47 protein-coding genes (2 of these 47 only partly in view) are annotated in these 57,671 nt (G+C 56.0%); 20 read left to right on the forward strand and 27 right to left on the reverse strand.

The window, feature by feature from the left end; genetic code table 11:
* From iolD to ATO67_RS23095, 4 genes are all read left to right on the forward strand, one after another.
* A protein-coding gene (gene iolD / locus ATO67_RS10530) for a 3D-(3,5/4)-trihydroxycyclohexane-1,2-dione acylhydrolase (decyclizing) (RefSeq protein WP_067648105.1) crosses the window boundary here: on the forward strand, nt 1-103 show its 3' end. It extends 1,721 nt beyond the left edge of the window; only the last 103 of its 1,824 coding nucleotides appear in the window; the start codon falls outside the window, past its left edge; it ends in the stop codon at nt 101-103.
* Nucleotide 104: 1 nt separating this feature from the next.
* On the forward strand, nt 105-1,004 hold the full coding sequence (gene iolE, locus ATO67_RS10535; protein WP_067648108.1) for a myo-inosose-2 dehydratase: 900 nt from the start codon (nt 105-107) through the stop codon (nt 1,002-1,004).
* Nucleotides 1,005-1,019: 15 nt separating this feature from the next.
* Nucleotides 1,020-1,829: a 5-deoxy-glucuronate isomerase gene (gene iolB / locus ATO67_RS10540; RefSeq protein WP_067648110.1), complete on the forward strand. Its 810-nt coding sequence runs from the start codon at nt 1,020-1,022 to the stop codon at nt 1,827-1,829.
* A gap of 674 nt (nt 1,830-2,503) precedes the next feature.
* On the forward strand, nt 2,504-2,680 hold the full coding sequence (locus ATO67_RS23095; protein ID WP_158667349.1) for a hypothetical protein: 177 nt from the start codon (nt 2,504-2,506) through the stop codon (nt 2,678-2,680).
* 248 nt (nt 2,681-2,928) lie between these two features.
* Here ATO67_RS23095 and ATO67_RS10545 read toward each other — a convergent pair whose 3' ends face one another.
* Nucleotides 2,929-3,588, reverse strand: coding sequence for a peroxiredoxin (locus ATO67_RS10545; RefSeq protein ID WP_067648327.1), 660 nt, complete (start codon nt 3,586-3,588; stop codon nt 2,929-2,931).
* Nucleotides 3,589-4,046: 458 nt separating this feature from the next.
* Between ATO67_RS10545 and ATO67_RS10550 the strand changes: the two genes are divergently transcribed.
* Complete coding sequence (locus tag ATO67_RS10550; protein WP_067648330.1) at nt 4,047-5,864, forward strand: ABC transporter ATP-binding protein; 1,818 nt, start codon at nt 4,047-4,049, stop codon at nt 5,862-5,864.
* Between the two features lie 45 nt (nt 5,865-5,909).
* On the opposite strand, the gene ATO67_RS10555 is transcribed toward ATO67_RS10550, so the two are convergent.
* From ATO67_RS10555 to ATO67_RS10570, 4 genes are all read right to left on the reverse strand, one after another.
* The gene (locus ATO67_RS10555; RefSeq protein WP_067648112.1) at nt 5,910-6,932 is read right to left on the reverse strand and encodes an LLM class flavin-dependent oxidoreductase; all 1,023 of its coding nucleotides are present in this window, start codon (nt 6,930-6,932) and stop codon (nt 5,910-5,912) included.
* 89 nt (nt 6,933-7,021) lie between these two features.
* Nucleotides 7,022-8,110: a quaternary amine ABC transporter ATP-binding protein gene (locus tag ATO67_RS10560; RefSeq protein WP_067648115.1), complete on the reverse strand. Its 1,089-nt coding sequence runs from the start codon at nt 8,108-8,110 to the stop codon at nt 7,022-7,024.
* Nucleotides 8,103-8,990 carry an ABC transporter permease gene (locus tag ATO67_RS10565; RefSeq protein WP_067648118.1) on the reverse strand — a complete coding sequence of 296 codons (888 nt, stop codon included), beginning with the start codon at nt 8,988-8,990 and terminating at the stop codon, nt 8,103-8,105. The genes ATO67_RS10560 and ATO67_RS10565 overlap by 8 nt, the downstream gene beginning before the upstream one ends.
* Before the next feature lie 97 nt (nt 8,991-9,087).
* Nucleotides 9,088-10,089, reverse strand: coding sequence for an ABC transporter substrate-binding protein (locus ATO67_RS10570; protein ID WP_067648121.1), 1,002 nt, complete (start codon nt 10,087-10,089; stop codon nt 9,088-9,090).
* A gap of 350 nt (nt 10,090-10,439) precedes the next feature.
* Between ATO67_RS10570 and fba the strand changes: the two genes are divergently transcribed.
* A complete protein-coding gene (gene fba / locus ATO67_RS10575; RefSeq protein ID WP_067648124.1) occupies nt 10,440-11,504 on the forward strand; it encodes a class II fructose-bisphosphate aldolase in 1,065 nt (354 codons plus the stop codon).
* Nucleotides 11,505-11,744: 240 nt separating this feature from the next.
* Here fba and ATO67_RS10580 read toward each other — a convergent pair whose 3' ends face one another.
* The 8 genes from ATO67_RS10580 to ATO67_RS10615 form a co-directional block, all read right to left on the reverse strand.
* Nucleotides 11,745-13,466 carry an ABC transporter substrate-binding protein gene (locus tag ATO67_RS10580; protein WP_067648127.1) on the reverse strand — a complete coding sequence of 574 codons (1,722 nt, stop codon included), beginning with the start codon at nt 13,464-13,466 and terminating at the stop codon, nt 11,745-11,747.
* 78 nt (nt 13,467-13,544) lie between these two features.
* Nucleotides 13,545-13,826, reverse strand: coding sequence for a DUF2160 domain-containing protein (locus ATO67_RS10585; RefSeq protein WP_067648131.1), 282 nt, complete (start codon nt 13,824-13,826; stop codon nt 13,545-13,547).
* Nucleotides 13,827-13,839: 13 nt separating this feature from the next.
* Nucleotides 13,840-14,658, reverse strand: a complete 819-nt coding sequence (locus ATO67_RS10590) for a carbohydrate ABC transporter permease (RefSeq protein ID WP_067648134.1) — start codon at nt 14,656-14,658, stop codon at nt 13,840-13,842.
* Nucleotides 14,659-14,672: 14 nt separating this feature from the next.
* Nucleotides 14,673-15,539, reverse strand: coding sequence for a carbohydrate ABC transporter permease (locus ATO67_RS10595; protein WP_067648137.1), 867 nt, complete (start codon nt 15,537-15,539; stop codon nt 14,673-14,675).
* Nucleotides 15,540-15,542: 3 nt separating this feature from the next.
* The gene (locus tag ATO67_RS10600; RefSeq protein WP_067648140.1) at nt 15,543-16,613 is read right to left on the reverse strand and encodes an ABC transporter ATP-binding protein; all 1,071 of its coding nucleotides are present in this window, start codon (nt 16,611-16,613) and stop codon (nt 15,543-15,545) included.
* 9 nt (nt 16,614-16,622) lie between these two features.
* A complete protein-coding gene (locus ATO67_RS10605) occupies nt 16,623-17,708 on the reverse strand; it encodes an ABC transporter ATP-binding protein (RefSeq protein WP_067648143.1) in 1,086 nt (361 codons plus the stop codon).
* 72 nt (nt 17,709-17,780) lie between these two features.
* Entirely contained in the window at nt 17,781-19,289 is a 1,509-nt protein-coding gene (glpD, locus tag ATO67_RS10610) for a glycerol-3-phosphate dehydrogenase (RefSeq protein WP_067648146.1), read from the reverse strand.
* 102 nt (nt 19,290-19,391) lie between these two features.
* Nucleotides 19,392-20,171, reverse strand: a complete 780-nt coding sequence (locus ATO67_RS10615; protein ID WP_067648149.1) for a DeoR/GlpR family DNA-binding transcription regulator — start codon at nt 20,169-20,171, stop codon at nt 19,392-19,394.
* A gap of 214 nt (nt 20,172-20,385) precedes the next feature.
* On the opposite strand from ATO67_RS10615, the gene ATO67_RS10620 reads away from it, so the two are divergent.
* The 7 genes from ATO67_RS10620 to ATO67_RS10650 all read left to right on the forward strand — a co-directional run bounded on the left by ATO67_RS10620 (nt 20,386) and on the right by ATO67_RS10650 (nt 30,161).
* Nucleotides 20,386-21,984 carry a peptide ABC transporter substrate-binding protein gene (locus tag ATO67_RS10620; RefSeq protein WP_067648152.1) on the forward strand — a complete coding sequence of 533 codons (1,599 nt, stop codon included), beginning with the start codon at nt 20,386-20,388 and terminating at the stop codon, nt 21,982-21,984.
* A gap of 146 nt (nt 21,985-22,130) precedes the next feature.
* Nucleotides 22,131-23,054 carry an oligopeptide ABC transporter permease OppB gene (gene oppB, locus ATO67_RS10625; RefSeq protein WP_067648156.1) on the forward strand — a complete coding sequence of 308 codons (924 nt, stop codon included), beginning with the start codon at nt 22,131-22,133 and terminating at the stop codon, nt 23,052-23,054.
* Nucleotides 23,047-24,177, forward strand: a complete 1,131-nt coding sequence (locus ATO67_RS10630) for an ABC transporter permease (protein ID WP_067648160.1) — start codon at nt 23,047-23,049, stop codon at nt 24,175-24,177. Before oppB ends, ATO67_RS10630 begins: the two co-directional genes overlap by 8 nt.
* A 1-nt stretch (nt 24,178) precedes the next feature.
* Nucleotides 24,179-25,789: an ABC transporter ATP-binding protein gene (locus ATO67_RS10635; RefSeq protein ID WP_067648163.1), complete on the forward strand. Its 1,611-nt coding sequence runs from the start codon at nt 24,179-24,181 to the stop codon at nt 25,787-25,789.
* 120 nt (nt 25,790-25,909) lie between these two features.
* The gene (locus ATO67_RS10640; protein ID WP_067648166.1) at nt 25,910-26,248 is read left to right on the forward strand and encodes a hypothetical protein; all 339 of its coding nucleotides are present in this window, start codon (nt 25,910-25,912) and stop codon (nt 26,246-26,248) included.
* A 167-nt stretch (nt 26,249-26,415) separates the two neighbouring features.
* On the forward strand, nt 26,416-28,749 hold the full coding sequence (locus ATO67_RS10645) for a bifunctional diguanylate cyclase/phosphodiesterase (RefSeq protein WP_067648169.1): 2,334 nt from the start codon (nt 26,416-26,418) through the stop codon (nt 28,747-28,749).
* 275 nt (nt 28,750-29,024) lie between these two features.
* Nucleotides 29,025-30,161 carry a polysaccharide biosynthesis/export family protein gene (locus ATO67_RS10650; protein WP_067648172.1) on the forward strand — a complete coding sequence of 379 codons (1,137 nt, stop codon included), beginning with the start codon at nt 29,025-29,027 and terminating at the stop codon, nt 30,159-30,161.
* Between the two features lie 41 nt (nt 30,162-30,202).
* On the opposite strand, the gene ATO67_RS10655 is transcribed toward ATO67_RS10650, so the two are convergent.
* The 14 genes from ATO67_RS10655 to tssA all read right to left on the reverse strand — a co-directional run bounded on the left by ATO67_RS10655 (nt 30,203) and on the right by tssA (nt 48,866).
* A complete protein-coding gene (locus ATO67_RS10655; protein WP_245303956.1) occupies nt 30,203-31,063 on the reverse strand; it encodes a protein kinase domain-containing protein in 861 nt (286 codons plus the stop codon).
* Nucleotides 31,050-32,477 (reverse strand): type VI secretion system-associated protein TagF, encoded by a 1,428-nt coding sequence (tagF, locus tag ATO67_RS10660; RefSeq protein ID WP_067648176.1) that lies wholly within the window; start codon nt 32,475-32,477, stop codon nt 31,050-31,052. The genes ATO67_RS10655 and tagF overlap by 14 nt, the downstream gene beginning before the upstream one ends.
* 80 nt (nt 32,478-32,557) lie before the next feature.
* Entirely contained in the window at nt 32,558-36,049 is a 3,492-nt protein-coding gene (gene tssM, locus ATO67_RS10665) for a type VI secretion system membrane subunit TssM (RefSeq protein ID WP_067648180.1), read from the reverse strand.
* Entirely contained in the window at nt 36,046-37,557 is a 1,512-nt protein-coding gene (gene tssL / locus ATO67_RS10670) for a type VI secretion system protein TssL, long form (protein WP_067648183.1), read from the reverse strand. Before tssL ends, tssM begins: the two co-directional genes overlap by 4 nt.
* Complete coding sequence (tssK, locus tag ATO67_RS10675; protein WP_067648186.1) at nt 37,554-38,894, reverse strand: type VI secretion system baseplate subunit TssK; 1,341 nt, start codon at nt 38,892-38,894, stop codon at nt 37,554-37,556. The genes tssL and tssK overlap by 4 nt, the downstream gene beginning before the upstream one ends.
* Complete coding sequence (locus tag ATO67_RS10680; protein ID WP_067648189.1) at nt 38,884-40,080, reverse strand: FHA domain-containing protein; 1,197 nt, start codon at nt 40,078-40,080, stop codon at nt 38,884-38,886. The genes tssK and ATO67_RS10680 overlap by 11 nt, the downstream gene beginning before the upstream one ends.
* 10 nt (nt 40,081-40,090) lie before the next feature.
* Complete coding sequence (tssG, locus tag ATO67_RS10685; RefSeq protein WP_067648193.1) at nt 40,091-41,089, reverse strand: type VI secretion system baseplate subunit TssG; 999 nt, start codon at nt 41,087-41,089, stop codon at nt 40,091-40,093.
* 9 nt (nt 41,090-41,098) lie between these two features.
* The gene (gene tssF / locus ATO67_RS10690) at nt 41,099-42,883 is read right to left on the reverse strand and encodes a type VI secretion system baseplate subunit TssF (protein WP_067648196.1); all 1,785 of its coding nucleotides are present in this window, start codon (nt 42,881-42,883) and stop codon (nt 41,099-41,101) included.
* Nucleotides 42,876-43,385: a type VI secretion system baseplate subunit TssE gene (gene tssE / locus ATO67_RS10695; protein WP_067648199.1), complete on the reverse strand. Its 510-nt coding sequence runs from the start codon at nt 43,383-43,385 to the stop codon at nt 42,876-42,878. Before tssE ends, tssF begins: the two co-directional genes overlap by 8 nt.
* A complete protein-coding gene (locus tag ATO67_RS10700; RefSeq protein ID WP_067648202.1) occupies nt 43,378-44,202 on the reverse strand; it encodes a type VI secretion system accessory protein TagJ in 825 nt (274 codons plus the stop codon). The genes tssE and ATO67_RS10700 overlap by 8 nt, the downstream gene beginning before the upstream one ends.
* Nucleotides 44,199-45,593: a type VI secretion system contractile sheath large subunit gene (gene tssC / locus ATO67_RS10705; protein ID WP_067648205.1), complete on the reverse strand. Its 1,395-nt coding sequence runs from the start codon at nt 45,591-45,593 to the stop codon at nt 44,199-44,201. Before tssC (ATO67_RS10705) ends, ATO67_RS10700 begins: the two co-directional genes overlap by 4 nt.
* 58 nt (nt 45,594-45,651) lie before the next feature.
* On the reverse strand, nt 45,652-47,133 hold the full coding sequence (gene tssC / locus ATO67_RS10710) for a type VI secretion system contractile sheath large subunit (protein ID WP_067648208.1): 1,482 nt from the start codon (nt 47,131-47,133) through the stop codon (nt 45,652-45,654).
* Between the two features lie 98 nt (nt 47,134-47,231).
* Nucleotides 47,232-47,741, reverse strand: coding sequence for a type VI secretion system contractile sheath small subunit (gene tssB / locus ATO67_RS10715; protein WP_067648211.1), 510 nt, complete (start codon nt 47,739-47,741; stop codon nt 47,232-47,234).
* Between the two features lie 66 nt (nt 47,742-47,807).
* Nucleotides 47,808-48,866 (reverse strand): type VI secretion system protein TssA, encoded by a 1,059-nt coding sequence (gene tssA / locus ATO67_RS10720; RefSeq protein ID WP_082760230.1) that lies wholly within the window; start codon nt 48,864-48,866, stop codon nt 47,808-47,810.
* 218 nt (nt 48,867-49,084) lie between these two features.
* On the opposite strand from tssA, the gene tssH reads away from it, so the two are divergent.
* From tssH to ATO67_RS10760, 7 genes are all read left to right on the forward strand, one after another.
* Nucleotides 49,085-51,736, forward strand: a complete 2,652-nt coding sequence (gene tssH / locus ATO67_RS10725; protein ID WP_067648217.1) for a type VI secretion system ATPase TssH — start codon at nt 49,085-49,087, stop codon at nt 51,734-51,736.
* Between the two features lie 61 nt (nt 51,737-51,797).
* Nucleotides 51,798-52,274 (forward strand): Hcp family type VI secretion system effector, encoded by a 477-nt coding sequence (locus tag ATO67_RS10730; protein WP_067648221.1) that lies wholly within the window; start codon nt 51,798-51,800, stop codon nt 52,272-52,274.
* A 138-nt stretch (nt 52,275-52,412) separates the two neighbouring features.
* Nucleotides 52,413-52,913, forward strand: coding sequence for a hypothetical protein (locus ATO67_RS10735; RefSeq protein WP_067648222.1), 501 nt, complete (start codon nt 52,413-52,415; stop codon nt 52,911-52,913).
* 160 nt (nt 52,914-53,073) lie between these two features.
* Nucleotides 53,074-55,161, forward strand: coding sequence for a type VI secretion system tip protein TssI/VgrG (tssI, locus tag ATO67_RS10740; RefSeq protein WP_082760231.1), 2,088 nt, complete (start codon nt 53,074-53,076; stop codon nt 55,159-55,161).
* A gap of 19 nt (nt 55,162-55,180) precedes the next feature.
* Nucleotides 55,181-55,948 (forward strand): hypothetical protein, encoded by a 768-nt coding sequence (locus ATO67_RS10745; RefSeq protein WP_067648224.1) that lies wholly within the window; start codon nt 55,181-55,183, stop codon nt 55,946-55,948.
* Nucleotides 55,949-56,532: 584 nt separating this feature from the next.
* Nucleotides 56,533-56,922 carry a PAAR domain-containing protein gene (locus ATO67_RS10755; protein ID WP_067648229.1) on the forward strand — a complete coding sequence of 130 codons (390 nt, stop codon included), beginning with the start codon at nt 56,533-56,535 and terminating at the stop codon, nt 56,920-56,922.
* A 6-nt stretch (nt 56,923-56,928) separates the two neighbouring features.
* Nucleotides 56,929-57,671 carry the 5' portion of a hypothetical protein gene (locus ATO67_RS10760; protein ID WP_067648233.1) on the forward strand. Its footprint extends 484 nt past the window's final position, so the window shows 743 of its 1,227 coding nt (coding positions 1-743); it begins with the start codon at nt 56,929-56,931; the stop codon falls past the right edge of the window.

Genomic DNA, 57,671 nt, shown 5'->3' on the forward strand with positions numbered 1-57,671 from the left:
CGGTGGTTACTGGTGGGATGTCGCCGTGCCGGAAGTGTCGCAGCGCACAGAAGTCAACAATGCACGCGCCGCTTACGAAGCCGCGTTGAAGGAAAGACAGTAAGATGATCCTTTACGGCACCAACCCCATTGCCTGGAGCAATGATGACGACCGCACGCTGGGCGCCCATATCAGCCTCGACCAGTGCTTGGATGAAACCTCGAAAATCGGTTTCGACGGCATCGAAAAGGGCCACAAGTTCCCGCAGGAACCGGATGCCCTGAAAGCGGTGCTTGCCCCCCGCAATCTTCGTTACGTGTCCGGCTGGCACTCGCTCAACCTGCTGACCAACTCCATCGAAGACGAGAAGGCCGCCATGCAGCCCTCCCTCGATCTTCTGAAAGCCATGGGTTCAAAGGTCATTATCGTTTGCGAAACATCAAACGCCATTCACGGCGATGACGCAAAACCGGTCAACGACCGCCCTAAGCTTGCCGATGCCGACTGGACATCATTCGGTGCAGGCGTGGAAGCGCTCGCGAAATTCGCTGCCGATCAAGGCGTGGCACTCGTCTACCATCACCACATGGGCACCATCATCGAAAGCGAAGACGAAATCGACCGCCTGATGGAAAACACCGGGCCGCACACCAAGCTGCTACTAGACACCGGCCATACGCTGTTTGGCGGTGGGGATCCCGCACGTCTTGCCCGCAAGCACATGGCCCGCGTCGGACATATTCATGCGAAGAACGTTCGACCCGATATTGCCAGCCAGGTGCGCAACGAAAATCTTTCCTTTCTCGAAGGCGTGCGTCGCGGTGTGTTCACCGTTCCCGGCGATATGGACGGCGGCGTCGATTTTCCATCCGTGCTGAAAGTCGCGGCCGGACATGGCTACAGCGGCTGGCTGGTCATCGAGGCCGAGCAAGACCCTGATGTGCGCAATCCCTTCGAATATCAAAGCCTCGGCCTGAAGTCCCTGCGGGATTTCGCCAGGCAAGCCGGGCTTGATAAAGCCTGATTAAAGGAGACGACGATGGCCAATCTGCTGCGCAAGCCCACCGGGAAAACCGGCAAGGTCCACGATATCACGCCCGAAAGTGCGGACTGGGGCTATGTCGGTTTCGGTCTATATCGGCTGAAACCGGGTGAAACCGCGAGCGAGGAAACCGGGGACACGGAAGTCATTCTGGTGCTGGTGGAGGGCAAGGCGGAAGTTTCATCCGAAGCCAAGAACTTCGGCGAACTCGGCGACCGCATGAATGTGTTCGAGCGCAAGCCACCGCATTGCGTCTATATTCCCGCCGGTTCCTCATGGTCGGTCAAAGCCACGAGCGATTGCACCATCGGCGTCTGCACGGCACCGGCCAAGCCGGGCAGGGATGCGCAGGTCATCGGCCCGTCAGGCATTTCGCTCAGCGAGCGCGGCAAGGGTGCCAACACCCGCTACATTTTCCCCATTGCCATGGAAGATCGGGATGTGGCCGATAGCCTTTTGGTCACGGAGGTCTTTACCCCATCTGGCCACTGGTCGTCCTATCCGCCGCACCGGCATGACGAGGACAATTTCCCCGACATGACCTATCTGGAAGAAACCTACTACCACCGCCTCAACCCGGCCCAAGGCTTCGGCTTCCAGCGCGTTTTCACCGAGGATGGCTCGCTGGATGAAACCATGGCGGTTTCTGATGGCGACGTGGTTCTGGTGCCCAAGGGCCATCACCCCTGCGGTGCGCCATACGGCTACGAGATGTATTATCTGAACGTCATGGCTGGCCCGATGCGCAAATGGCGCTTCCAGAACCACCCGGATCACGACTGGATATTCAAGCGGGATAATGGGTAAGTGTTGGGCAAGCGGCTCCCCCCCCTCTGCCTTGCCAGGCATCTCCCCCTCAAGGGGGGAGATCGACTCGTGGCGACCTTTTGGCATTCTTAGCGGTCGAGAATAAAGTGGCGGCAGCGCGTCTTGCAGATCTCCCCACCTGAGGGGGAGATGTCCGGCAGGACAGAGGGGGGTGAGCGGCATATTCTGACCTCTCCACAAAAATACTCCCCAATCAAATCAATACCTTAACGAAAACCCGCAAAAACATCAAAAAATCCTCCCGCAGTTTTCTCCACACCTCGCGAATCACCCGCACAATCACCCCGTTCCGCCCTCGGATACACCGCAAGGCGTTGCGGCGAGGCGGGACCGGCGCTGGTGGTGAAGGGATACGCAAACCTTCATCGCCGGGGTCCGGCAGCGAATCCCCCCGGGGCAACGGGTGGGGAGCAGCATCGGTTTCGGACCGGCTGGTCTTGCTCTCCCGATGTTCGGACCGGATCGGCGTGCCTGCCTCGAATACCTTAACCGGTTTCGAGACTTAAGGTGCTGCCGCTCCGTTTCGCCAGCCCCGGGTGTACCGACAGCTCATCGTCCTCTGGTCGAACGCGACCATAAGGGATTGAAGCGAAAGTCAGGCGGTACACAGGAACACGTTGCATCCGTCCGCGTCGGAGACGACGCGGACGGATGTGGCCGAACTGGCAGGCAATGGTGCGGAAACGCAATGTTGCCGCCCGGATGGGAAGGGTCGGACCTTGAACACGTCCGACCGGTTTTCCGGCAAGGCTCGCCCTTCGCCATCCGGGACCATGCCAGCCGTGGCAAAGGGATCGCTGGTGGGTAACAACCGCCGAACGGGGCGCTGAAAGGTGCCATTCTTACACTACCCAACGAGGCAGCTTGCAGCGCCCCGTCCGAATACCATGGCCGAAACCGGCGATGGGCACTGAGAAGAGATCAAGCCACGGGCAGATGCTGCCGCGTGAACGGCGAAGCCCGTCTATGAGGCAAGGTAGGGATTTTTGAAAGGATGGATAAAATACGCAAAGTTGCTAACCGGCAGACGAGCGCTTGAGGACGCCCATCCACCAAACAAATGTGTCAGCCGCGACCCTTAACCCTGTGGCTGTTTTGTCTTGCGCAAATACGGTAAGACAGTATCGAACGAACCAAACCGCGTGATCGCATCCTCATTGGAAACCGCAGCCGTGATGATCACATCATCCTCCTGCTTCCAGTTGGCAGGCGTGGCCACCTGGTGCTTGGCCGTCAGCTGGATCGAGTCGATGGTGCGCAGGATTTCATCGAAGTTGCGGCCCGTCGTCATCGGGTAGGTCAGGATCAGCTTGATCTTTTTGTCGGGGCCGATGACATAGACCGAGCGCACGGTGGCGTTGTCTGCTGGCGTACGTCCTTCGGAGCTTTCACCGGCATCATCGGGCAGCATGTCATAGAGCTTTGCGACCTTGAGGTCCCTGTCGCCGATCAGCGGGTAGGCAACCTCGAAGCCGGTGGCCGTCTGAATGTCCTGCTTCCATTTGGGGTGACTTTCCACCGGGTCTACCGAAATGCCGATGACCTTCACATTGCGCTTTTTAAACTCGCCGTCGAGGCCCGCCATTGCGCCAAGTTCCGTGGTGCAGACCGGCGTAAAATTCTTGGGGTGTGAAAACAGAACGGCCCAGCTATCCCCAATCCACTCGTGGAAGCTGATCGACCCTTGAGTGGTATCTGCGGTGAAGTCGGGGGCGGTCTGATTGATACGCAACGTCATGGCATGCTCCAGCATAAGTTATGGGCCGATCTTCGCCTTTTGCCCGCTTGAAGTCGCCAAATAATCATCCAGAATATGGGTGATGAATAGGAGAAATATTCCCCCTTCGTGTTCGCTCGGCAATCATTTTGCGTATGCCACCCTGTGGCAACTCTGCCGCACCTAGAGGTTTAGTGAAGCATGGTGCATGAAACGGGCTTGGCGTTTTGATGCAAGCTGCATAATGTGTCTGCATCAACGTGAACGAGGGAGGTATTACATGGCATATTTTTCCAACTCCCCGGTGGCCTCAGCCATCAAGAGCTGATGCTCTCTTTCTCTTTTCAACAAGAGATCGACACGTAACGACCGGCACGCCGGTTATTTCTCGATTTTTCCAAAATCGTTTCGCGCACCGATAACGCGCGAATTTCATTTTCATATCTTTCGTGGGACCGGCCGACGCCGGGATGCTTATCATGTCTTTTGGTTTGAAATTGCGCCGCAGTCAGGCGTTTCGCAGCGTTTTCCGTTTCTGTTGGACCCATTGGCGGCGGCAGCCTGGCCGGGTGGCTTTCATGTTGTGCGCGGTGCTGTTTTCAACACTTGCCGATGTGTTGACACCGATGTTTGCGGGTCGGCTGGTGGATGCCGTCGTATCGGGAAGCGCGAGTGATCTCACCGCATGGAACAGCGCGCTAACGGCTTTTGGCTGGCTGATGGGTCTTGCCGTGCTCGCCGTCGTTTTGCGGCACGCGACATTCATGACCATCATCAGCTTCACGCTAAGATCGATGACGGACATCGCCGCTGACTCGTTTCATCGCATCCAGCGCTTCTCATCGGATTGGCATGCCAACAGCTTTGCTGGCTCCACCGTGCGCAAGGTTACGCGCGGCATGTGGGCGCTGGATTTGCTGAACGACACGGTGTTCGTGGCGCTGTTTCCATCCATCGTGATGCTGATCGGCTCTACCATTCTGATGACATGGTACTGGCCGTTGATGGGCCTGCTCGTCGGGCTGGGTTCGCTGCTCTTCGTGATTGTCACGGTCTGCATGGCGTTGGGCTATGTTGCGCCGATGGCAAGTCTTGCCAATGCCTGGGACACACGCCTCGGCGGTTCGCTGGCCGATGCCGTGACCTGCAACGCCGTGGTGAAAGCCTTCGGTGCGGAGGAGCGCGAAGATGCGCGGCTGACGCGCGTCATGGGCAAATGGAAAGACCGGACACGGCGGACATGGGTGCGTGGCACCATCAACGGCACTTTACAGGCTGGCTTGCTCACTATCATGCGGGCAGGCGTCATTGGTCTCGCGCTTTTGCTCTGGGCAAATGGCAATGCCGATGCCGGTGATATTACCTTCGTTCTGACGGCTTTCTTCATTCTGCAAGGCTACCTGCGCGAAATCGGCATGCATATCCGCAACCTGCAGCGGTCGGTAAACGACATGGAAGAGCTCGTCTCCATCCATTCGCAGCCGCTCGGCATCGACGATGTGCCAAACGCGAAAACGCTTGTCATCAACGAGGGGAAGATCGAGTTCGAGCGGGTGAGTTTCCATTATGGCAAACATCTCGCACCGCTCTACAAGGATTTTTCCGTCACCATCAAGCCGGGCGAAAGGGTAGGGCTTGTCGGTCATTCCGGTTCGGGAAAGACGACCTTCATCAAGCTCATCCAGCGGCTGCATGATGTCAGCGATGGTTCGATCCGCATCGACGGGCAGGACATTTCGCAAGCGTCGCAGGCGTCTCTGCGTCAGCAGATCGCCATCGTGCAGCAGGAGCCGATCCTGTTTCACCGTTCGCTGGCCGAAAACATCGCCTATGCAAGGCCCAATGCCACGCAGAAGGAAATCGAGACCGCCGCGCAACTGGCCAGCGCAGATGGTTTCATCACCGCGCTGCCAAAGGGTTATGGCACGCTGGTGGGGGAACGCGGCGTCAAGCTGTCTGGTGGGGAACGTCAGCGTATCGCCATTGCGCGAGCGTTTCTGGCGGATGCACCGATCCTCATTCTCGATGAGGCGACGTCCAGTCTGGATTCGGAATCGGAAATGCTGATCCAGCATGCGATGGAACGATTGATGCAGGGACGCACGACACTTGTCGTCGCGCACCGCCTGTCCACGGTCCGCTCTCTCGACCGGTTGCTGGTGTTCAGCCACGGCACGATTGCGGAAGAGGGAACGCATGTCAGCCTCATCCAGAAAAAGGGTGGCATCTATCGCGGTCTGTTTGAACGCCAGGCCCTGGAACTGACCAAGGGACTGGTTCTGGATGTCGCCGAATAACGGCTCTGGTCCACGGCATTTGCGAATGCCGTGGACCTCGTTCAATCAACGCCAGCCGAGTTCTGGCGCGACATGTTTCAAAATCGAATCGAGCACATGGACGTTGTAATCGACACCCAGCTGGTTCGGGATCGTCAATAGCAGCGTATCGGCCTCGGCAACGGCTTCATCCTTCGCCAGTTCCTTGATCAGCATCTCGGGCTCTGCGGCATATGAACGTCCGAAAACAGCGCGGGTGTTGGCATCGAGATAACCGATGCTGTCGCTATCCTTGCCGCTGCCACCGAAATAGGCGCGGTCGCGATCATCCACCAGCGCAAAAATACTGCGGCTGACGGACACACGCGGCGTCCGGGTGTGGCCAGCTTCCTTCCATGCGGCATGGTAGGCCCGGATCTGCGCTGCCTGCTGGACATGAAACGGTTCGCCGGTCTCGTCGTCCTTCAACGTCGAGCTCTGCAAGTTCATTCCGAGCTTTGCTGCCCAGACGGCGGTGGCATTGGAGCCAGCACCCCACCAGATGCGGTCGCGCAAACCTTCCGAATGCGGTTCGAGACGCAACAGGCCGGGCGGGTTGGCAAACATCGGGCGAGGATTGGGCTCGGCAAAGCCTTCGCCTTTCAGCACTTCCAGAAACACTTCCGTGCTGCTTCGGCCCATGTCGGCATCGCTTGCGCCGTCTTTCGGCTGATAGCCAAAATACCGCCAGCCTTCGATCACCTGTTCAGGTGAACCACGGCTGAGGCCAAGTTGCAGGCGACCATCGGAAATCAGATCGGCAGAACCCGCGTCTTCCGCCATGTAGAGCGGATTTTCATAACGCATATCGATGACGCCGGTGCCGATCTCGATCTTGCTCGTTCTAGCACCGACCGCTGCGAGCAACGGAAACGGCGAGGCCAGTTGGCGGGCGAAGTGGTGTACACGGAAGTATGCGCCATCGACGCCAATCTCTTCTGCGGCAACGGCAAGCTCGATGGATTGCTTAAGTACATCCTTGGCCGTGCGTGCCTGCGAATGTGGCCCCGGACCCCAATGGCCGAAAGACAGAAAGCCAATCTTCTTCATGATGTTTCACCTGAATCTGCATATGTTTCGTTGCCAAACATATAGTGTGCATTTCAGGGAATGTACGGTCGCGATTGTGAACAGTCTGTTCAGGCCTTGGCCCGAGCAACGTCTCCGGCATCGCCACCATTGATTTCCGTTGCCGACACATCGACGATTGCGCTGGCAAGTTGGCGGAAGCTGACAGTCCCCACGGCCTTGCTTGAAAGGTCGCAGACGGTTGCTTTGTCATCGCCGCTGCGCGCCAGCATTCGCATCGTGTCCTCGATGCTGGTGCCGACAAAAACCTGCGGGTCGACCGCCTGTATTCCCGGCGCAACCGGCGACATCACCGCCTCGACGTTGATGACCCGACCCCGGTTCACCTCCTTGACGAAGTTGGCGATGTACTCGTCGGCTGGACGCAGCACGATGTCCTGACTGGTGCCCTGCTGGATGACTTCGCCATCCCGCAGAATAGCGATCTGGTCTCCCAGACGAAGCGCCTCATCCAGATCATGGGTGATGAACACGATGGTTTTCTTGATTTCCTTCTGGATATCGAGAAGCACGGATTGCATATCGGTTCGGATCAGCGGGTCAAGCGCGGAATAGGCTTCATCCATCAGGAGAACCGGCGCATCGTTGGACAGGGCTCGCGCCAGCCCCACGCGTTGTTGCATGCCGCCGGAAAGCTGGTTGGGAAAGCGCGTTTCATACCCTTTCAATCCCACCCGCTCCAGCCAGCGCATGGCGATATCGACGCTTTTTGCGCGTGCCATGCCTTGGACTTCAAGCCCGTATAGAGTGTTGTCCAGAATGTTACGATGCGGCAGAAGGGCGAATTTCTGAAACACCATGGCTGTCTGATGGCGGCGAAAGGCGCGCAGCTCCGTCGCATTCATCTTTACGACATCAACGCCATCGACCAGCACTTCGCCAGCCGTGGGGTCGATCAGCCGGTTGATGTGGCGGATCAGCGTTGACTTGCCGGAGCCTGACAGACCCATGATGACCTGAATGCAGCCCGAGGGAATATCGATGTTGATATCCCGAAGGCCGAGAACATGACCGTACTTCTCGTTGAGTTCGGTTTTTGTCAGCCCATTGCGAACGGCGTCGATATGAGCCTGCGGTTTGACACCGAAAACCTTGTAGAGATTGCTGATCTTTATGCCGCCAAATGCAGTGTCAGCCATGGGCAATCTCCTGATGTTTCTGGAGCCTTTTGCCATAGGCCTGACTTATGCGATCAAAGATGATGGCGATGCCAACGATGGCCAAGCCATTGAAGATGCCGAGCGTGAAATACTGGTTGGCGATGGCTTTGAGAACCGGCTGGCCCAGTCCCTGTACGCCGATCATCGAGGCAATTACGACCATGGCGAGCGCCATCATGATTGTCTGGTTGATGCCGGCCATGATAGTGGGGAGCGCCAGCGGCAGTTGCACCTTGAAGAGCTTTTGCCAGCCGGAAGATCCGAACGCATCGGCGGCCTCCAGCACATCCCGGTCCACCAGTCGGATACCGAGATTGGTGAGGCGTATCATCGGCGGAATGGCATAGATGACCACAGCGATCAGCCCCGGTACCCTGCCGATGCCCAGCAGCATGACGACGGGGATGAGGTAGACGAAGCTCGGCATGGTCTGCATGACATCCAGTATGGGATTGACCACCCGCTGGACGCGATTGGAGTGCGACATGGCGATACCGAGGGGGAGCCCGATGACGATGGACAGGACGGTGCAGACGAAGATCATCGAGATCGTTCGCATCGTATCTGTCCACATATCGAAATAGCCGATAGCCAGAAGTGTGAAGAGACAGCCAAGCACGATCTTGAGGCTGCGACTGCCAGCCCAAGCTATGCCCAAAATAATCAAAATAATAATCGGCCACGGCGTTTGCGTCATGAAGCGCTCGGCCCATATCAAAAACTGTTGAAGCGGTGAAAAGAAGCCCTCGATGCTTCCACCCCAAGCGCGTGTAAACTCACGAAACCCGTCATCAATCATCTTTTTCAGATTGCGAAGCGTGTCGTCGTTCATATGCGGAAATCTGTAGAACCAATCCATACGCGTCCCCTGTGATCGCGGCGACATGCGATCGAAATATCAATCGCATATCTTTTGGCACGGCTGCCGACCGCCGGTCAGACAGCAGGGCAAGTCTTCAGAGCGAAGCCTTGATTTTTTCCGCAGCGTCTGACGACACCCACTTGGTCCAGATGTCGGGGTTTTCCTTGAGGAAGTGCTTGGCGCTATCCTCGCCTGTTGCCTGGTTGTCCGTCATCCATGCCATCAGCTTATTGACGGTATCGTTGCTCCATGAACGCTTTTTAAGATAGTCCATGATTTCTGGCCCCGCCTTATCCGAAAACGGCTTGGCAACCAGCGTCACCACCTTGTCCACCGGCCATGCGTTGGGTTTCGGGTCTGGGCAATCGGCAACGGTGTTGCAACGCTTCCACTCGGCCGCATCTGCGGCAACGCCCGGCTCCAGCTTCACCATCTCGTATTTTCCGAGAAGGGCGGTGGGCGACCAGTAATACCCAACCCATGGCTGCTTGCGCTCGTAAGCCTTGGCAATGGAGCCATCGAGACCGGCGGAGGAGCCGCTATCAACGAGGATAAAGCCTGCCTTTTCAGCCCCGTAGGCCTTGAAAAGCTGTCCGGTGACCACAGTGCCACCCCAGCCTTGCGGGCCGTTGACGATGGCGCCCTTGTCTGGATTTTCCGCATTCGGGAAAAGCTTGGGGTTCTTCATGAGGTCGCCGATGGTTTTGATCTCTGGGTGAGCATCGGCCACGTATTTGGGAATCCACCAGCCCTGAATGCCGCCGTCCGGCAAAGCCGTTGCGGCTACGACGAGCTTGCCTTCATCGACGCCGCGCTTGACCACTTCCGGCAGCGTATCGGCCCACGCCTCTGGTGCGATATCCGGTTGGCCTTTCTCGACCATGGAGGTGATGGTCGGAACGGTATCGCCAATGGTGATCTCGGCGCTGCAACCGTAGCCCTCGTTGAGAATGATCTTGTCGATGGCGGAGAGCACTTCGGCGCTCTGCCAGTTCATGCTGGCGATGGTGGGGCTACCACACTCTGCTGCGCTGGCCGCAGCCACGCCACCGAGCAAGCCGAACACCAGACAGGTGGATGCAAGCAATGTCTTCATATCTGTTCCCTTTATTGGCGACACTTATAAATAGGCGCACCTGCCGCAGGGGTGTGCCGCTGTTCTTGTCTTCTGCAAGGTTGAAAAGATGATGGCGCGAAGCCCTGCCGGGAACCCACGCGAAAAGCGACGGCCATTCGCCAAACCACGACAGGGCACGGTATTTTAATCTTTGGGTAACTTTCAGACCGGCAGGCCTACACAATCCAGATCGCGCATTCTCTACTGATGATCGTCAAAAAAAGCTGGATAGTTAGGGTTCTCAAGGCAATAGTAGGGCTGTTCATGAAAGGACAGGGCGGTAGTGATACTTGCCGCTCTAAAAACAGCTCGTTTTAGGGGGAAATACCTTGGCTCGAATAACGCTCCGTCAGTTGCTCGATCACGCGGCAGAAAACGGCTATGGCGTACCTGCTTTCAATATCAATAATATGGAACAGGCGCTCGCCATCATGGAGGCGGCGGATGCGACGAATTCGCCCGTCATCATGCAAGCATCGCGCGGGGCACGCGCCTACGCCAACGACATCATGCTCAAGTATATGATGGATGCGGTTGTCGAAATCTATCCGCACATTCCCGTCTGCGTGCATCTGGACCACGGCAACGAAGCAGCCAGCTGCATGACCGCTATTCAGGCCGGTTTTACTTCCGTCATGATGGATGGCTCTCTGAAGGCCGATGGCAAAACGCCGGGTGACTGGGACTACAACGTCGGCGTTACCAGACAAGTTACCGACATGGCCCACTACGGCGGTATCTCCGTCGAAGGTGAACTTGGTGTCCTCGGCTCGCTGGAAAGCGGCATGGGCGAGGCGGAAGACGGTCACGGCGCCGAGGGCGTGCTGTCACATGATCAGCTGCTGACCGACCCGGACGAAGCGGTAAAGTTCGTGCGCGAAACCAAGGTGGATGCACTGGCCGTTGCCATGGGCACCAGCCACGGCGCCTACAAGTTTACCCGCAGGCCTGATGGTTCGGTGCTGGCCATGAATGTCATCGAGGAAATCCACAACAAACTGCCAAACACGCATCTTGTCATGCACGGATCATCGACCGTGCCGCAGGACTTGCAGGATATCATCAACGCCTATGGCGGCGCGATCAAGCCGACCTGGGGTGTGCCGATCGAAGAAATTCAGCGCGGAATCAAAAATGGCGTCCGCAAGATCAACATCGACACCGACTGCCGCATGGCGATCACTGGCCAAATCCGAAAGGTGCTGGCGGAAGACCCGGCTGAGTTCGATCTGCGCAAGTATTTGAAGCCTGCACGGGAGGCCATGACGAAGCTGTGCAAGGAACGGTTCGAGCTGTTCTGGACGGCAGGGCAGGCATCAAAGATCACGCCGATTCCGCTGCGGGAGATGGCGAAGCGTTACGCGTCTGGTTCGCTGGACCCGATTGTTTCGTGAGGTTCTTTAGAGAAGGGGCAACCCCCTTTTCTCCGTCATCCTCGGGCTTGTCCCGAGGATCTGCTACGTCTCGTCTTGTACGACGGTGACTGATCTTTATACCGCTGAAAAAAAGCCGGGGGCAATGAATTCGCCCCCGGCTTTCCGTTTCAGGAATAGGCCAACGTCACAGCCTGCTTGAACCTTGGCAGATCCTCGGGTCAAGCCCGAGGATGACGTCGGTGGATGTGGTCAGCAGACTTACTTCTGCCAGCTCTTGACCAACTCATCATAGTTGACGGTCATTGGCTTTTCTTTTTCCTCGGCGATCTTCAGCTGTGGTGCAAGGTTGCCCTTGGAAACTGCGTCCTTGTTCCAGTATTCAAGATCGTGTTCTTCAGCCAGCTTTGGTCCGATTTCGCCCTGAACGCCTGCGCGTTCCAGACGCTGCATGACCTTTTCCTGTTCGGCGCAGAGCGAGTCCATAGCTTCCTGCGCCGTTTTTGCGCCGGAGGATGCATCACCCACGGCCTGCCACCACAGCTGAGCCAGCTTTGGATAGTCAGGAACGTTGGTGCCGGTTGGAGACCACTGAACGCGGGCAGGCGAGCGATAGAACTCGATCAGGCCGCCGAGATCCTTGGCGCGCTTGGTGAAGCTTTCGTGGTTGATCGAGGAATCGCGGATGAGGGTGAGGCCAACATGGCTTTTCTTCACGTCGACGGTCTTCGAGGTCACGAACTGGGCGTAAAGCCATGCGGCCTTGGCGCGGTCGTCAGGCGTGGATTTCATCAGCGTCCAGGAACCCACGTCCTGATAGCCAAGCTTCATACCGTCCTTCCAGTAAACGCCATGCGGGGAGGGGGCCATGCGCCATTTCGGCGTGCCATCCTCGTTGACGACGGGCAGGCCCTTCTTGACCGCATCAGCCGTAAACGCCGTGTACCAGAAAATCTGCTGCGCCACTTCGCCCTGCGCCGGAACTGGACCGGATTCGGAGAAGTTCATGCCCTGCGCTGCTGGAGGCGCGTAAGCCTTCAACCAGTCGAGATATTTCTGGATCGCATAGACCGAGGCAGGGCCGTTGGTGTCACCGCCACGGGCCACGCAGGAACCGACCGGCTGTGACTTTTCGTTGACCTTGATGCCCCATTCATCGACCGGCAAGCCGTTTGGCAGGCCTTTGTCGCCGTTGCCAGCCATGGAAAGCCAGGCATCGGTGAAGCGCCAGCCAAGCGATGGGTCTTTCTTGCCATAATCCATATGGCCGTAGACTTTCTTGCCGTCGATTTCACGACCGGTGAAAAATTCGGCAATGTCTTCGTAGGCAGACCAGTTGACGGGAACGCCGAGGTCATAGCCATATTTCGCCTTGAAATCTGCCTTGTTCTTCTCGTCGTTGAACCAATCGTACCGGAACCAATAGAGGTTTGCGAACTGCTGGTCGGGAAGCTGGTAGAGCTTGCCATCAGGTGCCGTCGTGAATTTCGTGCCGATGAAATCCTTCAGGTCTAGACCGGGATTGGTGACGTCCTTGCCCTCGTTGGCCATCCAGTCCGTCAGATTGCGGGCCTGCTGATAGCGCCAGTGGGTGCCGATGAGGTCGCTATCGTTGACGAAGGCATCATAGATGTTTTCGCCGGACTGCATCTGTGTTTGCAGCTTCTCCACCACATCGCCTTCACCGATCAAGTCGTGCGTCAGTTTGATGCCGGTGATTTCGGTAAAGGCTTTTGCCAGCACCTTGGACTCGTATTCATGCGTCGTCAGGGTTTCCGAAACGACCTTGATGTCCATGCCGGCAAAAGGCTTGGCGGCATCGATAAACCATTGCATTTCCTTTTCCTGCTCGGCGCGGGAAAGACTGGAGAGATCGCCAATTTCCTTGTCCAGAAAGGTCTTGGCTTCGTTCATTCCGGCGTTTGCCACGCCGGTCAGTGCCAGCAGCGCGGCTGCCGTCGTCGTTAAAAGATGCATTCGCATAATCATCCTCCCAGTGTTTACGATTGCTTGCAGATGTATCTCCGGGCGGTCCTCCCTCCCGGTATTTCCGTCAGTGGCCTATACGAAGCGGAACACGCCAATCGCATAGACGACCGAAAGAGCCAGTGCCCACCAGAGGCCGGGGCCGACGAGACCGAGCCAACCGAGGTGGATGAATGCCGAGCCGAGCAGCGACACAAAGAGGCGGTCGCCGCGTGTCGTCTCGAAGCGTAAGATTCCGACGCGCGGATTGCCGCCGGGCGAAACATACTCCCATACCGCCATGCAGATCAGCAGCAGTAATATGGTGATAAAGAACAGCGCCGTTGGCAACGTCCATGCCATCCAGGAAAAATTCATTGTGCTTCTCCTTTCAGACGCGGCCGAGGGCAAAGCCCTTGGCGATGTAGTTTCGGACGAAATAGATCACCAGCGCACCGGGTATGATCGTCAGCACACCGGCGGCGGCCAGCACGCCCCAATCCATGCCGGATGCGGAAACGGTACGGGTCATGGTCGCGGCAATCGGCTTGGCGGCGGTTGTCGTCAGGGTTCTGGCCAACAGCAGTTCAACCCATGAGAACATGAAGCAGAAGAAGGCCGCGACACCAATGCCGCTTGCAATCAGGGGCATGAAGATTTTGACGAAAAAGCGCGGGAAGGAATAGCCGTCAATATAGGCGGTCTCATCGATTTCCTTGGGAACGCCGGACATGAAGCCTTCGAGAATCCACACAGCCAGGGGAACGTTGAACAGGCAGTGGGCGATAGCAACCGCAATATGCGTGTCGATCAACCCGAAGGCGGAATAGAGCTGGAAGAAGGGCAGGGCAAACACGGCAGGTGGCGCCATGCGGTTCGTGAGCAGCCAGAAAAACAGATGCTTATCACCGAGGAAGCGATACCGCGAGAACGCATAGGCGGCGGGCAACGCGGCGGCGACCGAGATCACCGTGTTCATCACCACATAGATGATGGAGTTGATGTAGCCGTTATACCAAGCTGGATCGGTGAAAATGACCGTGTAGTTTCGCAGCGTCGGGTTTTGCGGCCAGAGCGAGAAGGCACCGAGAATCTCGCCGTTTTCCTTGAAGCTCATATTGACGAGCCAATAGATCGGCAGCAGCAGGAAGAGGATATAAATCGTCGGAATGAGGAAGGAGAAGCGGGTGATGGATTTTGAAGTGCTCATGGTGGTCTCCTTTCTCAAGCCTGTTCGTCGCTGTTGGTCATGACGGTGTAGAAAATCCACGACAGAGCGAGGATGATCAGGAAGTAGATGATCGACATGGCCGCCGCTGGCCCCAGATCGAATTGGCCGACTGCCATCTTCACCAGATCGATGGACAGGAAGGTGGTTGAGTTGCCGGGGCCACCGCCTGTCACCACGAAGGGTTCGGTGTAGATCATGAAGCTGTCCATGAAGCGCAAAAGAACGGCAATCAGAAGCACGCGCTTCATCTTCGGCAACTGGATATAGCGGAAGACAGACCAGCGCGATGCGCCATCGATGCGGGCTGCCTGATAATAGGCGTCGGGGATCGAGACGAGACCGGCATAGCACAGGAGCACGACAAGGCTCGTCCAGTGCCAGACATCCATGATAATGACGGTCGCCCAGGCATCCACAGGGTCCTGCGTGTAGTTGTAATCGACGCCGAGCATCGACAGGTAATGGCCGAGAAAACCGATATCGACGCGCCCGAAGACCTGCCAGATGGTGCCGACAACGTTCCACGGAATAAGAAGCGGCAGGGCCATGAGTACCAGGCAAACAGGTACGCCAAGACCGGTCTTGGGCATGTTGAGCGCAATCAGAATACCGAGCGGAATCTGGATTGCCAGAATGACGAAAGAGAAAATCAGGTTGCGCATCAGCGCATCCCAGAAACGCGGCGAATGCAGCATCTGCACGAACCAGTCGGTTCCCGCCCAGAAGAACTGGTTGTTTCCGAACGTATCCTGAACCGAGTAATTGACCACCGTCATCAGTGGGATGATCGCTGAAAATGCCACAAGCACGAGGACGGGAATGAGCAGCAGCCATGCCTTGTTGTTGAACGTCTTTTCCATGGCTCAGCCTCCCGCGCCAACGCGCCAGCTATCGGCGTAGATGCCGATGGCTTTCGGATCGAAAGTGACGCGGGGTTCTGAAGGAATGTCGCCATCCTCAGGCACCACCACGGTCAGAGGATTCCCGGCAAAGCTGGCGCGGACGATCTTCTGGCGACCGATATCCTCGACCTTGCTGATGGTGACAGGCATGCCCTCGCGACCCAGAGAGATGAATTCCGGACGAATGCCGAGTTCCGTCTTCACGCCGCTTTCAACATTTGGTGCTGCGTCGAGCAACACATGCTGATCGCCTATTTTCGCTTGCGCACCATCGAGCGACACAGGCATGAAGTTCATGCCCGGAGAGCCGATGAAATAACCGACGAAGGTATGGCTTGGCCGTTCGAACAGTTCGGCGGGCGTGCCAATCTGCACGATCTGGCCGTCATACATCACGACCACCTTGTCGGCGAAGGTCATGGCTTCGGTTTGGTCGTGCGTGACGTAGACCATAGTAAAGCCGAACTGCTTGTGCAGGCGCTTCAACTGCGAGCGCAGCACCCATTTCATATGCGGGTCGATCACAGTCAGCGGCTCATCGAACAGGATAGCGTTGACATCGTCGCGCACGAGGCCACGGCCTAGCGAAATCTTCTGCTTCTGATCGGCGGTCAGGCGATGTGCGCGGCGTTTTCCCCATGCGCTGAGGTCGATCATTTCGAGGATTTCGTTGACACGCCTGTCGACATCGGCCTCGGGCACGCCGCGATTGCGCAGTGGAAAGGCCAGATTGTCGTAAACGGTCATGGTGTCGTAGATGACAGGGAACTGGAAAACCTGCGCAATATTGCGCTGTTCCGTGGCTAAGTTGGTCACGTCCTTGCCATCGAACAGGATGCGTCCATCCGATGGGTTGATGAGGCCGGAAATGATGTTGAGCAGGGTGGTTTTGCCGCAGCCAGATGGGCCGAGCAGCGCGTAGGCACCCCCATCGCTCCACTCGTAGTTCACTTCCTTCAGGGCGTAATCATTGGCCGCCCTGGCTTTGGCGTTGTAGGCGTGGCGGATATGATCGAGGCTGATGCGTGCCATGGTCTCTCCTCACGCGGCTGCTTGTTGCGGGGTTGCAAGCGAACGGCCATCCGCATCGAACGCCATCAGATGACGGGTATCCAGGTAAATATCGACTTGGCGGTCCGGCTCGATATCGAGGATGCCACGTGTCAGCATCACCCAGCGATTGCCCGCGTAATCCAGATGAATAAAGCTTTCCGAACCAGCAATTTCCGAGATCAGCGTTTTTGCACTCAGCTTGATTGCAGCTCCGCCATTTGCGGGTGCCGGATAGAGATGGTGAGGATGAAAGGCCAAGGTCACCGGGCCATCTGCAATGGTCGAAAGATGCGCCGGTACCGGGAAAGCAGGCTCATCATTGAGTAGAAACGATCCACCGGCGCGCGTCAGCGCTATGATGTTCAGCGGTGGATCAGCGAAAGTCTTTGCCGAGACGAGATCGACCGGGTTTCTGTAGAGATCAATGGTGCTGCCATATTGGGCGATGTGCCCCTGATGCATGGTCGCGGTGTTGCCACCCAGGAGCAGGGCTTCGGATGGTTCGGTCGTTGCGTAAACAAAGATGGCACCGGATAGCGCGAAAATCTTCGGCAACTCCTCGCGCAACTCTTCGCGCAACTTGTAATCGAGGTTGGCAAGAGGCTCATCCAGCAGGACCAGGCTGGCATTCTTGACGATGGCGCGGGCAAGCGCCGTGCGCTGCTGTTGCCCGCCGGAGAGGTTGAGCGGTGTGCGGTCGAGGTAGGGCGTGAGCCGCAGCATGTCGGCAGCGCGCCGCACTTCGCGGTCGATGGTTGCCTTGTCTTTCTTGGCGATCCGCATCGGGGAGGCGATGTTTTCGTAAACGGTCAGCGCCGGATAATTGATGAACTGCTGGTACACCATGGCAACGCTGCGATCCTGCACGCGCTTGCCGGTGACATCCTTGCCATCGAACAGCAGTTGGCCCTCGGTCGGTTTGTCGAGACCGGCCATCAGCCGCATCAGTGATGTTTTTCCAGACAGCGTCGGCCCCAGCAGCACGTTCAACGTGCCTCGCTTGAGGGTCAGATTGGTCGGGTAGATGTGGTAATCACCACCCACCATCTTGGCGATGTTGCGTAATTCCAGCATGCTGTCCCGAGGCCTCCCAACCTGCAAGATATCCGCTTCAATATCAGTCTGCTCCGCCCTTTCGGGCGTTCATCATGCGGCGATAGACGCCATGTAACTGTCGAGTGCGGCCGCTTCTTCCTTAGAAAAATGCAGGCCCTGCTTTGTTCTGCGCCACAACACGTCGTCGCTGGTTCTGGCCCATTCCTGTCGGATCAGCCATTCGACTTCGCGCTCGTAAAGATCGCCTCCGAAATGCTGGCCGAGCGCCTCCATATCAGTCGCATCGCCAAGGATCGCATTTGCTTTGGTTCCGTAGAGACGCACCAGTCTGCGCGCCTGCCGATCAGATAGAAAGCTATATTTCGCATTGAGCTTTTTAACTTCCGCCTCATAGCCGGTGGCCACGAAATCACCGCCCGGAAGCGAACTCTTGGCTGTCCAAGGCTTGCCCTTGTCACCAATGGCTTCCGCCACTTTTTCAAGCGCGTGTTCCGCCAGACGACGATAGGTCGTCAGCTTACCGCCGAACACGTTCAGCAACGGCGCTTCACCAGAAGCATTCTCAAGCTTCAGAACGTAGTCGCGCGTGGCTTCCTGCGCGCTGGAAGCGCCATCGTCAAACAGCGGGCGAACCGCCGAATAGGTCCAGACTATATCGTCCTTCGTGACCGGCTCGGCAAAATACTCGCTCGCCGCATTGCAAAGGTAATCCGTCTCTTCGCCGCTTATTTTCACATCTGCCGGATCGCCCGTGTAATCACGGTCGGTGGTGCCGATCAGGGTGAAATCCGTCTCGTAGGGAATTGCGAAGATGATGCGATTGTCCGGGTTCTGAAAGAAATAGGCGCGCGGATCGTTGAACTTCTTTTTCACGATGATGTGGCTGCCCTGAACCAGCCGCACATTATGAACCTGATTTTTGCCCGCCGCGTTGGACAGAACATTGTCCACCCAGGGGCCAGACGCGTTGACGAGCATACGCGCCTGAACCGTCTTGACAGTGCCGGTCGCGTTTTCCTTGATGTCGATGTTCCAGAGCCGGCCTTCGCGGCGAACGGACACCACTTTCGCGCGGCTCATAATGTCAGCGCCACGGTCGGCAGCATCTCGCGCATTCAACACCACCAGACGCGCATCATCCACCCAGCCATCCGAATATTCGAAAGCCTTGGTAAAGAGCGGCTTCAATGGCTTGCCTGCCGGATCGCGGCGCATGTCGAGGGATTTTGTGGCTGGCAGCAGCTTGCGACCGCCCAGATGATCATAGAGGAAAAGCCCGAGCCGGATGAGCCATGCCGGGCGGATACCACCTTTGTGGAACGGCAGAACAAAACGCATCGGCCAGATGATGTGCGGTGCCATCGCCCACAGCACTTCGCGTTCCATCAGGGCTTCGCGCACCAGACGGAACTCATAATGTTCGAGATAGCGAAGTCCACCGTGAATGAGTTTGGTTGCGCCTGAAGAGGTGCCGGAGGCGAAATCGTTCATTTCGGCCAAGGTCACGGAATAGCCGCGACCAGCAGCATCACGTGCGATCCCGCACCCGTTTATGCCACCACCGATCACGAAAATATCGCGAACTGCCTGCTCAGTCACGTCACTCTCCCTGGCGCGCCATTCCGTCGCTTATCCTTGGAATTCGAACTTGGTAGGAGTTAAAATGAAAATAAAGTGAATGTCAAACGAATGTTAATCGTTTCAGTTTTGAGCTTGCGAGCGTTCTGTTTCGATCAGCCGTACGTCATTTTCCTTGCAAATGACTTTCACGGAGTCGAGCGGACAGTGGTCCGTTATGAAAGTGTGGACCTGCGAGAGATGACCGATTCGCACCGGTGCCGTCCGGTCGAATTTGCTGGAGTCTGACACCAGAATGACATGCCTCGCATTGGCGATGATGGCCTGCGCCACCTTCACTTCGCGAAAATCATAATCCAGCAACGCGCCGTCCTTGTCGATGGCAGAGACGCCGATCACCGCATAGTCCACCTTGAACTGGCGGATGAAATCTACGGCGGCTTCTCCGACAATTCCGCCATCGGTGCCGCGTACCACGCCGCCGGCAATGACGACCTCGATACCGGGGAATATCCGTAACCTGTTGGCAACGTTGATGTTGTTGGTAATGACCATCAATTCCTGATGGTCCACGAGAGCTTCGCCGACAGCTTCGGTGGTTGTGCCGATATTGATGAACAACGATGATTTACTGGGAATGAGCTCAGCTGCGGCCTGACCTATCGCCTGTTTTTCCGTGGCGGCAATCAAACGTCGCGCTTCGTATTTCACGTTCTCCGTGCTGCTTGGAAAGATGGCGCCGCCATGGATTCGAGTCAGCGCACGCGCCTCGCAAAGATCGTTCAAATCCTTGCGTATCGTCTGCGCCGTCACCGAGAATCGTGAGGCCAGATCGTCGACGCTGACCTTACCCTCGGATTTTGCAAGTTCGATGATATCAAGCTGGCGCGATGAGAAAAACATGAAAGCTTCTACCCGACAATATCTGTGGACTTTCGTTTTATTTCATTTTTATGAAAAACGAAAGCGCCGGGACAGACGGGTTTGGAGCAAGGTTTTCCACAATCAACATGTTTACGGGTTCTCTAATTTGTCCGCCTGATAAATATTGGGGTTGCGCCCCAGCGCATTTTGTCCTTGTTTGCGCGTTCTCACACTTTATGGGGAAATTAAAAAAATGAATTCTATAAAAACAACAACGCGCGCCGCAATCCTGCTAGGCTCGCTTCTGATTGGCGCTAGTTCCGCTCTCGCAGAAACCGTTCTGCATCGCGGTAATTCCGGGGAACCACAAACTCTCGATCAGGCTCAGACCTCGATCAACATCGAAGCCTTCATCGTGAAGGACCTTTATGAAGGTCTTACCATTTACGATGCAGCCGGCAAGATCGTTCCCGGTGCGGCAGAAAGCTGGACTTTGTCTGACGATGGCACGGTCTACACATTCAAACTTCGGGAAAACGCCAAATGGTCTGATGGTACGCCTGTGACGGCTGAGGACTTCGTGTTCTCCTATCAGCGCGTAGAAGATCCGAAGACTGCCGCGAAATACGCCAACATTCTTTATCCCATCAAGAATGCAGAAAAGATCAACAAGGGCGAAGCCAAGCTTGAAGAGCTCGGCGTGAAGGCCGTTGACGCCAAGACGCTGGAAGTCACGCTTGAGCGCGCGACGCCTTTCTTCCTCGAATTGCTCGCGCACCAGACCGCTCTACCAGTCTCCAAGGCTAGCGTAGAGAAGAACGGCGCGGATTTCGTGAAGCCCGGTGTGATGGTGTCCAACGGTGCTTACAAGCTGGAGGCTCACGTTCCAAACGACAGTCTGACCGTCGTCAAGAACCCAAATTTCTGGGACGCCGCTAACACCAAGATCGACAAGGTCATTTTCTATCCGATCGACGATCAGGCGGCTTCTGTTCGCCGTTTCGAAGCCAAGGAAATGGACCTCGCCTATAACTTCTCGGCAGATCAGCTAGATCGCCTGCGCAAGTCCTACGGTGAGCAGGTCCACGTTTCTCCGACACTCGCGACCTATTATTACACCTTCGATACACGCGAAGCGCCCTATAACGACGCTCGCGTTCGTCGCGCCCTTTCCATGGCCGTGGACCGCGACTTCCTTGCCAAGGAAATTTACAGCGGATCGCAGATTCCATCCTACTCCATGGTTCCGCCCGGCATGGGCAGCTACGGCGAGCCTGCAAAAGCAGACTTCGCAACACTTTCGCAGCTGGATCGTGAAGACGAAGCTATGAAACTCATGAAAGAAGCGGGTTATGGTGAGGGAGGCAAGCCGCTATCCATCGAGATCCGCTATAATACCAATCCCAACCATGAGCGCGTTGCCACAGCCGTTGCCGATATGTGGAAGACCACATTCGGTGCCAATGTTTCGCTGGTGAACCTCGATGTCGCCTCGCACTACGGTTACCTGCAGGAAGGCGGCAAGTTCAACGTCGCCCGTGCTGGCTGGGTTGCTGACTACGCGGATGCCGAAAACTTCCTCGCGCTGTCCGTCTCGACAAACAAGACCTTCAACTATTCGAAGTTCAACAACCCTGAATTCGATGCACTGATGAAGAAGTCTTACGACGAGAAAGACCCTGCTGCCCGCAACAAGATCCTGCACGAGGCAGAGACGATCCTGATGAAGGAGCAGCCAGTTGCGCCGTTTCTGACGCAGGCCGACTTGTGGCTGGTTTCCAACCGCGTCAAGGGCTGGCAGGACAATGCGGCCAATGAACACCTCAGCCGCTTCCTGAGCGTTTCCGAATAAGCAGTGCTGCCACGGTGGTTTTGAAACATGTCGCGCAATGGCTTCAGGGCTTTTGCGCGACATGCTGAAAGAACGGGCGAAAGCGTTAAGGCGATGATAAGGTCGCGAGACGCGTAGCCGCCGTGCCATGCCCGGAGCCTAAACCTATGATCTCTTTTATCCTGCGCCGTTTGGCGAGCGCCGTGCCGACGCTGTTCATCGTCGTCACGATTTCTTTTTTTCTGATGAGATTTGCACCCGGCGGTCCGTTCAATCTTGAGCGTCCTCTGCCACCGCAGACGATGGAAAACCTGATGAGAACCTATCATCTGGATGAACCATTGTGGCGCCAGTACCTGATCTACATGAAAAATGCCGTGACTGGCGATTTCGGCCCCAGCTATATCTACAAGGACAACACCGTTGCCCAATTGATCGGCAAGGGTCTGCCTTATTCGCTGGAGCTTGGTTTTTACGCCCTTCTGCTTGCGCTGATCGGCGGTGTGCTGGCCGGTACATTCGCGGCATTGCGGCAGAATAGTTTCTTCGATTTCTCCCTGATGTCGTTTTCGACAGTCGGCGTCACCGTTCCCAACTTCGTCGTCGCACCCGTGCTGACGCTTGTATTCGCTGTGCTGCTCGGTCTTCTGCCTGCCGGAAGCTGGGGTGACGGATCGCTGCGTTATCTCCTCCTGCCGATGATTGCGCTGGCCTTGCCGCAGCTTGCGGTCATTGCCCGCCTCACACGTGGGTCAATGATCGAGGCTTTGCGGATGGACCATATTCGCACCGCCAAGGCCTATGGTCTGCCGGGCCGCACCGTGGTGATTGTCCACGCCATGCGCGCTGCGATGCTGCCGGTGGTTTCCTATCTCGCACCTTGCGCCGCCGCTCTTCTGACTGGCTCGGCCGTCATAGAAACGATCTTCACCATTCCCGGTGTCGGGCGTTATTTCGTGCTAGGTGCTATCAATCGTGACTATACGCTTGTCATGGGAACCGTTGTTCTCATCGCGCTTTTCGTCATTGTTTTCAATCTTGTGGTCGATATTCTTTACGGCCTTCTTGATCCGAGGGTCAGACATGACTGATATCCCCGGCAGCATCGCCGCATCTCCCTCGGTGAAAAGCCGAAGCTTGTTCCAACTCGCAACTATGCGTTTCCGACGAAATACCGCTGCCATGGCCGGAGCGGTCATGTTGGTGCTGATTACGTTGTTTTCGTTTCTTGGACCGCATTTTCTCAGCCACACCTATGATCAGGTGTTTTCATCATACGTCTCAGTGCCGCCAAGCCTTGAAGCCCGTCCCGATGTCACCAACCTTCAAGGCGTGATGGAGGGCATTGCCGGCCGCGCGCGTGTGGAATTGAGGGAGTTTGCCGTAGAGGGCCAGACCTTCACAGCAACCGTTACCTCGGCAACCGAAGTCGACCCGCGTACCACACGTTATTTCGATCGTGCCAACGAGTTTGAAAACACCAAAGTCGTCGCCACCGAAGACGATGGCCGCACTCTGAAAATCACCGGCGATGTGAACCGCGAATATTTCTTCTTCGGCACAGATAGCAATGGTCGCGATCTTCTCGTTCGCATCATGCTGGGCGGTCAGATATCGATTGCCGTCGGCGTTCTCGCAAGTCTCGTGTCGCTCGGCATCGGCGTCGTCTACGGCGCGACTGCCGGTTATATCGGCGGGCGTATCGATAATGCGATGATGCGTTTCGTTGAAATTCTCTATTCGCTGCCCTTCGTGTTTCTGGTCGTCGTGCTCGTGGTATTCTTCGGGCGAAGTTTCATTCTCATCTTCCTTGTCATCGGCGCGGTGGAATGGCTGGACATGGCGCGCATCGTGCGTGGCCAGACACTGGCCTTGAAACGCCGTGAGTTCGTGGGTGCCGCACAGGCGCTGGGCTTGACCGACTGGCAGATCATCCGCCGCCACATCATTCCCAACACCATCGGCCCCGTCGTTGTGTTTGTGACCGTGGTGGTGCCGAAGGTTATTCTTCTGGAAAGCTTCCTCTCCTTCCTCGGTCTGGGTGTGCAAGCGCCATTGACCAGTTGGGGCGCGCTGATTTCCGAAGGTGCCAGCAATATGCAGTCGGCCCCATGGCTGCTGATATTCCCGGCGATCTTCTTCGTGATGACGCTGTTTTCTTTGAACTTCGTGGGCGACGGGTTGCGTGATGCGCTCGATCCCAAGGATCGTTGATATGAATACGACATCTGACACCATACTGAATGTGCGCGGGCTCAAGGTGAATTTCACGACGCCTGACGGCATGGTCAGCGCCGTCAAAGGCATCGATCTCGATGTGAAGCCGGGTGAAACCCTGGCTGTCGTCGGCGAGTCTGGTTCCGGCAAAAGCCAGACCATGATGGGCATCATGGGCCTACTTGCCGGTAACGGCCAAGTCGAAGGTTCGGCAAAATACCGGGGCCGTGAGTTGATCGGCCTCCCGGTCAACGAACTGAACGATATCCGCGGTGCAAAGATCACCATGATCTTTCAGGAGCCGATGACCTCGCTCGATCCGCTCTACACGATCGGCAAGCAGATTGCGGAGCCGATCTTGTATCACCGTGGGGGCAGTCGCAGTGAAGCACGGGGCCGTGTTCTGGAACTGTTGCAACTGGTCGGGATTCCTGACCCGATGCGGCGGATCGATAGCTATCCGCACGAACTATCGGGTGGTCAGCGTCAGCGTGTGATGATCGCCATGGCGCTTGCAAATGAGCCGGATTTGCTGATCGCGGACGAGCCGACGACGGCGCTCGACGTTACCATTCAGGCGCAAATCCTTGATCTGCTGAAATCCTTGCAGAAGCGTTTTGGTATGGCCGTTGTTCTCATCACGCATGATCTCGGCGTTGTCAGGCATTTTGCCGATCGCGTCGCTGTCATGCGCCGTGGCGAAATCGTAGAGACGGGGACGACCGAGGATATCTTCGAACGTCCGGAGGCGGACTACACGAAGATGCTGTTGGACGCCGAACCGAGTGGCCACAAACCACAGGTGGGCCCGGAAGCGCCGGTTGTTCTATCCGGCCATAATGTGACCGTTGATTACGAGATACCCGGCGGCCTTTTCACCAAGGCTAGCGCCTTCCGGGCAGTGGATGGCGTCAATGTCAGTTTGCGCCAGGGCCAGACTATCGGTATCGTCGGAGAGTCCGGTTCGGGAAAATCTACGCTAGGACGGGCACTGCTACGGCTCACACCGTCCATCGGGCGCTTGTTCTTTGGCAAGAAGGATATTTCCAGCCTGGACAGGAAAGCCATGCGGCCCATGCGCAGACAGCTCCAGCTGGTGTTTCAGGATCCCTATGGTTCGCTGTCCCCACGCCAGACGGTGGGCGAAATCATTACCGAGGGGCTATATGTGCACGCACCGGAGCTCAGCCGGGCCGAGCGGGACAAACGCGCAATCGAGGCGCTGACGGAAGTCGGGCTCGATCCCGCCGCCCGCAATCGCTATCCGCACGAGTTTTCCGGCGGGCAGCGCCAGCGCATCGCCATCGCCCGCGCCATCATCCTGAAGCCTGACGTTGTGATCCTTGATGAGCCAACGTCGGCACTTGACCGCTCCGTGCAGGGCCAGGTGATCGATCTGTTGCGTGATCTGCAGAAGGCTCACGGTCTTTCCTACATCTTCATCAGCCACGACCTCTCGGTGATCAAGGCGATCTCGGATTATGTGATCGTGATGAAGGATGGAAAAATCGTGGAAGAGGGCGAAACCGATGCCATCTTCAACAGCCCTACGGCCGACTACACCAAGACGCTCATAAAGTCCGCCTTTACCGCCGACGTCGCCGCATAAGGGACCGCCCGGCCGCAATGCCGGACGTTTCCAGTGTGCCGTCAAGGAACAAGCAACTCACATCTGCGTTATTGCCTCGTGAGAATTGATGTGCGCCATCGAAGGCGCCCAGGAGGAAATATGTACAAGGTAATCCAGATTGCCGGATTGGCCATTACGATGGCAGTTTCAGGCTTCGTTATGACTGCTCCAGCCCAGGCGCAGGACATGGAGCTGAGAATTGGCCGTGACGGCGTGCGTCCAGTCATTCGCGAGCGTGACCGAGAAGTGGACCGTCGCGGACCACCACGCGGTCGTGGGTGTGGGGAGCGCGAAGCTCGCGCTGCGGCACGTGCATCCGGTCTTCGCGATCCGGAAATCGTTCGTGTCACGCCACGCCGCGTTGTCGTGCAAGGCTTTACGCGCCGCGGCCAGGACACTATCACATTCGCAAATGAACGCGGTTGCCCTGAAATCTGAGATCACAGCTCAGACATGTGTCGTTTAAAAACGACTGCCTACCGAAACCCGCCTCGCGCGGGTTTCTTTGCGTAAGGGCCATCTACTACAATTTGGATTAGTAATTTCTAAATTTAACTGTACTAATACATATAGTCGGTTGCTTCATTGTTGGAGGTGTTGGCCCAGTGTTCGCTGTACTAGAATGTGTTGCTTTGCAACATGATCGACGGATCGTCGTGCTTGCTGGCGTAATCGCGCTTCTTGGAATGCTATCCTTCTATCATCTGTTGCTTCGTGCGGAAGAAAGCCCAGTGAGACGCAGACCCTATTGGGTTCTCGTCGCTGCTTTGGCGTCCGGTCTCAGCGTTTGGGCGACTCACTTCATCGCCATGCTGGCCTATCAAGGCAGTGTGCCGATCGGATTTGATTTCCCATTCACGACGGTTTCTGCCGTCGTTGCCGTGTTCGGCTTTTGGCTGAGCATGCAATATTTGTGGCGTGGCATAAGGGGTGCGATGTTATCAGGAGGCATCATAACATTGACGGTTGCTGCGATGCATTTCCTGGGTATGACCGGGATGCAAGTGGCCGCTCAGATTGAATACCGCCTGCCGCCCATCATCGTCGGCACTGTTATCGCTGGCGCTCTCTTCACACTGTCATTTATTCTATTCCAGAGCCTCCTTAGCTGGAAGCGCGTTGTGGCGTCCGCGACAGCGTCGATCCTGGGCGTGCTGATCCTTCATTTCACGGCAATGTCATCCACGATCCTCATTCCTGATCCCAGCATACCAGGTCCGCAAGTTGAGGGTCTGGACAGGGTGGTGATGATGGGTGCGATCAGCGGGGTGACGTTCCTTATCCTAGCTGCCACCGGCGTTGCCGCACTGATAGACCGTCATCTGGTAGATCTGAAAGGCCTCGTGGGCGCTACGCTGGATGGTCTGGCAGTGGTGCGCGATGGTCGGATCGTTGAGGTCAACAGCCGGTTTGCGAAATTGTTTGACACAAGCGAAGCCTCACTTATCGGAGAAAATGCCGAAGAACTGATGCATGCCGATGACGGCATTCCAGCTCATCTACAGCGCAATGGGGCTGTGGAGGCAGTTCCGAACCGCGGCGATCGATCACGCACGTTCGAGCTCGCTGTCACCACCATCGAATATCGTGGGCGTCCCTGCGAGGTTATGGCAGTGCGCGATCTGACGGAAAAACGGCGGGCGCAACGCGAGATCGAATACCTGGCGCGTTACGATGTTCTCACTGGTCTCGCCAACCGTACGCTCTTTCAAGAACGGTTGAAAAATCACATTGCCGTTGCGCAGGAAGATGACGAGTTCGCGCTGCTGGCGCTGGACCTCGACCGTTTCAAAGCCGTGAATGATCTCTTCGGCCATGCCGAAGGTGACCGCGTCCTCAAGGATGTCGCACGAATATTGATACAGTCTGCCAGGCCAGGTGACCTTGTGGCCAGATTGGGTGGAGACGAATTCCTCATTCTGACCGCTTTCAGCACCACAAGCGAAGACGCGCGTGATCTCGGTGAGCATATCTTGTCGACATTCCGGCGGGAGATGAATTGTGTCAGCGACCCGACAGCCGTGGGCGTCACCATCGGCATTGCAGCTTTCCCCGCTAATGGCGACGACAGTGAGACCCTGATGCATGCTGCTGACATGGCGCTTTACCGCGCGAAGGTGAATGGCCGCGGCATCGTCGCTTTTTACGACCCGGCAATGGATCAGGAAAGCAAAGAACGTCGGCGTCTGGAATCCGATCTGCGCCAAGCCATCAGCCGCAACGAGCTGGAGCTCCTCTATCAGCCGGTGCATTCTGTGGAAAACGGTGAAGTGGCGAGTTACGAAGCGCTGGTGCGGTGGCAACACCCAACGCGCGGCACGGTACCGCCGGACGTCTTTATTCCGATCGCGGAGGAAAGCGGCATCATCATTTCGCTCGGTGAATGGATATTGCACGAAGCGTGCTCCGCCGCCACGCGCTGGGAACCGCATATCAAAGTGGCGGTCAATGTCTCACCGGTACAGTTCTCCCTCGCAAATCTCGCATACACGATCTGCTCGACGCTTGAAAAAACCGGACTGTCTCCTTTGCGTCTCGAGCTTGAGATGACGGAAGCCGCACTTCTGAAGGACCGCGCCATAACGCTGTCCACCATGCGGCAACTGAAGGGGCTTGGCGTTACAATCGTCATGGACGACTTCGGAACTGGATACTCCTCGCTCAGCAATCTTCGCAGTTTCCCTTTCGACAAGATCAAGATCGACCGCAGCTTTATCGCGGCCATGAAGCAGGATGAAAATGCCCACTCTATCGTGCGCGCCATCATCGGGCTTGGTCGCAGCCTAGATTTGCCAGTAACGGCCGAAGGTATCGAGACGGATAGCCAATACAGAATGGTGGTCGATGAGGGCTGCGCCCAAGCGCAGGGCTATTTATTCGGAAAACCCGGAAAAGCGCCTTCCCGGCAAAAGAAGCCGCATAAGGCTGTCGTCGATTGACCTCGGATCGCTTCAAGCATGAAGAGGTGAGTATCTGAGACGTAGGCTCGATCCATCTTCTGGACGGTGGTTTGTAAGGCTATCGCACAACGTTTGGCGTCTTCCTTTTGTAAGGCTAAAAAATTTGTGGCATAACGTAACGTCACTGGTTGCCAAATGGCCACAGGGGCTCTGTTACCGATGGCATCTTTTTCAATTTTCAGCTTCAAAGTTATTGCGAGTTAACGCCTTGATGCTATTCCTGCGTGTAGGTGATTCTATTGCGGGGAAATGGAATGAAGAAGGTTGTCTCGGTACTTCTTTTGGCTTTGTTGAGCGGTTGTGCGAAGCCCTCTGATGGTCCGACTGCCGGAAATATCCGGTCAGCAACTCTTCCCAACACCAATGAAAAAATTCGTGTTATTGAGCTGGCAAACGCGCCTGCGACGCCAATGTCACCGTCTTTGGTGGAAAGCTCGACCGGTCCTGGTCTGACTGCTTTGCGCAATACTGGTTACAACTCTCAACGTCTGCGCCGTGGCGATGTTATCGACATCACTGTACTTGATACCGGCGAAGATGGACTTTTTTCCTCTACCCAGAGCAAGACACTTAATCTCGGGCGCTTCACAGTCGACCAAAATGGCAGCGTCAATCTACCCTTCATCGGCAAGAAGCGTGTGATCGACTCGACACCAGAGGGCTTGCAGTCGCAGGTCGTGACCGGCCTCAAAGGCTCTGCGGTCAATCCACAGGCGGTTGTCACGGTTGTGGATAAGCCGACAAGCGCTGTCATGCTCAGCGGCGCGGTCAAGACGCCCGGCAAACTTGCCCTGACTGCTCGGCAGGAGCGGGTCATGGATGCCATCAACCAGTCTGGCGGTCCAACCGTTGCGCCGGGTGCGGCTCAAGTGACAGTCGTTCGCGGCACACAGCGCGCCAGTGCCTCTCTGGACCGCATCATGCGGGAAGATCGCCAGAATATCCGCCTGTCGCCAGACGACCAGATCATGATCGATGGTGATGCATCGAGCTTCACCGCGCTTGGTGCATTCAAGAGCGCTGGTGAATTCCAGTTCGAAACCGGCAAGATGACGCTCGCGCAGGCCGTTGGCCGTGCCGGAGGCCTGCTGGATGATCGTGCCGATGCCCGCAATGTGTACGTTTTCCGCAACGAGATCGTTAACGTGCCAACGAAGGCGCCGTCCGGTTCCAAGGACCCGGTGGCTCTCACACCGACCATGAAACCGGTGATCTACCACGTCAATATGCGTGACGCGTCCAGCATCGCCTTGATGCAGCTATTCCAGATGCAGAAGGGTGACGTTCTCTATGCCAGCAACGCACCGCTGGTGGATTCTGCCAAGCTGTTGACGGTCTTCCAGAAGAGCGTGCCGACGGCGGCAGCGCCTCAGCCGGGCGGTTCCAACTGATATCTACGGGGATGAGGGCGTTTGCAAAATGCCGCTCTTGCCTAAAGATAAAGAGCGGCGTCGTTCGCAGATTGAGGGCGCTTTGATGCGTCCAGTGCCGTGCAAATCTGCGCAAATCTCACGACCTTGTCATCGACGTCAGCATCTGTGACGCTCAGCAGCCGCTGGGCTAGCTTGCCGACCGAATATATATCATGCAGCGGATGCGCCGCAGACGAGCCAGCCATTTGTTCCGGTGCTGAAAATTCCGGTGAACCCGCATAGTCGATACCGTGCATGCGGTGGTGTTCGCCGGTTGTCAGCGTGATCCCGAAATCCGCAAGCCGTGCCTTTTCCAAATCTCCATCTGGAAGTAGAATGTTTGCAGGCGTGATGTCGCCATGGACATAATCTTCTGCGTGGAGCGCGGCAACAGCTCTCAGCACTCGGTGCAGCGTCGTGTTGATCTCATTCTGGGTCAGTTTTCGGTCTGCCAGCAGAGATGCGAGAGACATAGGCGTCCATGGTTGCAGCAGGCCGGGCCGCCCATCTGGCAAACGCAGAAGTGCCGAAACTTCCTGCACGCAGGGGTGCCGTATAGACAGGCCTATCTCGGCTTCTCTGCGCAGATTTTGCACAAGGAAAGCGTTATCACGTCGGATTTCTGGTAATGTTTTAATGGCAAACGATGTACGCCGATCGCGGTGCGTTACCCGCAAAATCTGTGTCGTTTCCGTTTCATAGGCCACGGCCTCGAGTGTGAAACTGTTTTCAATGAAAGCGGGATTTTGCCGAGCCAACTTGGACGCCTTGCGATCAAGCGCATCACGAATACGATCTATGACGTCCTCAGATCTTTCAGACTGTCGTATCGTAGCCCACAAATCGGCAAAACGTCTTGCAACATCTTCATCGTTGCTCAAGCCGATTTCCGATCACGATAGCGCTGATATTGTCCCTGACATTTTCGATAAGCGCTTCCTGCATCAACGCATTGGCGCAATCGCTGATCGGAGTCTCCTGCAATATCTCGGCGACGATGCGCTCCTTCAATGCCTGCATCAGGGGGAAACTGCATAGCAACAAGCGGTCATGCATACCCCACTCTTCGCCAAAGGTATCGGGACGAAATTGCTGGGAAAGGCCCAGACATTGTGAAAGCTGCTTTTTCATACCGACGATGACATGATCGCGTGACAACATATGCATGGTGCCATCACGCAGAACGTAGGCGCGCGCATCGCCTGACCACAGGACTGTCAGCGTATTCTCAACCAAAGACGCCACAACTACGCTTGCCATTGGTTTTTGCGCTCCTGTCCCAAACTGGCGTGAAAGCAGCAGACTGTTGACCGTTCCGAGTTTGCCCTTGATATCCTGAGTGACAAATTCAGCCTGATCGTTGCTGGCGATGTCGGTGAGCGCATTGGTCGTCAGCCGTGCAGCCTCAACCGCTGCATTGCCGTCTCCAACACCATCGGCAATGGCGAAGAGGGCAGGGCTCTTGGATACAAATAGTGCATCCGCATTGACGCTAAGGCGCGTTCCCGGATGCGTGGCGTAACTATAGATAAGCGAAGCTGTGGACGCCTCATGCCGCGGCGGTTTCGGGGCAATCGTGGTTTTGGGTGGAGACGCAGGTTTAGTCTCAGGAGAAACCTGTTGAGCGGGCGGCGGGCTCGCAGGCGTCTCGCTTTCCTCCGTAGACGTCTGGTCACGAAACAGCCGCACAAAATCCGTTGCCGCGGGCTTGCCTTCGAATTTCATTCCGCGAGCACGGCGAGTGTCGGCATCGATATACCACCAAAGACTGATCGGCCCGCCGGAACGGGCGGAGAACTGGACGTCCTCATCCTCGCCTTTCGGCTTGGGCAAACGTAGCCGCTTGACCGATGTCGTAAAGCGCTGCATGTCGAAATCTGATCTCATGGACGTTTCAGCCACCGCTTCCGCGGCCATGAACCAGGTATCATCAAGATAGAGCGTTCTTGGGTGCTGGTTGAAGTCTGTCAGTTGTGCCAATACGACTAATGGATATTTACGGCCAACCCTGTCACGGCTGGGCAGGAGCACACCCGCATAGGCATTGCGCCCCCAAATTCCGCGCTCGGTAATGAAGCGCAATGGAGGGGATGCTGAAAAAACGGAATTCCAACGCGATGCAAAAACATCGGCGCAGGCATGCATGCCTGCCTGCACCCAACCATCGAGCGCGCCGATGAGATCGCGGTCCATTCCCTCGGAGATGAAATCTCCGTGGCTCTGGATCTTCCCGAAAAAGCCGATCCGATCGCTTTCGACTGCGGCTTTGACGGGGGGGCTGACTTGCTTTGCCATCAGTCAGACAAGGCGGCTCTGCGGTGCCGGTGCATTTTCGTTGTCATTATCCCCTCCATTAAACACCATTGGTCTGTCACTCAGAATTGAGCAGGGCAGGTGAAATTCGCAAGTGCATCCAGCCTGAACGGATTGAGCACCGATCCAAATTGAATATCGAACTCAGCCACCTGGCCATTATTTTCAAACCTAGCCCTTAACAAATCGCCTGCCTGGTTATCGATTTTAGCGTCGTCGAACAGACGGAATGGCGACCAGTCGCCATTTTCTGTTTTCGCCTGCTGCCAGCCGCCGGGCTGGAAAGCGATGCGCGAAAGATTGGCGGAATTGCTCTCCGAAGGCCAGGTGATGGATTTTGCTTGAACCGGGCCATGATAATACACCACCCGTTCTCCCTCGATTTCCAGCATGACCGCACTTGACGCATCCGTCAGCGACACCGGCTTCACGTTGATTGAAACCGCTGGCACTTCACTCCCATTGGGAAAGAAAGCGCGGAAAATCTTGTCGGCATTCTCGAACTGAGCGATGGCATCACTGGGTATGCCTGTTGCGCCAAAGGTGCCCTTCCAACCCCATGGGGTTGTCGTTCTGTCGACGAATGGCTCCATGCGTTGCTTGAAGAACGTCTGGAAGGTGCCCTTCGGTCCGAAAAGCCGGGTGAAATCGGCCATAGCAACATCTCTTGGAGATGCACGATCAAATGGATAGCGGCCCGAAACAATAGAGGAGCAAAGCGACGCGCCTTCCGCTGCCCAGAGATCGGCAATTCGGCCACGTGCGGATTTCACCGCCAGCGAACCGACGTCGGCCGCAAGCCCGGCAACCCAGACGTCAAGCGGTGCCGGAAGCTGGCGCGCCTCCTGCAACAGATCCTGATTGGCTTTCGTCAACTGGCTGTCCACATCGAACACTTTGGCCACCTCGTCCGACGTGGTCGAGGAACGTGCCAGTTGCTCATGCAAAGCCTTGATATCGGCAAGCAGCTGTTCCGAAGGCGAACCTGTTTCCTTGCCACCATTTGCGCCATTGCTGTTCGTCTGTTCGGATTGACCCGACCCTTTCGCTGCCAGCATTTCGCGAAGTCGTGCATATGGATCAGCCGCATCGACGGTTGCTGACAGGATCGCTGCCGTATTGTCACCGTCGGTGGTCGTCGCCAGAGTGGTGAGGCTCGCGCCTGCGTTAGGACGCAGGTCGGTCGCATCAGCGATGGACTTGGCGGCTTCTATGACGATATTGCGATCATTCGCCAGAATGCGCGTCGTCTCTACCGCGTCACCAAGGCTCTGCGAAGGCTTGATGCGGACATCGGTAAGAAGGTCGTTCCAGCGTTTTTCAAAGCGGTCAAAATATATCTGAAGAGCGGCCTGCGCCACGGTTTCCACGGTCGCACCACGAATTGCATCATCCGAACCCCGCACCCAGGCTTCAGACAGCGCGACGCGTGAGGCGTAGGAAACCTGTGGGATGACCACGCCGCGATATCCATTGGCAGTAAACAGCCCTTCGATGCCATCCACCAGCGGTGCGCTACTTTCACGCTCCATGGCGCGTTCGCCAAGCGGCCCGAAAGCACCAGAAGGGCTCCAGTTCGGCAGCTCGCGTGCCTGCGGAAGGCCAGCGAGAATATCATATGCGCGGGCACCGATGGCCTGACCACGGATGGTGTCCCGCGCCTTGGAAATCAGTCTGGCGTCGAGTTCTATCGGGGCCAGGACACCACCGGCCAGCGCCAGCGCATGGCGATTGAGCGCGTCACGGGCCGCGGCCCTGCCATCACCGGGATAGAGAGACGCGAACATATCCTGCGACTGCACGGTCATGAAATCGCGGTCGAGGTTACCGAGACCGCCGAGCATGCCGTAAAGCTTTAACGAATTGAACGTCCGCGTGACATCGTTCTCGTCTTGAAGCTGCTTTTGTAATTGCACGATCATGCGCGGCAAAAGCAGTGCGTTCAACGCCCGCTGATAGGCATCGCGCTGTCTGCCAGCGATTTTTTCCTCCTGATCAAGCCCGAAACCAACATTCCATACGCGGTCTTTGGCAAAGCCGGAATTCACGTCGCGCAGATTATCGAGAGCTGGAAGAATGCGCAGGAAGTCCGCGTCCGATACGTTGCGAACTTGAATACCCTGCACTAGCTGCTGGTAAGCATTGAGTTTTCGGTCTGCCTCCGCCAGCGCCTGCGTGTTGGAGAAATAGGTCAAGATCCAACCGGTAAACACGATTGCGACCACAGCCACGGACAAGCCATAGGCTATGCGCCGGACCAAAAGCTGACGGCCGGACAGGCGCTTGTCACGCATGACGAGCGCTGCTTCCGGAAAAATGACCTCCTTGAAAAGGCGCACGAGGAAGTAGCTGCGGTGGGCGCGTGGGGCCGTCGTTCCGGCTTCGGCCTGTGTTCCGGACGCGAAGTACACGCCACGAAGCAGAGGAGCTTCGATCAGCGGTGAGCTGGCGCAAAGCTCGCTCAATGCCTCATGCAAGCGGTCCTTGAGCTTGGAAAGTTCTGCTGGGAAGCGGAAAATGCGACCACGTATCTCCGCATTCTGCTCCTGTTGCAAACGCTCGATCAGCATCGCATCGACACGTTGTTGCAACAGTTCGAATTCTTCGAGAAAACGCTCGGGCAGGTCCTGTGCGGAATAGCTTTCGTCCAGCTTGAACGTCGTACCCCAGACCTGATGACGATCCGTTTTGTTGAAGCCATCGAAAAACTCGATGAAGCCGTCCAAAAGGTCGGCCTTTGTCAGCACGACATAAACAGGCACGCGTGCGTGCAGATACTCGTCCAGTTCCGATAGACGCTGTCTGATGGAGCGAAGCTCCTGACGCTGCTCCTCCGGGTCACGCGTCAAAAGGTCGTGGATGGACAGAGTGACGAGTGCACCGTTGATCGGCTGAGACCGTCGATAGCGCCGCAGGAGATTGAGAAAGCCTTCCCAGCCAGCCTTGGACGAGCCGTCGAGGTCGTCCTGTGTCGTGTAGCGGCCTGCGGTGTCGATGAGGATAGCCTCATCGGTGAACCACCAATTGCAGTTTCGCGTTCCGCCGATGCCCTTCACGGCACTTTCGCCAAGCGCATCGCCCAGAGGAAACTGCAAGCCGGAATTGGTCAGCGCCGTGGTTTTACCGGAACCGGGAGCGCCGAAGATCACATACCAAGGTAGATCGTAGATATAGCCGAACCGCTTCTTGGTAACCCGGCGCAACAGGGCAAGCGCCTCTTTCAGCCGAGTCTGTATCTCGCCGACTTCGGCATTCCTGTTGTTTAGCGCTTCCTGCTCAATGCTATCAACAAGTTCCTTGTCCTGCTTGCGAGCGCGGTAGGCCGTAATGACGATGTAGACCACCCAGATCAGCAATATGATGCCGATGGCAATCAAGCGCGCCTGCGTCGTTCCGAAAGGTTTAAAAGTACCGAAGGCGACGAGATATCCGTAAAACCAGATGACGACGCAGAGTGCTACGGCCCACAGCAACGAGATGAACCGCCTGCCGATGAGGGCAGCATAGCTATCGACATATGACCGGATCGTATAAAAATAACTCAGCGGATTCATTGCTGGGCCTCACCTGGTTGCTGTCCGGTTGTCGTTGTGATCGTCGGGGAAAGAATACCCGCTTCGCTCAGTTGTTCGCCGGGATTGGTCAGCACCATGATCTCTGTTCTGCGGTTCTTTTCCCGCCCTTCCGCCGTATTGTTATCGGCAATCGGATCGCTGTCGGCGCGGCCTTCAGTTAGAATGGCTTCGGGGCCTGTAAAGGTGGAAAGAATATCACCCACCGCCTTGGCGCGGGCTTCCGAAAGATGCCAGTTCGATGGGAACTGGATTGTCTTGATCGGCACATTGTCCGTGTAGCCGATAACCACCGCACGGAATTTGTCGGCAGCAAGCGCGCCGCCGATGCGCTGGATGAGATCACGGAATTGCGGGCTGACATCGGCGCTGCCGACATTGAACAGGCCGGAATTGTTGATGCGTACACGAAGACGACCGTTGACATTCGCCAGCGTTACCAGATTTCTCTGAACCTCCGGCTGGAGGAACGCCATCAGATTATCCAGCCGCGTCGGTTTCGGCGGCTCAACGATCCTTGGCGGCTCCACTTTTGGCTCTTCGGCCTTGACCGGCTGTGTTTCAGGCGGGGCGGGTGGCGTTGTGATCAACACACTCGGCGTGTCGGTGGGAGGCAACGATGCCAGCCGCTCGAAGGTGGTATCGGATGCGCTGTTCAAAGACAGGGTGAAGAACAGGTAGCCGAAGGCAAATGCCAGTGCGATCAGTGACAGCAGGGTCCAAAGCGCCGCCATAGTGCGCAGCGGCGTGTGCCGTGCCTCGACACCCTGCCAGTGCGGCGACAACTCGCGTTCGAATACCCCGTACTGCCCGATCAGCGTTTTATAGAGACTGTCGCGGATGCGGGAAAGCTCTAGCGCACCCTTTGCGGAAACGCGTGTGCGTCCTTCGAATGCCAGTGAAAGGCAGAGATAGAGCAGCAGAAGTATGTCTTTGTTGGCACCAGGCGACTGGTGGAAATGGTCGAGAATGTCAAATACGCGGTCGCCGCCGGTGACGTCATTGTGGAAGGTGGAAACGAGGCCGGAGCGGGCCCAGCCTGCACGCACGCCCCAAGGCTTGCTCAAGATGACATCGTCCACGGTCGCGCAGACCACGTAGTGGGCGGCTCTGGCGCGTTCCGGGCTGATACGGGCAGATCCAAGATCGCGCTCGTAACGGGTAATGGCCTCCATGCAGGCGCGGCGCAGATGCTCCGGGTCCGGCTCGGCATCGCTGAAGCGCAACACATGTGCAAGGTTCAGCAGGGGTGCTGCCGACTGCACCAGTGTCGGGACCTCGTCGCCGCCGAAACGGAAATTGGACAGCAGCGCATCGATGGGCAGCGAATTGTCGCTGCGGCCTGCGCGGGCGGGGACCACGTCGGTCTCGATGATGTCATCGAGGATAGCCGCCATGTTGCGAGCATTTTTGTTTCGAAGCCGGCTTTCGTCGGTGATCTCAACCACCGTCGGCAAATCTTGCCATGAGGAGGGCTTGTCGTTGCTCATTCGCGTAATGCCCACATTTCCATCTCAAGGCCGGGGAATTCACCCGCGAGATGCAGCGCGATGGCGCCGGAGGTTTCAAGCTGCTTCCAGAGAGGTGACTTGGTATCGATCTCGAAATAAATCGTGCCGGAACGATAAGGGAGCTGGCGCGGAAGGACCGGCAGCGAGCGTACGGGAATGCCCGGCAGCGCCACGTTGACGAGTTCGGAAATGCGCTCCACCGGGCCGACCTTTATCTGGGCTGGCAGCTTGCGGCGGATATCCTCGGCTGACATATCTGCGCGAACGGCCAGAACGAATCCGGAGTCGCGTAGCAGGGTGCGGTCGTGGATGGTGCCGACACGCACACCGTGTCTGCGTTCCACCAGTTCGATGGCGACAGCGGCCTGCTCCAAGACGGAGGAAAGCGACGTGCGCAGATCATCGAAGACAGCGGCAAAGCTCGCCTTCAGATCATCATGGCGATAGGGCGGAAAATCCGTTGCGCGCTTTGTATCCGTGGTGAATGTGGCAAGTTCACCGGCCAGTTGAATGCAGTCCTCATAAAACCGGATGGGATGAAACCGCGTGGCATTCGCGGAAAGGTGAGCCAGCAGCGGATCGGCGCGATTGAGAATTTGCAGCAGAAAATAATCGCCGACTTCTGCGGTACCCCGAATGGTCGGATCACCGATGCGCTCTGAGATTGCCTGCGCCCGGTGCCGGACAATACCGAGAAGCTCCGTCAGCAATTCGGAAAGGCGTGACGAGGCTGCGCAATTGAGGATCGGCGGAATGAAATCCGGATCGAGAATGACAGCGCGGTCGGAGCGCACCTCGATGACACGCGCCAGCCCGATGAGATCATAGCCGGAAAGATCGTCGCCTGTTTTCAGGAATTTGAGACTCAAGCGCCCGACGTCGATAGGCGCTATGAAATCCGTATCGACGTTGGCGTCGGACACCTCATATGTGGTTGCGACAACGCGCACGCTGTTGCTATCAGCCTTGGCGCTACTGGACATATCGGCCTTGCCCGGCTGACGGGCCGGAAGCGCCAGATAGACGATTGCATTCTTGACGCCTTCATCCAAATCCAGCGGCGGGGGTAGATCAGAATCCTCAGGCGCTTCGAACGGCGTTCCATCGGGCAATATGCCGCGCAGGTTCGAGAGCGCAAACTGGCCGATGGCCAAGGCGCTACGATCAATGCCTATTTCCGCGACACCCCAGGGATATGGCGAAAGGTTGCGCGTGGTATTGCGGACCAGTCGCTCCGTCCAACGGTCCGATTGCTGAAAATGTTGAACGCGAAGGAACATGCCCTCGCTCCAGGCAACCCGGTTTTCATGCCTCATTTTGTCTGCTTACCCCCTTGGTATCTGTTTGAAGCGCTTCATCAGGCGCAGCCTCGCCCCGTGCTGCGCGCTGAAGAAACTCCCTGACCGACAATTGACGACCATCTTCTTCGAAGTGCTTTTTGAACGTGGACCAGTAATCGGTCCTCTGAACCAGAGCGCCCCATTCCTTGCGTGCAATCTTGTCGCGCCAGTCGTTTTGAGCGTCAGCCTTGGCTTCGATCAATCGCGGCTCGAGCTTTTGCGTGCAGGTTCGGATCAGGATTTCCAGAGACGAGGCCAGCAGCCGCTGCTGGCGAATAAGGCCTTCAAGCCGTGCTCTTGGCGATGTCTCATGGGTCTCAGCGCCGATGGCCGTCTGGTCGATGTCGAGGATGGAAAGACATTCGGCGCTTTCCTTTTCCATCTCGAGCAGAAGGTCATCGATAGGATCGCTCGTGCCGGGCACAACTGCGGCTGCCGGCTCAATCTCTGCCTCCTCGTCGTCCCCACCCATGAAGACAGCGTCGAAATCTTCGACGGGTGCTTTCTTCTTGGGCCGTGAAACCAGCACTGGAATGTTCATCGCATCGGTGTGTTCATGCTTGGAGCTTTCCACCGGCTCTTCGTTCCAGTCAGTGGGCAAAACAGTGCCAACACCGGCAGTCGAGGGAGGGGCGTTCCAGCCGACCTCGACATTGCGGGAAATGGACTTGGTTTTCTTGCCGGTCAGGTCCGGTGCCGTGTCCGGCCAATCGTCGTTGGAGGCACCACCGGCAATGACGCCGCGTGCAGAACGGCCATTTGGCGCGATATCCGCCAGAATTGCGGATATCGTCATATGTTCGTCGCTGACACGAAGCGAGCTTTCAGGATCACCATATTCTAATTCAGCCTCGCCGCTGATGATGACGTCGAATGTCTGTCCGCCGATGCCGATCTGTGAGCCATTTTGCAGGCGAACGGTTTCGCCTTCCAGTAAGAGGCGGCCATCGACCTGCGTGCCGTTCGCGCTCTGGTCGGTGATGGAGAACCCCTCGCGGTCGCAGCTCAGTGTGCAATGTTGCTTGGAAACTCGGCGGGCATCGTCATTGACCTGCCAGTCGCAATCGGTCGATCGTCCTATTACGCGTCTGCCCTGCTCGAAGCTCCACAGGGTGGGCTTTGCACTTCCGTTGACCTGCTTTTCTTTCAGAATAAGTTTCATGATGTCGTCCTCACGCTGAAAGTGCCGAGTCTTCGCGCTCGGTTACGATTGCGTCGGTGCTGTCTTTTGCAGCGGGGGCAAGGCGGGCCCAGCTGTTCCATCCCAGCCGTGCCGGTGCATCTGCCTGACCCAGCTGGCAAAAAGGTACGTCCTCTTTTTTCAAAATGACCTGAATATCGAACTCAAAAGCGCTTCCGACAAAAAGCCTTGTGACGGCGAAGATCTCCGCAAGCCGCTTCGAGCCGGGCGTCAACGCCAGATAATCCGCATAACCGACGGGGCCAAGGACGATGCGGAAGCCGCCGCTGAAATCCTCGATGGCACTTCCGGCCGTCACATTCTGCCCAAGCCGCAAACCGCCGGGCTGCCCCATCCTGCTTTGCTCGTGCACCGGAAGCGGCACCCAGCGTCTGCGAAATTGCTCGATGGTGACATCAAGCCCTGTGAATTCATGCAGCATCGACGTCAGTGCCGTTGCGTTGCGGTTGCGATTTGCCAGCAAGCCGCTGAAACGCAGCAAGACATCTTCCTTGACACCCACCTTAGCGCTGAGACCCGTAGTGCCGAAACCTGTCAGCGAAAGCAGCGTTTTGCGAAAGGCGTTGTTCTCAGGGGTCGGCGTCCAGCGCAGCCCACGCGCCAGCCGATATTTTTCTGTCGCGGAAACGAAAAGCTCGCTGAAGCGGGCGGCAAACAGATTGAAGAAGCTGGTCAACGCCTTCGAACGATTGCGTTCTTCACGCTGCTGCAATTCACTATAGCTTGGCGGCAGTGATCCAAGCGGACCGATGATGGGTGCGAATGCGGAGCGCAGTTCCGCTTTGCCATTCTTGCTGCGATAACCGCTGATAGCGACGGGCGTCGGGCGTGCGCCGTTGTGGGAGCCGATGGTCAACTCATCCTGCTTGACAAGATGTTGCGCCACCCGAAACGCTGTCGCAGGGTCAAAGCTGCCTGGATCGTTTGCCAGAAGCGCTGCTTGTTTTTCACGCATTGCCTGAGACTGCATCGCGAACTCCTATAGCAACGGTCGGTCTGCCGCGCGGGCAGGCCACCGGGCAAGGGGTTCGGATTGGCCGCGCATCGTTGCGGTCAGGCGGGTAAAACTGTTGATCGAGGTGTAAAGACCGAAGAAGTGGTTGAGAACGCTGGCGAACACGAAGGCGGCGGATCGGTCTATCAAAGTCGAGTCGAACTCCAGGGTGATGTCTGTTCCCGGCACCATCGCAGAGCCAATTCTGGCATGTGAGTTGCGCGCTTCGACCGACGTGATGGCCTCCACCAGTTGGCGGGTCTCAGGCGTATCCCTGAAAGCATAAAGGGAGAGAATGTCTTTCAGCGGGGCGCCACCATTATCGAACAGCGACAGATGGTTGAGGAGAAGATGCGAAATCAGCCGCCATTCGCGCGCGGAACGCTCGTTCATTCGAACGGCTGCTGTTGGTGGCATCAGCGCATGAACCGAATTAACCGCCTCATTTCCTGCTGCGAGTTGCAGGAAGGGATGCCCGCCGCCAAATGGCAATTGGCTGGGCAGTTCTCGATTGATGCACAGCGTGCTGACGCTGGCCACGACATCTAGCGGACCCAGCGGCCCACGTTGCTGATCGACAAAAGCGATGTCGGTATCGGACGAACCGTCATCATCATCGAAGCGGCGATAGCTTTGCCAAAAGACGTTGGATCCATTGCTTTTTTGCGTCCGACCGAAGAATGGCGACGTCTTTTCGATTTGGCCCGTGCGGCTCGTCAACTCTACATCTTCGACGCCGTAGATTTCCCGTGTTCTCTGACGTCTGGCATCCGGCAGCAGGCGATATTCCGTTCGCGTGCCATCGAGGCTTAAAGGTTCGCAGCTCTGCTTGAACAGATTGATGACGGGCGATGCGTTGAGCACGAAGTCCTTGGCCGAAACCATACGCTCAAGCCGCGTCTCTGCGGCATCGAGGTAGATGTAAAGCTCGCAATCGCCGCCGCTCCATTGGTCGAGGCCTTCGATATCCAGAAATAGAAACTTCTGCGGCAGCGCGAAAAACTCCGTAAGCAGCCGGTATCCGTCGAAGCTGTTGGCAGGGTAGGGTAGCATGGCCTGATCGCGCGAAAACCCTGACGGTTTGAGATTGGCTGCTGGAAGGAAGATCGCGTTGCGGTCTTCGGAATGCTGGGCGAGTGAAATTCCGACGCAATGGTTGGCCAGGAGTTCGTAAAGGGCGGTCGCCTGCTGCCATGCCGATGAAATGAATATCTGTAACGATGTCAGACCTATCTCGCGAAATGTTGCGGGACGAGGTGAGGTGGTTCGCAATGAAAGTTTCAGGCAACTTGCAGCACCCGCCGATGACGGGAAAAAAGGCGCGTCGATAGGTTGGCTAACAAGTGACGCTGCCGCAATCTCCAAAGGGATGATGTCGATATCTTGCGTAGTGCGAAACTTGCAGCTTTCGCCGCCGATAGGCTCAGCCAGGATTTCGCTGTGTCGTGGCAATGTCTGTACCGTCGTCAGCGCCGGGCTTGGTGCGAAATGCACGACGCTCATGGATGGCAGCGGTGCGAGATAGTGCGGATAGAGCGTTTCCAGCAGGCTGTCCGAGAGTTCAGGGAATTCGTCATCCAGCTTCTGCCGCACGCGCGCGGCGGAATAGGCAAAACTTTGGATCAGCCGTTCAACATGGGGGTCGTCGGCGACTTCGCCGGTCATTCGAAGTCTACCCGCGATCTTTGGGAACGCCGCGGCAAAGCGGGAGGCCCGTTTTCTCAGCGCAAAAAGTTCGTCATTGTACTTTTCGAGGAAGCCGTCAGCCATTGCTTGCCTCCACCAGAAAGCGTTGGGTCGATGGGTCTATCTTAGATTCGAAGCTGATCGGCGGCATGCCTTCATGAAGGCGGAACGTCGCCTGAATGCGCATGCGCAACGCCCGGTCGCCATCCATCCGGTTCTTCATGATCGACACGCGCACATCCGCAAGGCGTGTCTCGAACATCGATATCCGCCGCTCTATCGTCTGGGCGAGCTTTGCCTTGGAGGCGTCTGTGACGAGATTGGCGGAGAGAATGCCGTCAACGCCATAGCTTACCAGGGCATCCGGCAACTCTTTGAAATCGGCAGGCGGGCCAGCGGGATTGCGCCGGGTGTTCAGCAGGGTTTCGAGATCGCGGCGAATGACTTCGCGCATCTCACGCACTTGATCTGACAGGCTAGCAGGCGGGTCGTTTTCCAGATCTGGCGCATCGTCCAGCAATCGGTCCAGCACCGAGCGGGCAAGAGTTCTTTGCTTTGGGCGATATTGCTCCAGCGGATCAACCACGCGCAGTCTGCCTTTCTTCGGTGTTGGCAGGTGCCGAAAGGCTGGAGATTTCGTGGAAGGGCACCATATCGTCGCCGATCAACAGGCAGCGCTGGCCGCGCCCCGTCACCAGAGGAGCATCGTCATTCCACAGGGTTTCGCGACCAAGCAGCAACGGCGTTGTCTTGTCCGCGCCGTAATAGACTGCCGGCAGCAGCACCGATGCTATGGCGCCGTCCAGCAGGGTGATCTCAGCCGAGCGGAAGGCCAGATCGCGCGGGCGCGTCATGGGCTCGATGACCAGAGTGTCGATCCGGCTGAAATCGATCCACAAATATTTACCGCCGTTGGTCAACACTTCCAGCGCGTGCGGGATGCGGTCATCGAGATCGCGGATATCACCTCCCTTGCCGTCATTCAAAATGATGGAGATTTCAGCACGCTTTTCGTCCAGTTGCAAAAGCGCTTGCGCTGCTTCATCCGCCTTGCCGTCGCGCGCGGCGATGTTGGCCTTGATGGCAAGCTGGTCAAGTTCGGATGGGCCGTGAGCGAAATCAGGCACGGCGCCGGTTTCAAACCATGCCACGCGCGCCGCCATGGCGCGCAAGTGGTGGCGGAACAGCGAGAACCCAACAGCATCCTGCGGTGCGAATGTGGCTGCCAGATTGCACTGCGCATCGGCCTTTTCGTACTCTCCGGCAAGGATCAGCAGATCAATGTAGAGGTTGCGGCCTTCCTTGTCCGAAGGGGCAGTCTTGACGTGGTCTTTTGCCTTGACGATGGCCTCGTCAAGCTGGTCTTCATCAAGCAGGCTGGAGATATCGTCGCGCAATGTCATGCTGGTATCCTCTGTGGCTCAGCCGGGGACCGGGCGATGGACGCCGTATGCGTGGTCGTTTCGGCAATGAGGTGGAAACTGGTGGAAACATCATCCAGCTGAAAATGCGGCTGGAGACGGACGGTGCAGGAAAAGCTGCCCGGTTTTCCGGGGATTTCGAAAACGCTTATACCGGCCGAGCGCAAAGGATACCGGGTGCGCAGCGACGCCTCGGCATCGTCATTGCCTAACGTGTAGGACGACAGCCAGTTTTCCAGCTTGCGCTCGATGGTGATGGCATCGCTCAGCTGGCCGATGTCGTCGCGCATGATGACCTTGAGGTAATGCGAGAACCGCGAGGCGCACAGCACATATTGCAGCATTGCCGCCAGCCTAGCGTTCTGGCGCGCGCTTTCCTTGGAGTAATGCCCTGGCGCGTGAAGCGACTGGTTGGCGTTGAAAATTGCCATGCTGGAAAGATAAGTTGTCGACACCGGCACGATGCCGAGGTCGGAAAACTGCTGTTCCTGACCCATGGTCAGTTGCATCTCGACAGGCGGCTGCGCCGACAGGCCATTGCTCTCGATGCCGAGATCAAGCGGTGGCAATTGAGACTGGGACAGCATGCCACCGTCCACCTCGTCCTGCGTCACGCCTCTGATGTCGGCAAACCAGCCGGAGTCAGTAAAATTCCTGATAACGACACACGCGAATGCGAAAGCCGCATTTCCCCAGAGCAGCGTCTTGCCATTTTCCGCTATGTGTTCGCGAAACGGAAACGGATCTTCGCGGCGCCGCGAGTAGGGTTTGTGGGGCGAACGCAACAGAATTCGGGGAGCGACCAGCCCCACGAAGCGGCTGTCGTCGCGGGCGCGCAACGCATTCCAGCGAAGGCGGGTCTTTTCCTGTTTCAGCCATGAGAAATCATGAACACGGCTCAGCTCGGAGAAATCCTCAAGACCAACGGCGGAAGGGGCCGCTGCGGCTATGAACGGGCAAAACGCAGCAGCGGCGACCATGCCGATCTGCGACAATGCCGTGATGGAATCGATGCCCTCGAAATCATCGGGAGAGAACGTGTAGTCTCCCACCAAAAGCCCCACGGGTTCACCGCCGGGCATGCCGAATTCTCTGTTGTAGATGATCTCGAACAGGTGGCTTTGGTCGAAATCCGTTGCGCGCTCCATGCTACGCGCCAGCTCCCTCCAACTGGCGTTCAGAAGCTTGATTTTCACTTCCGGGCATCTGCTGGCTTCTCGTACCACCATGGCAAGCCCACGCCATCTCGCTTCCATCGCCTGAAATTCAGCGTGGTGCAAAATGGCGTTCACCTGGCCATTGAGAGCATCATCAATGAGAGCGATGAGCTGGTCGGCCTGACTGCGTATGTCCGAAACGGACCTGTGCGTCATGAAGGGGCTCCGGGCGGGAATGCGGTGGGTGAGGGGCATTGCTGCCCCTTCATCCTGCTTAGTTCTTGGTTGGAATGCGTGCGACCATGCGCAGCGAAGTCGTCAGCTCTTCCATCTGCAACCAAGGGCGCATCCATGCGACAGCGTTGTATGCGCCAGGCTTGCCGGGAATTTCCTGAACAGTCACCTTCGCGTCGCGCAGAGGATACTTCGCACGCGATTCTTCGCCCGCCACGTCGTTGGCGTTGACGTAGTTGGAAATCCAGCGGTTCAGCCAGACTTCGCAATCAGATGCCTCCATGAAGGAGCCGATCTTGTCGCGGCCCATGACCTTCAGGTAATGCGCAAAACGTGAGGTCGCCATCATATATGGCAGACGCGCCGAAACCGCAGCATTGGCTGTCGCTTCAGGGCGGTCATAGAGCTTGGGCTTATGGGCAGTCTGCGCGCCGAAGAACACGGCATAATCCGTGTTTTTGTAGTGGCAGAGTGGCAGGAAGCCCAGTTTGCCCAGTTCCGCATCGCGACGGTCGGTGATGCCGACTTCCGTCGGGCATTTCAGATCCAGATCGCCGTCATCGCTGGAGAAAACATGCATGGGAAGGTTTTCGACCTTGCCTCCGTTTTCCGCACCACGAATGGCCGTGCACCAGCCATTCTTGGCAAAGGCATCGGTCAACTTGGTGCCCATGATGTAGGCGGCGTTCATCCAGCAATATTCGTCATGCTGCAAGTCGCCATTGGCGGAACCCCGTGTTTCGTCATAGGCGAATTCGTCAACCGGGTTTGTCTTCGGGCCGTAGGGCATGCGGGCCAGCACGCGAGGGAGGGCCAGCGTGACGAAGCGAGAATCGTCGCTTTCGCGGAAGCTGCGCCACTTGGCATATTCGACGGTGTCGAAAATCTTTTCGAGATCGCGCGGACGTGCGAGGTCGCGATAGTCTTCGAAGCCGAACATGCGTGGGCTGGCAGCCGAAATAAACGGTGCGAATGCCGCAGCGGCGATCATCGACACGCCCTGTAGAAGCTGAACATCGTCAAACGAGTTGTCGAATTCATAGTCGCCGATGATGGCGCCCATAGGCTCGCCGCCGGGAGTGCCAAATTCATCTTCATAGATGGATTTGAACAATCTGGACTGGTCGAATTCAACAGCCTTCTCCAAATCGCGGCCCACGTCGCGCTTTGAAGCGTTCAGCACGCGGATCTTGAGGTTGACGCTGGTTTCAGAGTTTTTGACCAGATAATTCAGGCCGCGCCATGTGCCTTCGAGCTTGGCGAACTCCGGTGCCTGCATGATAGCCGCCAACTGGGCGGAAATTGCCTTGTCGATCTCGGCAATCGCATGGTTCAGCGTGACAGTCAGGTTTCGGTCATATTTCACCGTGCCCTTCAGTGCCTGATCAGTCAGAGTCCGCAGCAGGTTTTGTGCGCGGTCCGGTTCGGTCTGACGAGTTGCGGCAACCACCTTGGCGAGTAAGCCATTCTCTTCGGTGGTCGTCGTCTGTGCCTCGTTTTTCAGCAGGCTTTCAGCGCTCATGTTTCAATCCTTCCAAATGCGGCTCTTGTCTTACCGCTAGAACAGGTGAAGCCCCATGCGGCGGGGCAACTCGACGGAACAGTCCTCAAATTTCGAGGTCAGGCGCCCGCACTGTTTTTCTCTTTCAATTCGGATACGAGCTTTCCGAGATCGGTCTTGTTCTGGAGAATATCTTCCAGGAGACGCTCGAGATCTTCGGAACGATCGGCCTTTGATAACAGGTCACGAAGTTCGTTGCGCGCATCCAAGAGGGCTTTGAGTGCCGGTACCTGCTCAACAACGGCTGCAGGCAGGAAGTCGTCCATGCTTTCGAATTTCAGGTTGACCTGAATATCCGTGCCGTCGTCCTGAAGCGTATTGGGAACGGCAATGTTAAGACCCGGCGTCATGCGGCGCATGACTTCATCGAAGTTATCGCGGTCTACCTGGACGAATTTCCGTTCCCCAAACGGCTTCAGCGGCTGCGTCGGGTTGCCGGAAAAGTCGCCTAAAACGCCAACCACGAACGGCAGCTCCTTAACGACCATCGCACCTTCGGTTTCCACTTCGTACTTGATGTGGACGCGAGGTTTCCGAACCCGTTCCAGCTTCTCATGTACACTTGCCATTCAAACCTCCTTGATGCCGTGTTGGCATTGCTGACTGTAGGGAGCGTCGCATCTCCCTTGGTTTCACTATTTTCCGGTGTTCTCACTCTCGGGCTTTATTCCAGCCGCCGTCAAAACGGCGTGGCGTGCCTGCACTTCTGGCAAAAGCTCTGCGAGCAGTTCTGAAAAATCCATACGCCCCCTGCGAACCAATGTTTCAATTGCCAACGATATCGGAGAATGCGGCTCCATCCGGCGGAAATAACGCGCAACTGTAAGAAGAGTTTCAAATGCTTCGTCACGTGAAGCGATTTCTTCTGGGCCAGATGGCATTTTTTTAGGAACTTCGGGCTGTATCGGTGCGGAATCACTATCCGCTATCCGTGCATTGTTGGCAACAGCAGGCTGCGAGTCGTCCCGTCCGCCCAATGTGCGAATCGCGGATGCGGCCTCAATCAGAATGTTTCGGATGTTGGAACTGGCTGGCGCGTTGTGTCCGCACCGTTCGGACAAAATCTTGCTGATGTCATCGAATGTGGAAAGACACGCATTCACATGTGCCAAATGCGAAGACATGGCCGCAATGCCCGCTTCGGAAGCGGCATTATAGAGTTCTTCCTTGCGTTTCGTTTCAGAAGATCGCTGCGCGAGCTGGAAATCCCACAATGTATGTTCGCCAAACTTCCCGCCTGGAATGAGGGAGCTGAGACGCAAGGGCTGTATTAGCGTTCCCTCACTTCCAGTCCCGTTCAATCCGGCGAAAGGAGCGAATTTTTCTTCGTCGTCATCGTCACTAATTGAATGAAGTGAGTCCCATTGGTTGCAAAATATATCATATGTAACTCGATAAACTTCTCGCAAGCCGAGAAAGCCTTTTAGCCTTAGTTCTGCTTCTGCAAGCCATGCCAATATTTCAACGTCGCGACTTTCAGAATATATAATATGCAATCCGAGATTGCTGACCTCAATCCAGTTGCTGGAAACCCTTAGAATTTCTTGAGGCGAAACCGTGCGTTCTTCTGCACGTGCCTGATTTCTTTCATCCTTAATTCTATAGTATAGTTCACGAGTTCTTGCGTTGCTTCGAATATTTTCTCCGCAATCACTCAAGTATTCTATATTTTGTACCGACTCTTGTGTGGCCAATGTCAGTTTATCCCTTATTAAGTATGATAGATATGTGTCAGTTACTTCCGTTACGTAAGGTTATTCAGTAGACAGACTTATGGAAAATGGGGCGAAATTGTGGCGACTTGATTTTAAACTCGTCAAATAAAAAAGCAACTTTTGCTGGACAAGCGAGTTTCATCGACATAACTATGCCACGTCACGTTGTGGAATGATCCAAATCGGAGGCTCGCTGTATGTCGCATATTGATCTCAACCGCCTGGTAGAAGCGCTTGAGCCTAGATTGCGTCTATCGCTTGAAACCGCGGCATCTGTCGCTGTACGGCGGGGCCATCAGTTTGTCGACATTGCTCACTGGTTGAGTGCGGTTGTGGACGACCATGCGTTCACTGAGACGTTTGACCGGTTGCAAATTTCAAAAGACGATCTTCGCGCCCAAATTGACCGAGCGCTGGATGATGCGGCTGTCGGAGACGGCCAGGCTTTATCGTTATCTCAGAATATCCTGACAGCAGGACGGGAGGCTTGGCTCCTCGCCTCGTTACAGGACGGACGTTCTCACATTGCACTTACCCATCTGCTGCTGGCTCTCGATGAAGAAACATCGTTGCGCAGTCTGGCGCGCGCAGCTTTCCCTGCGCTGAAGCTGATGGATCGCGCGGCATTGGAGCAGCTCCGTGAAGAAGGTGCCAATCAGGCGCCTTCGAGCGATGACGCGATTGTCGGCGCTTCGCAGCCTAAGGATCAGAACGATTTTCTGCGCCTCTACACTCAAGATATGACCGAAGATGCGCGCCAGGGCAAAGTGGACCCGGTTATCGGGCGTGACGATGAACTGAGGCAGATGGTCGATATTCTGACCAGACGTCGGCAGAACAACCCCATTCTCGTTGGAGAGGCGGGCGTCGGTAAAACTGCTGTTGCAGAGGCGCTTGCTTTGGAGATCGTCTCTGGCAATGTTCCCGAAAAACTGAAGAATGTTCGTCTGCTCACACTCGATTTGTCGCTTCTTCAGGCCGGTGCCGGTGTGAAAGGCGAATTCGAGAGACGTCTCCACGGTGTCATAGATGCTGTAAAACGGTCGCCCGAACCTATCATTCTTTTCATTGACGAGGCGCATGGACTGGTGGGGGCGGGCGGAGCAGCCGGACAAGGTGATGCCGCCAACATTCTCAAACCGGCACTTGCCCGCGGTGAAGTTCGCACTGTCGCTGCGACGACGTGGAGCGAATACAAAAAGTATTTTGAAAAAGACGCGGCATTGACCCGACGTTTCCAGCCTGTCCACGTCCGCGAGCCGGATGAAGCGACGGCCATCCGGATGCTTCGCGGGATCGCCGATACTTTCGTTAAGCATCATGGCGTGACCATACGGGACGAAGCGATTGTCGCGGCAGTTCAGCTGTCAGCCCGTTACATGCCATCACGTCAATTGCCGGATAAGGCCGTTAGCCTGCTGGACACTGCGTCTGCTGCGGTATCGCTGGCGCGTCAGACATTGCCTGAAAAGCTTCGCTCCATGGAAAGTGAACGTCGCCTGCTTTCCACTGAGCTTGAATGGCTCACGCGCGAGCCTGCCGACGAAGAGACATGCTCTCGCATCGAGGCCATAAAAGCTCAGATAGGCAATCTGGAAACGACCATTGATAACCTGAAAGCCCGATATGATGCGGAACTTTCCGAGCTTCTGGAGGGTGAAGCCCACCTCGCCGGTACGTCGAATGTCGCGCCGCTCCGACCGGTCGCCGCAGGCTCGGGTCATGGCGAAGAAAAGCTCGTTCCGACGGTTGTTGATCGTGAGATGATTGCATCGGTGGTCTCACGCTGGACCGGTATTCCGCTTGGAAAATTGCTCGCCGATCAAATCGAAAGCGCAAAGTCTCTCGATGAGCGCATGAAGCAGCGGGTCATTGGTCAGGACATGGCGATTGGTCGTATTGCTGACGCCATGCGCGCTGCTCGTGCAGGCTTGTCAGACCCACGCCGCCCGCCCGCGGTCTTCCTCCTCGTTGGCATGTCGGGAACCGGAAAGACGGAAACCGCCCTGTCGCTGGCTGATCTTTTATATGGCGGAAACAGTCATCTCACCACCATCAACATGTCCGAGTTCAAGGAGGAGCATAAGGTCTCTCTGCTTCTCGGTTCGCCGCCCGGTTACGTCGGTTACGGTGAGGGTGGTGTCCTAACGGAAGCCGTGCGCCGCCGTCCCTTTGGTGTGCTCCTGCTGGATGAGATCGATAAGGCGCATCCCGGTGTGCAGGATATATTTTATCAGGTGTTCGACAAAGGCATGTTGAAGGACGGCGAAGGCCGCGACATCGATTTCAAGAATACAACCATCTTCATGACGGCCAATACCGGCTCAGAACTGTTGACAGCGCTGGCGGCAGACCCTGACACAATGCCGGAAGGTGAGGCTCTTGAGGCGTTGCTCATGCCGGAGCTGACCAAGCACTTTAAACCCGCCTTTTTGGGTCGCACGGTCATTTTGCCGTTCATGCCACTTGGGCCCGTGCAGCTGTCGCGCATCGTCGACATCCAGATCGAGAAAATTGCCGAGCGGGTTCGCTCTGCCTACGGCACGGAACTCACGCTTTCTGACGCCGCGCGTGACGCGCTGGTCGGGCGGTCGGGTTCCAGCGAAATCGGCGCACGCGCCATTGAAATCATGATCGGCAGAGATCTGCTGCCACCCATGTCCACGTACTTTCTGGACAAGGTCATCTCGGGTGACAGGGTGAAGCACATCACCGTTGATTTTGATGAAACCGGGTTCCGCATTCGTGCGGACGCGGTTGAAGAGAATGATGAATTCACTGCGGCCGCCCCGGTTGCAGCGGATAAAGTTGCCGCGTCGGAAGGGAAGTCCCGACGCATGCGGCAGTAGTGGAAAGGCAAACGCGGCCTCGAAGCAAGAGGTCTTTTCAGTAATTACAGGAGCTTACAGTATGCCAATTTATTTGCAGATCGACGGCATCCAGGGTGACGCTACGCACCAGGAACACAAAAAGTGGATGGATATCGAAGCTATTCACTGGAACGTAACGCGCAACATGAACACATCTGCTGGTTCTGCTGCAAACCGCGAAGCATCTGAGCCAACCATTTCGGAAGTCATCCTGACCAAAGTCAGCGACTCGTCTTCCACAAAGCTGTTCCAGGAAGCTTGCTCTGGCCGCCAGGGCAAGCTCGCAACGATCCATCTCGTCACAACAGGCGATCCAGGCAACACCTATATCCAGTACCTGCTGACGAACACGCTGATCGCCAGCTATTCCGTCGACTCCAGCGGTGACCGTCCTGTTGAGACCATCAAGCTCAACTTCACCAAGATGGAAGTCAAGTACACACCTGCTGACGAGAACAACACGCAGCAGGCGCCAATGATCGCGTCCTACGACCTCGCGACCACAAAGGCTGGCTAACAGATTCGACCCGGTGCCATCTTAGGGCACCGGGTCGTCTCTTCCGTCTTCGCAATTCTGATATTGCCGATACGCGGGAGCGCCTTTAGCGCCAAATGTAGCCTGTCCATTCTCGGATGTTGCTGGGAGAAGCTATCCATGCCCAATTTTGCTGTTTCTACTGATTCTTTCGTTGTGCGCCCGGTTCGGCAGGACGAGGTCGTGCCTGTTCAACGCATGGGAAAGGGACCTGATTTATCCTATATGTCTCTTCCTGATGGACCTCGACAACTTAACTCGCGAATGGCTGTAGGCGGTGCGGTCGCTGCCGCTGTCAGCCAAGTTTCGGGAGGGATCAACGAATATTCACTTACCGTTTGGCTAAAAAAATGGCTGGGCGCGAATGATGCCAAGATCAAGCAGGCTCTGCTTGCGAAAGGTCACTCTGCTTTCGCTTTGCAGGTGAACTACGCTGTCGGAAATTCTTTCGGTAACCAGATGTTCATGTCGCGAGACATTTACCTCCTCGGAACTGCGCCGTCTGCGAAAGAGATAGGCTCAATCTTGACGCCTGAACTTATGTTCGGACCGAAGATCGATGATGTTCCCAATAATGCGACGAAGTTTAAATATGCGCATCTCGTTGGAGAGCGCACCTGATTCCAGCATTGATCGTGACGCGTGGGCAAGTGCTCCATGGACGCGTTCTCTACGATTGCGCAAATATACGCTTACGATCACTTTAATATATATATTCGTCGGACGTATCCATGATGATTGTCCCTCTTGGTACTTGTGAGTTGCAGAGCGGAGATAGCCCATGACCGACCAGCCATCGTCGTCTGATTTCATCCAGGCCAGCCGTGTTCTAAAGGTAAAGTCGCCACTGGGCGAAGACCAGTTGCTGCCGGAACGGATGGTCATCAACGAAGGTGTGTCGCAGCTGTTCGAGATACAGCTGAATGTCCGCGCTAAGAAGGAATCGGTGAAGCCGGAGGAACTGATCGGGCGTCTGATCGATGTCTCGGTGGAGGTGAACCAAGGCGATGGCGAGGATGGAAGCGGTGTCCGCCGTCCCTTCAACGGGCTTGTCACGGACCTGCATGAAGGGCCACCCATCACCCGTGGCCTACGCTCTTACGCCATGACCATCCGCCCGCAGATGTGGCTGCTGTCCCGCCGTTCCGATTGCCGCATCTGGATGGACAAGACATCGGTGGAGATCGCCGAAACGCTTTTTTCCGAACACGGCATTCCAGCCCCGGATACATCGGGAATCATCAAGACTCCGCCTGCGCAGCACTACAGCGTGCAGTTTAACGAACGGGACCTTGATTATCTTCGGCGTCGTTTTGAAGAGGATGGATTGTTCTACTGGTTCAGCCATGAGGACGGCTCTCACAAGCTGCATGTGGCCGATACCGCCAATGGATGGCTTGGACCATCGCCTTCCGCTCAGGGCGAAGGCAAAGTGAGATTGGCACAGGGTTCCTCAGACCGCAACCACATCAATGACTGGGCCCGTCGCTTTTCCTATGTGCCCGGCCAGCGCGCGGGTGCCGACTGGAATTTCGAGACACCCGGCATGGTGCCGGGCAATATGACGCCATCACTGGTCCAGATGCCGGACGCGACCAAGCGCGAGCTTTACGAATACCCGGCGCGCATCAAGACGGTGGAAGAAGCAGAGCGGGCCCAGAAACTCCGGGCACAGTCCATCGAGGCCGACCATGACCGGGTCTTCGGCGGATCGACATCCCGCATTCTGGAAGCCGGCCGTCGCTTCACGCCCTATGAGGTGGCTCATCCCGAACACGAATATGAAGAGCATGTGATCATCAAGGCAAGCCACACCATTGTGGATCGCTCCTATGAGACCAACAGCAACGAACCCGAATACCGCAATACCTTCGAGGCCATCCCTGCGAGAGTGCCGCTCACCCCACACCGCACCACAAAGCGCCCGAAGATCGAAGGCACGCAGGTCGCCATCGTCGCCGGTCCCGAAGGCGAAGAAATCCACCCGGATCAATATGGCCGCATCAAGCTATGGTTCCCGTGGGACCGCAAGGCTAAGAAAGATGGGACGGATACGTGCTGGGTGCGGGTCGCCCAAAACTGGGCAGGCTCCACTTGGGGCGGTCAGATCATCCCTCGCATTGGCATGGAAGTGATGGTCGCGTTTGTGGATGGTGACCCGGACCGACCGTTGGTGACTGGGGTAGTGCCAAATGCGAGGCAGAAAGTGCCTTACGAGCTTCCAGCTAATAAAACGCGAAGCGTCTTTAGGACCAACACGCACAAAGGGAACGGCTATAATGAGCTACGATTTGAAGACAAAACAAATGACGAGGAAATTTTTATCCATGCAGAAAAGAACTTCTCTTCAGTTACCAAAAATAACCACGTTTCTTATGTGCTGGGCGGTTTAAGTTCAATAGTAAGAAGAAATGCAAACTATAATTACCAGAATTCAAAAACTGAAACAGTGAGGGGAACGTTTACAGAAAGTATTGGATACGACAAAAATGAATCGCCATATTTGCCATTTTCATGGGCTCATCTTCAGCTAGATAGCGAGCCAAATTTTGACAATTCGACTGCGAGCAAACTTTCATATGTGCGCGGATCTTATATTCAGCACGCCGGAAGCAATATCCAGTTTTCGTCGGCCAATGATATTGGCTTTGTCTCTGAGAGACGATTTAAGTCGAAGAGTGTAAATTTTGATGTCCACGCTTCAAAAAAAATGTCCATCACCTCGGAGCAATTTACGATTATCGATAGCTTGGGGGATATTCGCATTGGTAATGAAAAATGTAAAATCATATTGAGAAAAAATGGAAGTATAGAAATAAGGGCGGACGGTAATATAACAATAAACGGAAGTAAAATAGAACTAAATTGAGGGGGTGTGAAAGTTGGATGTGAACGATTTTCTCTCATTTGATGGGGATGAACTGATCGATGGGTACAGTAAAAACACCGTATCATATCGTCCCCTCGATTTGTCAAAAGCTAACGAAAAGGCTCTAAAAGCAATTTACGATTTGTTTGTAAATTACTTTTCTAACAATGGGGTCGGTTTCAAGAAATCAGCATTCTACGGTTATGATATGCACGGCGTACTAGGTGCTTGGCATTATTGTTACGCGATTAATTTTATTGAAAAGTATGATCCAGAGCAAGCTGCAGCTTGTGACGAAGTGAATAAGAATTTTTTTTGGCAACCACCTTTAATTCATTATGACGTGGTCAAAGAATATTTTAAAGCGCCTTTTGAAGAGGGTGAAAACCCAGCTTTATGGAGTTATGGCCTTCTAAAAGAAAGTATGCGTCGTAACGGAGAGAAGCCCAAAGCTTTGGCTGGCATGTCTTTAGATGATTTGATCAAGGCGGCTGATGCTATAAGTGAACTAAGGGGATATGTCCAATTAGGTAATAGGACCACTAGTTACGCATCTACTGCTGCCGGTATTCTTGCGATCTTAGCAGCGAAAAAGGCGTTAGGAGTTGCAGGTGTAATATGGGGACAGACAGATAACTTATTGGGGATAATAGAAAAAGCCTTAGAAGAAGAAATTTTGCATCGAATTGACGCTAAACCAAATGACGACCTTGATGTAGTCTATTTTAGATCAAGAGCGCAAATGTTGGGACTGAAAAGCTTGAAACTTGAGTTAGGTGCGCGATGAGGCGATTTTGTAAATTCATTTGGTGTAATGCAATTAGAATATGCTGCATCTTTTTTATAATATATATTGCGGTGGCGGCAATTGATTTCGTAGTCACTATGTGGCGTGTGCATCAATGTCCTGCAACCGAGGACTTGAGTGCGCTCCCTCCTGCTTATATAAAGGTTCTAGATTTAGCAAAGAGTGATAATCCATCCGACATAGCTGCTGCCGCTGGGTTGCTATATGAAGACAAACTTGTGTCTGATGCCGACACTGAGTTGGGTTTTCGTAATTTGTGCTTAGCGGAAGATCTCAGACGAGTTGCTGCTAAGTTGGGAGACGAAAATTCTCGGCAATGGCTTATCAAATTTTATGGACAGAAGAATTTCCCTATTGTCGGGAAACAATCATACTTCAACCCTTGTGAAGCCGCCGCGTGGAGAACTTACAAATCTAACGAGAAGTTACCTGAGAAGGGATTTACTCTAACTAGGTATTTTTACAATAACTCCTGTGACATACCCAATATGTGGGATGGATCACAGAGGATTGTTTTTGAAGCTGCACTAAATTGTATAAATAAAAACAGAGCTTAGTGATCAATGCCCCAAGCACACCGCCGCGCTGACATAGGCTCCGGCCATTCCTGCCACTTCCCGCCAACTCTGGCCACCGGTGGAAGCCCCAACGTGTTCGTCAACAATAAACCGTTGATGCGCGTCGGTGACGCCTATGTGCCGCATGGCTGTCCGGTGTGCCCTGAACCTGTCCATGGCCGGAAGCTGGCTGCTGGCTCATCCACCGTCTTCATCAACGGCAAGCCAGCCGGTCGCATCGGCGATGCTATTGATTGCGGCGGGCAGGCGCAGACGGGTTCGGGCAATGTCTTCATTGGTGATGAGGGTGGTTCCGGCTCGGGTGCGGGTGGCGGGGGTGGGACGGAATGTCAGAAGAGCATGTCGTCTCAGTCGATGCCGATGGTGCGAGGATAGTTTTGTATGACACCTGATGCCGTTGATGAGACCCAGCTGTCTTCAGTCGCTCAGGCTTTGCTGAAAAGCGTTTCAGAACTTGTCTCCGATCCCGACCAGCGCGTTTATGTCGTCATGGATGGTTCGCAGTTTGATGATCTTCCCAAGCTGTTTAAAGCGGCCAATGTCTTTCACAGACCGCTCTATCGTTACGCAGGCGGTGACTATGCGATTATCGTCGGAGGACCATGGCTGATCGACCCGTATCAGGCCGCGCTGCCCGCAACGACTGACCAGAGGATGGTCGATGAAGGCGCAGACGACATTTCTGATGAAGAGCTCGAGGCCCATTCTGCCGCTCTCTCTGCGCAAATGGTTGCGTCTTTGGAGGCGGGTGATCCGACTGGCGGCGGAATGTTGCCTGTAGATGCGGGTCATGCCCCGGCTTTGGTCATCGAGCGGCTTCGGCACGTCGTCAAGCTAACCGATGGAAAGCCTGCTGCTGTTTTCTGGTCGGGTGCAAGCTCCTTGAGTTCCGAGCATCTCTATAAACATCTGCGAGGGCTTAACCGCATATCCGTGCCGAAGGTATGGAAGGATAACCAGCCTACACATGAGGGGCCACGCGTCCGGAACGAGGAAGAGTTCACCGCCGCAGGTGAGGATGCGCCGTTAGAAGATTTGACCAATGGTGGGCAAGAGATGGTTATCTTCAGACATGCGGACGCGAATGTCATGATGCAGACAATCCCGGCTCTGGATGAGGTTCA

This window comes from Agrobacterium bohemicum (assembly GCF_001562555.1).
In the GTDB taxonomy this organism is placed as follows: Bacteria; Pseudomonadota; Alphaproteobacteria; order Rhizobiales; family Rhizobiaceae; genus Agrobacterium; species Agrobacterium bohemicum.

Coding starts and splice junctions, on each gene's coding strand:
- tssI (WP_082760231.1), top strand. CDS start 53,074: ATGACCGACCAGCCATCGTCGTCTGATTTCATCCAGGCCAGCCGTGTT.
- ATO67_RS10755 (WP_067648229.1), top strand. CDS start 56,533: ATGCCCCAAGCACACCGCCGCGCTGACATAGGCTCCGGCCATTCCTGC.
- tssK (WP_067648186.1), bottom strand. CDS start 38,894: ATGAGGCATGAAAACCGGGTTGCCTGGAGCGAGGGCATGTTCCTTCGC.
- ATO67_RS10555 (WP_067648112.1), bottom strand. CDS start 6,932: ATGAAGAAGATTGGCTTTCTGTCTTTCGGCCATTGGGGTCCGGGGCCA.
- tssM (WP_067648180.1), bottom strand. CDS start 36,049: ATGAATCCGCTGAGTTATTTTTATACGATCCGGTCATATGTCGATAGC.
- ATO67_RS10585 (WP_067648131.1), bottom strand. CDS start 13,826: ATGAATTTTTCCTGGATGGCATGGACGTTGCCAACGGCGCTGTTCTTT.
- oppB (WP_067648156.1), top strand. CDS start 22,131: ATGATCTCTTTTATCCTGCGCCGTTTGGCGAGCGCCGTGCCGACGCTG.
- ATO67_RS10545 (WP_067648327.1), bottom strand. CDS start 3,588: ATGACGTTGCGTATCAATCAGACCGCCCCCGACTTCACCGCAGATACC.
- ATO67_RS10560 (WP_067648115.1), bottom strand. CDS start 8,110: ATGGCTGACACTGCATTTGGCGGCATAAAGATCAGCAATCTCTACAAG.
- ATO67_RS10590 (WP_067648134.1), bottom strand. CDS start 14,658: ATGAGCACTTCAAAATCCATCACCCGCTTCTCCTTCCTCATTCCGACG.
- ATO67_RS10580 (WP_067648127.1), bottom strand. CDS start 13,466: ATGCGAATGCATCTTTTAACGACGACGGCAGCCGCGCTGCTGGCACTG.
- ATO67_RS10630 (WP_067648160.1), top strand. CDS start 23,047: ATGACTGATATCCCCGGCAGCATCGCCGCATCTCCCTCGGTGAAAAGC.
- tssG (WP_067648193.1), bottom strand. CDS start 41,089: ATGCAGTCTCAGGCAATGCGTGAAAAACAAGCAGCGCTTCTGGCAAAC.
- ATO67_RS10620 (WP_067648152.1), top strand. CDS start 20,386: ATGAATTCTATAAAAACAACAACGCGCGCCGCAATCCTGCTAGGCTCG.
- ATO67_RS10605 (WP_067648143.1), bottom strand. CDS start 17,708: ATGCTGGAATTACGCAACATCGCCAAGATGGTGGGTGGTGATTACCAC.
- ATO67_RS10735 (WP_067648222.1), top strand. CDS start 52,413: ATGCCCAATTTTGCTGTTTCTACTGATTCTTTCGTTGTGCGCCCGGTT.
- ATO67_RS10600 (WP_067648140.1), bottom strand. CDS start 16,613: ATGGCACGCATCAGCCTCGATCATATCCGCCACGCCTACAACGCCAAA.
- ATO67_RS10635 (WP_067648163.1), top strand. CDS start 24,179: ATGAATACGACATCTGACACCATACTGAATGTGCGCGGGCTCAAGGTG.
- tssH (WP_067648217.1), top strand. CDS start 49,085: ATGTCGCATATTGATCTCAACCGCCTGGTAGAAGCGCTTGAGCCTAGA.
- tssB (WP_067648211.1), bottom strand. CDS start 47,741: ATGGCAAGTGTACATGAGAAGCTGGAACGGGTTCGGAAACCTCGCGTC.
- iolB (WP_067648110.1), top strand. CDS start 1,020: ATGGCCAATCTGCTGCGCAAGCCCACCGGGAAAACCGGCAAGGTCCAC.
- ATO67_RS10700 (WP_067648202.1), bottom strand. CDS start 44,202: ATGACATTGCGCGACGATATCTCCAGCCTGCTTGATGAAGACCAGCTT.
- tssC (WP_067648205.1), bottom strand. CDS start 45,593: ATGACGCACAGGTCCGTTTCGGACATACGCAGTCAGGCCGACCAGCTC.
- ATO67_RS10680 (WP_067648189.1), bottom strand. CDS start 40,080: ATGAAACTTATTCTGAAAGAAAAGCAGGTCAACGGAAGTGCAAAGCCC.
- iolE (WP_067648108.1), top strand. CDS start 105: ATGATCCTTTACGGCACCAACCCCATTGCCTGGAGCAATGATGACGAC.
- tssC (WP_067648208.1), bottom strand. CDS start 47,133: ATGAGCGCTGAAAGCCTGCTGAAAAACGAGGCACAGACGACGACCACC.
- ATO67_RS10730 (WP_067648221.1), top strand. CDS start 51,798: ATGCCAATTTATTTGCAGATCGACGGCATCCAGGGTGACGCTACGCAC.
- ATO67_RS10570 (WP_067648121.1), bottom strand. CDS start 10,089: ATGAAGACATTGCTTGCATCCACCTGTCTGGTGTTCGGCTTGCTCGGT.
- ATO67_RS10650 (WP_067648172.1), top strand. CDS start 29,025: ATGAAGAAGGTTGTCTCGGTACTTCTTTTGGCTTTGTTGAGCGGTTGT.
- ATO67_RS10640 (WP_067648166.1), top strand. CDS start 25,910: ATGTACAAGGTAATCCAGATTGCCGGATTGGCCATTACGATGGCAGTT.
- tssF (WP_067648196.1), bottom strand. CDS start 42,883: ATGGCTGACGGCTTCCTCGAAAAGTACAATGACGAACTTTTTGCGCTG.
- ATO67_RS10595 (WP_067648137.1), bottom strand. CDS start 15,539: ATGGAAAAGACGTTCAACAACAAGGCATGGCTGCTGCTCATTCCCGTC.
- ATO67_RS10615 (WP_067648149.1), bottom strand. CDS start 20,171: ATGTTTTTCTCATCGCGCCAGCTTGATATCATCGAACTTGCAAAATCC.
- ATO67_RS10565 (WP_067648118.1), bottom strand. CDS start 8,990: ATGGATTGGTTCTACAGATTTCCGCATATGAACGACGACACGCTTCGC.
- ATO67_RS10550 (WP_067648330.1), top strand. CDS start 4,047: ATGTCTTTTGGTTTGAAATTGCGCCGCAGTCAGGCGTTTCGCAGCGTT.
- tagF (WP_067648176.1), bottom strand. CDS start 32,477: ATGGCAAAGCAAGTCAGCCCCCCCGTCAAAGCCGCAGTCGAAAGCGAT.
- tssL (WP_067648183.1), bottom strand. CDS start 37,557: ATGAGCAACGACAAGCCCTCCTCATGGCAAGATTTGCCGACGGTGGTT.